This is a genomic window from Microvirga mediterraneensis, assembly GCF_013520865.1.
In the GTDB taxonomy this organism is placed as follows: domain Bacteria; phylum Pseudomonadota; class Alphaproteobacteria; order Rhizobiales; family Beijerinckiaceae; genus Microvirga; species Microvirga mediterraneensis.
On sequence record NZ_JACDXJ010000001.1, the window covers coordinates 4461947 to 4519617 of the forward strand.

The 57671-nt window shown below is 61.6% G+C and carries 42 protein-coding genes (2 of these 42 running past the window's edge); 16 read left to right on the top strand and 26 right to left on the bottom strand.

The window, feature by feature from the left end; all coding sequences use genetic code 11:
* From H0S73_RS21260 to H0S73_RS21300, 9 genes are all read left to right on the top strand, one after another.
* Positions 1-1082, top strand: partial view of an ABC transporter permease gene (locus H0S73_RS21260; RefSeq protein ID WP_181054005.1) — the 3' portion only. The gene continues 82 nt to the left of window position 1, outside the view; only the last 1082 of its 1164 coding nucleotides appear in the window; its start codon lies off the left edge, out of view; its stop codon occupies positions 1080-1082.
* Entirely contained in the window at positions 1079-2707 is a 1629-nt protein-coding gene (locus tag H0S73_RS21265) for an ABC transporter ATP-binding protein (RefSeq protein WP_181054006.1), read from the top strand. Before H0S73_RS21260 ends, H0S73_RS21265 begins: the two co-directional genes overlap by 4 nt.
* A 114-nt stretch (positions 2708-2821) precedes the next feature.
* On the top strand, positions 2822-4042 hold the full coding sequence (locus H0S73_RS21270; protein ID WP_181054007.1) for a phosphopentomutase: 1221 nt from the start codon (positions 2822-2824) through the stop codon (positions 4040-4042).
* 143 nt (positions 4043-4185) lie between these two features.
* Entirely contained in the window at positions 4186-5448 is a 1263-nt protein-coding gene (locus H0S73_RS21275) for a GTP cyclohydrolase II (RefSeq protein WP_181054008.1), read from the top strand.
* A gap of 101 nt (positions 5449-5549) precedes the next feature.
* Positions 5550-6803, top strand: coding sequence for a DUF1688 family protein (locus tag H0S73_RS21280; protein ID WP_181054009.1), 1254 nt, complete (start codon positions 5550-5552; stop codon positions 6801-6803).
* 132 nt (positions 6804-6935) lie between these two features.
* Positions 6936-7565: a uracil phosphoribosyltransferase gene (gene upp, locus H0S73_RS21285; RefSeq protein ID WP_009494571.1), complete on the top strand. Its 630-nt coding sequence runs from the start codon at positions 6936-6938 to the stop codon at positions 7563-7565.
* Between the two features lie 16 nt (positions 7566-7581).
* Positions 7582-8484, top strand: coding sequence for a 2-dehydro-3-deoxygalactonokinase (locus H0S73_RS21290; RefSeq protein ID WP_181054010.1), 903 nt, complete (start codon positions 7582-7584; stop codon positions 8482-8484).
* A 60-nt stretch (positions 8485-8544) separates the two neighbouring features.
* On the top strand, positions 8545-9927 hold the full coding sequence (locus H0S73_RS21295) for a leucyl aminopeptidase family protein (RefSeq protein ID WP_181054011.1): 1383 nt from the start codon (positions 8545-8547) through the stop codon (positions 9925-9927).
* Between the two features lie 62 nt (positions 9928-9989).
* Positions 9990-10841: a C40 family peptidase gene (locus H0S73_RS21300; RefSeq protein WP_181054012.1), complete on the top strand. Its 852-nt coding sequence runs from the start codon at positions 9990-9992 to the stop codon at positions 10839-10841.
* 244 nt (positions 10842-11085) lie between these two features.
* On the opposite strand, the gene H0S73_RS21305 is transcribed toward H0S73_RS21300, so the two are convergent.
* The 10 genes from H0S73_RS21305 to H0S73_RS21350 all read right to left on the bottom strand — a co-directional run bounded on the left by H0S73_RS21305 (position 11086) and on the right by H0S73_RS21350 (position 20484).
* Positions 11086-12027, bottom strand: a complete 942-nt coding sequence (locus H0S73_RS21305) for a 2-hydroxyacid dehydrogenase (RefSeq protein WP_181054013.1) — start codon at positions 12025-12027, stop codon at positions 11086-11088.
* Positions 12024-13346 (bottom strand): thymidine phosphorylase, encoded by a 1323-nt coding sequence (deoA, locus tag H0S73_RS21310; protein WP_181054014.1) that lies wholly within the window; start codon positions 13344-13346, stop codon positions 12024-12026. The genes H0S73_RS21305 and deoA overlap by 4 nt, the downstream gene beginning before the upstream one ends.
* A gap of 1 nt (position 13347) precedes the next feature.
* The gene (gene deoC / locus H0S73_RS21315; RefSeq protein WP_181054015.1) at positions 13348-14109 is read right to left on the bottom strand and encodes a deoxyribose-phosphate aldolase; all 762 of its coding nucleotides are present in this window, start codon (positions 14107-14109) and stop codon (positions 13348-13350) included.
* Positions 14102-14923: a purine-nucleoside phosphorylase gene (locus tag H0S73_RS21320; protein ID WP_281369185.1), complete on the bottom strand. Its 822-nt coding sequence runs from the start codon at positions 14921-14923 to the stop codon at positions 14102-14104. The genes deoC and H0S73_RS21320 overlap by 8 nt, the downstream gene beginning before the upstream one ends.
* 59 nt (positions 14924-14982) lie before the next feature.
* Positions 14983-15387, bottom strand: coding sequence for a cytidine deaminase (locus H0S73_RS21325; protein WP_181054016.1), 405 nt, complete (start codon positions 15385-15387; stop codon positions 14983-14985).
* Between the two features lie 2 nt (positions 15388-15389).
* On the bottom strand, positions 15390-16295 hold the full coding sequence (locus H0S73_RS21330) for an ABC transporter permease (RefSeq protein WP_181054017.1): 906 nt from the start codon (positions 16293-16295) through the stop codon (positions 15390-15392).
* Positions 16296-16298: 3 nt separating this feature from the next.
* Positions 16299-17402: an ABC transporter permease gene (locus tag H0S73_RS21335; protein WP_181054018.1), complete on the bottom strand. Its 1104-nt coding sequence runs from the start codon at positions 17400-17402 to the stop codon at positions 16299-16301.
* The gene (locus H0S73_RS21340; protein ID WP_181054019.1) at positions 17399-17833 is read right to left on the bottom strand and encodes a VOC family protein; all 435 of its coding nucleotides are present in this window, start codon (positions 17831-17833) and stop codon (positions 17399-17401) included. The genes H0S73_RS21335 and H0S73_RS21340 overlap by 4 nt, the downstream gene beginning before the upstream one ends.
* The gene (locus H0S73_RS21345; protein WP_181054020.1) at positions 17833-19356 is read right to left on the bottom strand and encodes an ABC transporter ATP-binding protein; all 1524 of its coding nucleotides are present in this window, start codon (positions 19354-19356) and stop codon (positions 17833-17835) included. Before H0S73_RS21345 ends, H0S73_RS21340 begins: the two co-directional genes overlap by 1 nt.
* A gap of 123 nt (positions 19357-19479) precedes the next feature.
* Entirely contained in the window at positions 19480-20484 is a 1005-nt protein-coding gene (locus H0S73_RS21350; RefSeq protein WP_181054021.1) for a BMP family lipoprotein, read from the bottom strand.
* A gap of 262 nt (positions 20485-20746) precedes the next feature.
* Here H0S73_RS21350 and H0S73_RS21355 point away from each other — a divergent pair, with 262 nt between their 5' ends.
* Positions 20747-21523: a HesA/MoeB/ThiF family protein gene (locus H0S73_RS21355; RefSeq protein ID WP_181054022.1), complete on the top strand. Its 777-nt coding sequence runs from the start codon at positions 20747-20749 to the stop codon at positions 21521-21523.
* A 37-nt stretch (positions 21524-21560) separates the two neighbouring features.
* On the opposite strand, the gene pheT is transcribed toward H0S73_RS21355, so the two are convergent.
* The 7 genes from pheT to H0S73_RS21390 form a co-directional block, all read right to left on the bottom strand.
* Positions 21561-23972, bottom strand: a complete 2412-nt coding sequence (gene pheT, locus H0S73_RS21360) for a phenylalanine--tRNA ligase subunit beta (RefSeq protein WP_181054023.1) — start codon at positions 23970-23972, stop codon at positions 21561-21563.
* Complete coding sequence (locus H0S73_RS21365; protein WP_181054024.1) at positions 23969-24505, bottom strand: DUF4304 domain-containing protein; 537 nt, start codon at positions 24503-24505, stop codon at positions 23969-23971. Before H0S73_RS21365 ends, pheT begins: the two co-directional genes overlap by 4 nt.
* Positions 24502-25587, bottom strand: coding sequence for a phenylalanine--tRNA ligase subunit alpha (gene pheS / locus H0S73_RS21370; RefSeq protein ID WP_181054025.1), 1086 nt, complete (start codon positions 25585-25587; stop codon positions 24502-24504). The genes H0S73_RS21365 and pheS overlap by 4 nt, the downstream gene beginning before the upstream one ends.
* Before the next feature lie 195 nt (positions 25588-25782).
* Positions 25783-26151 (bottom strand): 50S ribosomal protein L20, encoded by a 369-nt coding sequence (gene rplT, locus H0S73_RS21375; protein WP_009494554.1) that lies wholly within the window; start codon positions 26149-26151, stop codon positions 25783-25785.
* 43 nt (positions 26152-26194) lie between these two features.
* Positions 26195-26395, bottom strand: coding sequence for a 50S ribosomal protein L35 (gene rpmI, locus H0S73_RS21380; protein WP_036362945.1), 201 nt, complete (start codon positions 26393-26395; stop codon positions 26195-26197).
* 200 nt (positions 26396-26595) lie between these two features.
* Entirely contained in the window at positions 26596-27117 is a 522-nt protein-coding gene (infC, locus tag H0S73_RS21385) for a translation initiation factor IF-3 (protein WP_245435431.1), read from the bottom strand.
* 136 nt (positions 27118-27253) lie between these two features.
* Positions 27254-28498 (bottom strand): glycosyltransferase, encoded by a 1245-nt coding sequence (locus H0S73_RS21390; protein ID WP_181054026.1) that lies wholly within the window; start codon positions 28496-28498, stop codon positions 27254-27256.
* A gap of 70 nt (positions 28499-28568) precedes the next feature.
* Here H0S73_RS21390 and H0S73_RS21395 point away from each other — a divergent pair, with 70 nt between their 5' ends.
* Positions 28569-29324, top strand: coding sequence for an alpha/beta hydrolase (locus H0S73_RS21395; protein ID WP_181054027.1), 756 nt, complete (start codon positions 28569-28571; stop codon positions 29322-29324).
* 120 nt (positions 29325-29444) lie between these two features.
* On the opposite strand, the gene H0S73_RS21400 is transcribed toward H0S73_RS21395, so the two are convergent.
* The 5 genes from H0S73_RS21400 to H0S73_RS21420 all read right to left on the bottom strand — a co-directional run bounded on the left by H0S73_RS21400 (position 29445) and on the right by H0S73_RS21420 (position 47759).
* Positions 29445-30314, bottom strand: a complete 870-nt coding sequence (locus tag H0S73_RS21400; RefSeq protein WP_181054028.1) for a GAF domain-containing protein — start codon at positions 30312-30314, stop codon at positions 29445-29447.
* Positions 30315-30852: 538 nt separating this feature from the next.
* Positions 30853-31164 (bottom strand): tetratricopeptide repeat protein, encoded by a 312-nt coding sequence (locus H0S73_RS26375; protein ID WP_425488206.1) that lies wholly within the window; start codon positions 31162-31164, stop codon positions 30853-30855.
* A gap of 372 nt (positions 31165-31536) precedes the next feature.
* Positions 31537-32565 carry an AraC family transcriptional regulator gene (locus tag H0S73_RS21410; RefSeq protein ID WP_181054030.1) on the bottom strand — a complete coding sequence of 343 codons (1029 nt, stop codon included), beginning with the start codon at positions 32563-32565 and terminating at the stop codon, positions 31537-31539.
* A 625-nt stretch (positions 32566-33190) separates the two neighbouring features.
* Positions 33191-37429, bottom strand: a complete 4239-nt coding sequence (locus tag H0S73_RS21415) for a cadherin domain-containing protein (RefSeq protein WP_181054031.1) — start codon at positions 37427-37429, stop codon at positions 33191-33193.
* A gap of 82 nt (positions 37430-37511) precedes the next feature.
* Positions 37512-47759 carry a cadherin domain-containing protein gene (locus tag H0S73_RS21420; protein WP_181054032.1) on the bottom strand — a complete coding sequence of 3416 codons (10248 nt, stop codon included), beginning with the start codon at positions 47757-47759 and terminating at the stop codon, positions 37512-37514.
* Between the two features lie 1136 nt (positions 47760-48895).
* Here H0S73_RS21420 and H0S73_RS21425 point away from each other — a divergent pair.
* The 5 genes from H0S73_RS21425 to H0S73_RS21445 all read left to right on the top strand — a co-directional run bounded on the left by H0S73_RS21425 (position 48896) and on the right by H0S73_RS21445 (position 53863).
* Positions 48896-49231 (top strand): hypothetical protein, encoded by a 336-nt coding sequence (locus H0S73_RS21425; RefSeq protein WP_181054033.1) that lies wholly within the window; start codon positions 48896-48898, stop codon positions 49229-49231.
* Positions 49232-50057: 826 nt separating this feature from the next.
* Positions 50058-50330: a helix-turn-helix domain-containing protein gene (locus tag H0S73_RS21430; protein WP_181054034.1), complete on the top strand. Its 273-nt coding sequence runs from the start codon at positions 50058-50060 to the stop codon at positions 50328-50330.
* Positions 50327-50539, top strand: coding sequence for an HNH endonuclease (locus tag H0S73_RS26380; RefSeq protein WP_181054035.1), 213 nt, complete (start codon positions 50327-50329; stop codon positions 50537-50539). Before H0S73_RS21430 ends, H0S73_RS26380 begins: the two co-directional genes overlap by 4 nt.
* Complete coding sequence (locus H0S73_RS21440) at positions 50526-52193, top strand: DEAD/DEAH box helicase (protein WP_181054036.1); 1668 nt, start codon at positions 50526-50528, stop codon at positions 52191-52193. The genes H0S73_RS26380 and H0S73_RS21440 overlap by 14 nt, the downstream gene beginning before the upstream one ends.
* Positions 52194-52981: 788 nt before the next feature.
* Entirely contained in the window at positions 52982-53863 is an 882-nt protein-coding gene (locus tag H0S73_RS21445) for a hypothetical protein (RefSeq protein ID WP_181054037.1), read from the top strand.
* On the opposite strand, the gene H0S73_RS21450 is transcribed toward H0S73_RS21445, so the two are convergent.
* The 4 genes from H0S73_RS21450 to H0S73_RS21465 all read right to left on the bottom strand — a co-directional run.
* Complete coding sequence (locus H0S73_RS21450) at positions 53802-54248, bottom strand: very short patch repair endonuclease (RefSeq protein WP_181054038.1); 447 nt, start codon at positions 54246-54248, stop codon at positions 53802-53804. The two genes, H0S73_RS21445 and H0S73_RS21450, sit on opposite strands and share 62 nt — an antisense overlap.
* Positions 54248-55456, bottom strand: a complete 1209-nt coding sequence (locus tag H0S73_RS21455; RefSeq protein ID WP_181054039.1) for a DNA cytosine methyltransferase — start codon at positions 55454-55456, stop codon at positions 54248-54250. Before H0S73_RS21455 ends, H0S73_RS21450 begins: the two co-directional genes overlap by 1 nt.
* A gap of 418 nt (positions 55457-55874) precedes the next feature.
* The gene (locus H0S73_RS21460) at positions 55875-57248 is read right to left on the bottom strand and encodes a DEAD/DEAH box helicase family protein (RefSeq protein ID WP_181054040.1); all 1374 of its coding nucleotides are present in this window, start codon (positions 57246-57248) and stop codon (positions 55875-55877) included.
* On the bottom strand, positions 57245-57671 hold the 3' portion of the coding sequence (locus tag H0S73_RS21465) for a hypothetical protein (RefSeq protein ID WP_181054041.1). It continues 1055 nt past the right edge of the window; 427 of the gene's 1482 nt are visible here — the last part of the coding sequence; its start codon lies beyond the right edge, outside the window — the gene reads right to left on this strand; it ends in the stop codon at positions 57245-57247. The genes H0S73_RS21460 and H0S73_RS21465 overlap by 4 nt, the downstream gene beginning before the upstream one ends.

Consider the following 57671-nt stretch of genomic DNA (forward strand, 5'->3'; position numbering starts at 1 on the left):
CGCCGCTCAACCGGCGGCGCCTGCAGAACTTCAAGGCCAACCGTCGCGGCTACTGGTCGTTCTGGATCTTCATGGTCCTGTTTGTCCTGAGCCTCTTCGCCGAGCTGATCGCCAACGACAAGCCGATCCTCGCCTCCTACAAGGGCGAGCTGCTCTATCCCGCCTTCGTGGATTACCCGGAGGAGAAATTCGGCGGCTTCCTGGCGCAGACCGATTACCGCGACCCGGTCATCGCCAAGGAGATCCAGGAGAACGGCTGGCTGCTCTGGGCGCCGGTCCGCTTTTCCTACAACACCCACAACCTCGACCTGCCCGTCCCGGCGCCTGCGCCCCCCACATGGATGCTCACCGACGAGCAATGCCGCCCCATCGCGGAGCGCACCGGCGGCACCGGCTGCAAGGACATCGAGTGGAACTGGCTCGGCACCGACGACCAGGGGCGGGACGTGGTGGCGCGCCTCATCTACGGCTTCCGCATCTCCGTGCTGTTCGGCCTGACGCTCGCCGGCATCTCGTCCATCGTGGGCATCCTTGCCGGCGCGGTGCAGGGCTATTACGGCGGCTGGACCGATCTCCTGTTCCAGCGCTTCATCGAGATCTGGACCGCGATCCCCTCGCTCTATCTTCTCATCATCATCTCGGCCGTGATCACGCCGAGCTTCTTCGTGCTGCTCGGCATCCTGCTGCTCTTCTCCTGGGTGTCGCTCGTGGGCGTGGTGCGCGCCGAGTTCCTGCGCGCGCGAAACTTCGAATATGTGCGCGCCGCGCGGGCGCTCGGCCTGTCGAACGGCACCATCATGTTCAAGCATCTCCTGCCGAACGCCATGGTGGCGACGCTGACCTTCATGCCGTTCATCATCAACGGTTCGATCACGACGCTCACATCCCTCGACTTCCTCGGCTTCGGCCTGCCGCCGGGTTCGCCGTCGCTCGGCGAACTGCTGGCGCAGGGCAAGGCCAACCTTCAGGCGCCATGGCTCGGCCTCGCGGGCTTCTTCGTGATCGCCATCATGCTCAGCCTCCTCATCTTCGTCGGCGAAGCCGTGCGCGACGCCTTCGATCCGCGGAAGACGTTCCGATGACCGAGCCTCTCCTCTCCGTCCAAGACCTCTCCGTCGCCTTCCGCCAGGGCGGTGGCGACATGCTGGCTGTCGACCGCGTGTCCTTCGATGTCATGCCGGGCGAGACGGTGGCGCTGGTGGGCGAATCCGGTTCGGGTAAGTCCGTCACGGCCCTGTCGGCGCTCAAGCTCCTGCCCTACCCGTCCGCGCATCATCCCTCGGGCCGCATCCTGTTCAAGGGCAAGGATCTGATCGCCGCCGACGAGGACGAGATGCGAAAAGTCCGCGGCGACGACATCACCATGGTGTTCCAGGAGCCGATGACCTCGCTCAATCCGCTCCACACCATCGAGCGGCAGATCGGTGAGATCCTCAAGCTGCATCGCGGTCTCTCGGACCGCCAGGCGCGCGCCCGCACGCTCGAGCTTCTCGCTCTCGTAGGCATCCGCGATGCGGAGACGCGGCTCGACGCCTATCCGCACCAACTCTCCGGCGGCCAGCGCCAGCGCGTGATGATCGCTATGGCGCTCGCCAACGAGCCCGACCTCTTCATCGCCGACGAGCCGACCACCGCGCTCGACGTGACGGTGCAGGCGCAGATCCTGAAGCTGCTCGCCGAGTTGAAGAGCAGGCTCAACATGTCGATGCTCTTCATCACCCACGACCTCGGCATCGTGCGAAAAGTGGCCGACCGTGTCTGCGTGATGTTGAAGGGAAAGATCGTCGAGCAGGGAACGGTCGAGGAAGTGTTCGGCAATCCGCAGCACCCTTACACGCAAAAGCTCCTCGCCGCTGAGCCGAAGGGCCGCGCCAATCCGGTGGCGAAGGACGCGCCCGTCATTGTCGATGCTGGGCCGATCAAGGTGTGGTTCCCGATCAAGCGCGGCTTCTTCCAAAAGACCGTCGGCCATGTGAAGGCGGTCGACGGCGTGTCGGTGCGCGTGCGCCGGGGCGAGACGGTCGGCGTGGTGGGCGAATCCGGCTCCGGCAAGACGACGCTCGGCCTTGCGATCCTGCGCCTCGTGCAGTCGGAAGGCCCCGTGGTGTTTCTCGGCAACCGCATCGACGGCATGCGCGGGAAGGAGATCCGGCCGCTGCGCAAGGATCTGCAGGTGGTGTTCCAGGACCCTTACGGCTCCCTCTCTCCCCGCATGTCCATCGCCGAGATCGTCGAGGAAGGGCTGCTTGTTCAGGACAAAGGCCTCACCTACGCGCAGCGGCGCGACATCGTCGCGCGCGCCCTGCAGGATGTGGGCCTCGACCCGTCCACCATGGACCGCTATCCGCACGAATTCTCCGGCGGCCAGCGCCAGCGCATCGCCATCGCCCGCGCCATGGCGCTCGAGCCGCAATTCATCATGCTCGACGAGCCGACCTCGGCGCTCGACATGTCCGTGCAGGCGCAGATCGTCGAATTGCTGCGCGATCTCCAGAAGCGGCGCAATCTCGCCTACATGTTCATCAGCCACGATCTCAAGGTGGTGCGGGCGCTCGCGAACCACGTGGTGGTGATGCAGAACGGCAGGATCGTCGAGGAAGGATCGGCCGAGAGCATCTTCGCGGCCCCCCGCACCGAGTACACCAAGGCCCTCTTCGCCGCAGCCTTCAACCTCGAAACGGCGGCATCGGACGCCGTTCGGGAATAGGCTTTTCGGGATCAGCCCCCCAATTGTGGCGGTCACCTCCCCGTAGGAGAGCATCGCATCTTTCGCCGTAATGCCGTATCACTCATGATTCCCGTGTCTTGAAGGACTTTGCGAATGCCTCGCGCTCTACTCATCGTGCTCGATTCCGTCGGTATCGGCGGGGCGAAGGATGCGCCCGCCCATGGCGATGCCGGGGCCGACACGGGCGGGCATATCGCGGAGGCCTGTGCGGCAGGGGGCGGCGGCCGGGCCGGGCTGCGCCAGGGTCCGCTCGACCTGCCGCACATGACGGCGCTCGGCCTCGGCCTCGCCTGCGAAGCCTCGACCGGGCGCATGCCGCCAAATCTCGATCCGAAGGGTGCGCTGAGAGGTGCCTGGGGCTATGGGGTCGAGACCTCCAAGGGCAAGGACACGCCCTCGGGCCATTGGGAGATCGCAGGCGTTCCCGTCGCCTTCGATTGGGGCTACTTCCCCGACACGCTTCCGTCCTTCCCGGAAGAGCTGACCGCGGCACTCATCGAACGCGGCAACCTTCCGGGCATTCTCGGCAACAAGCATGCCTCGGGCACCGCCGTCATCGACGAACTCGGCGCCGAACACATGCGCACCGGCAAGCCGATCGTCTACACCTCGGTCGACAGCGTGCTGCAGATTGCCGCCCACGAGGAAACCTTCGGGCTGGAGCGCCTCTACGACCTCTGCCGGATCGGGCGCGAACTCTGCGACGCATACAAGATCGGCCGCGTGATCGCCCGTCCCTTCGTGGGCTCGCCCGAGACGGGCTTCAAGCGCACCGGCAACCGCAAGGATTTCGCCACGCCGCCGCCCTCCGACACCATTCTCGACACGCTCACAAAGGCGGACCGCTCCGTGGTCACCGTCGGCAAGATCGGCGACATCTTCGCCCATCGCGGCACGGGCAAGGAAATCAAGCCGAACGGCAACGATGCCTGCCTGTCCGCCGCCATCGCGGCGCTAAGGGACCTGCCCGACGGTGGCTTCGTCTTCGCCAATCTGGTGGATTTCGACAGCGAGTTCGGCCATCGCCGCGACATTCCCGGCTACGCCGCCGCCCTGGAAGCGTTCGACCGGCGCATCCCTGAGATCGAAGCGGCGCTTAAGGACGGCGACCTCGTCATCGTCACGGCCGACCACGGCAACGATCCCTCCTGGCGCGGCTCCGACCACACACGCGAACACGTCCCGATCCTGAGCTTCGGGCGGGGTGTGGCGCAGAACGCCATCGGACGGCGGGAGAGCTTTGCCGATATGGGGGCGAGCGTGCTGCGGCATCTGGGTGTCGGAAATCCAGGCAAGGGGATGTCCTGGCTCTGACCCTCGAAAAGGGCCAAGCTGCCGCACCTTGGGCGGGCGGCATTGACGGCACCGAAACTTTGGATCAGTCTTCCATAGATCGTATGGAGGCTCTCCGACGATCCGTTGTGGGAGTCTTCCCGTTTTCGCGTGGAAGATTGTTCATGAGCTCGCCTAACCGCTCGACCCATATCCGGCTCACCTCCCACCCCGAGCCGAACGCAGGCACCATCAAGCATCCGATCAGATGGGGGGCCCAGGATCCCCAGGAGCGCGGCCCGATCATCGGCACCGTGACCAATCCGGCCGACCGCAACGTGATCGGCGCCCATGGCGGCTCCTATTCCCTGTACCGGGCCCTGGCCATCTCGGCCCGCGCCCTCAATCCTCTGGCACGGCCGGACCTCCACAACACCCATCCGACCGCCGAGATCGGCCCGCATCCGCAATGGCTCGAGCCGGGCCGGATTGTCTCCCTCGACCCTTGGGGCCACATGGTCGGCCAGATCTACAAGGACGAGATCGCCGGCGGCCTCGACATCCGGCCCAGCATCGCGGTCACCAAGGCCCGGCTCAACATGCCGGAAATCCTCTCCGCCATGGGCGCGAAGCGCCTCGAGGCCGATGGCGGCTTCCTCCATGAATCGGGCGACATCTCTGTCACGAAGATCGCGGTCGATCCGGTCTGGCACCTGCCGGGCATCGCCCAGCGCTTCGGCTGCTCCGAGGGCGAATTGCGCCGCACCCTGTTCGAGCAGACCGGCGGCATGTTCCCGGAACTCGTCACCCGGCCGGACATGAGCGTCTTCCTGCCGCCCATCGGCAACACCACGGTCTATGTGGTGGGCGACGTGTCGCGCCTGAGCGATCCCAAGACCCGCATCGCCTGCCGCGTCCACGACGAGTGCAACGGTTCCGACGTGTTCGGCTCCGATATCTGCACCTGCCGGCCCTATCTCGTGCACGGCATCGAGGAATGCGTCCGGGAGGCGCAAGCGGGCGGCGTCGGCGTCATCGCCTATAACCGCAAGGAAGGCCGGGCGCTCGGCGAAGTGACCAAGTTCCTGGTCTACAATGCCCGCAAGCGCCAGGAGGGCGGCGACCAGGCCGCCACCTATTTCGAGCGCACCGAATGCGTGGCCGGCGTGCAGGATGCGCGCTTCCAGCAGCTCATGCCCGATGTCCTGCACTGGCTGGGCATTCGCCGCATCGACCGGCTCATGTCCATGTCCAACATGAAGTACGACGCCATCACCGGCTCCGGCATTGAGGTCGTGGAGCGGGTGCCGATCCCGGCCGAGCTCGTGCCGCCGGATGCGCAGGTGGAGCTGGAAGCCAAGAAGGCCGCCGGCTACTACACGCCGGACGGCGCGCCCGACCCGGCCGAGCTGACGCAGGTGAAGGGCCGCGACCTGGAGCGGTTCTGACGCTTGGCTTTTAACCTTCCCGTCAAAGGGCCGGGCGACGGGATGCTGCGCTCGGCCGATACTATGCTATCGCTCGCGATCCGAAAGCACCGGAGCCCTGTGTGACCGACCAGCCTGACCTGTCTCCAGAAACCCAAGCCGCGCGAAGCCTTCTCTCCGCCGCTGCCGTCCGCGAACGGTCGCACCAGCTCCTGCGGGTGGGGCTCGAAGGCCGACTTCGGCATTTCACGGTCGATCCCGGACGCCTTGAGGCTTGCGCCGACGAGGTCGTCAAGACGATCCGCGAGGCTTATCCGTCGCTCGATATCCCGTTTCATGCCCGATGGCGCCATTTCTCCGCCGGCGGCCATGACCGCTGGGATGCGGTGATGCACGGCGCCCCTTGGGAAACCGCCGCCGACATGGCCCGTGCCGCCTTCGATCTCGCCATCGTGTCCGTCCTGCTCGATGCGGGCGCGGGGGCGCAGTGGCGCTACGAGGAAGGCCGCACGGGCGAAACCTACACCCGGTCCGAAGGCCTGGCGGTCGCCAGCTTCGACATGTTCATGAGCGGCGCCTTCTCGAGCAAGCCCGAGGATCCGTTCCGCGTCGACGCCGATGTGCTCATGACCCTCACACCCGAGGATCTGGCCGAAGGTTTCCAGGTCTCGGCCGACAACCCGCTCGTCGGGCTGGAGGGCCGCGCCGCCCTGCTGAACCGTCTCGGCCGCGTGGTCGCGACGAATCCCGACATTTTCGGGCAGGTCGACGATCCTCGTCCGGGAGGCCTCGTCGACGTCATCGCGGCGACCGAGCAGGACGGCAACATCCGGGCGACCTCGATCCTGGAGGCGCTGCTCACCCATCTCGGGCCGATCTGGCCGGGCCGGATCACGCTCGGTGGGGTCGATCTCGGCGATACATGGCGCCATCCCCTGGTCGACGCGCCGGATGTCACGACGGGGCTGATCCCCTTCCACAAGCTCTCCCAATGGCTCTCCTATTCCCTGATCGAGCCGCTTGAATGGGCCGGCCTCACCGTGGTGGACATCGACGGGCTTACGGGCCTGCCCGAGTATCGCAACGGCGGACTGTTTCTGGATACGGGCGTGATCGCCCTGAAGGATCCGGCGGATGCAACCCGCCCCCACGCGGTCGATTCCGAGCTCGTGGTGGAATGGCGGGCCTTGACCGTGGCCCTTCTCGACCGCATTGCCGAACCGATCCGCGCGAAGCTAGGATTCGCCGCGAAGGATTTCCCTCTCGCCAAGGTGCTGGAAGGCGGCACCTGGGCGACGGGGCGCAGGCTCGCGAAGGAGAAGCGCGGCGACGGCTCGCCTCCTCTCAGCGTGATCAGCGACGGGACGGTGTTTTAAAGCTTCGAACGCGCACGTTAAGAACCGGTTTTGCGTGTGGAGACGCGCAAAACCTTAGAGCACCGGATGGCTTCGCATTCACGTCCGATGCTTTAAATGAATCAGCATCCGACGATCAAAGAGGAAAAGAACATGCAGGGCGTCACCGTGGTCGATCATCCGCTGGTTCAGCACAAGCTGACCCTGATGCGGGACAAGGAGCGTTCGACGAAGGGCTTCCGCCAGCTCCTCAACGAGATCGGCATGCTGCTCTGCTACGAGGTCACCCGCGACCTGCCCATGGAGCGCATCGAGATCGAGACTCCGATGACCAAGATGGAAGGCGCGCAGATCGCCGGCAAGAAACTCGTCTTCGCCCCCATCCTGCGCGCAGGCGTCGGCTTCCTCGACGGCATGCTCACCCTGGTTCCCGCCGCCCGCGTCGCCCATATCGGCCTCTACCGCGATCCGGAATCGCTCCAGGCCGTCGAATATTATTTCAAGGCCCCGTCCGATCTCGCCGACCGCATGGTGCTGGTGCTCGACCCGATGCTGGCCACCGCGAACTCGGCCGTCGCGGCCATCGACCGGTTGAAGGAGCGCGGCGCCAAGGACCTGCGCTTCGTCTGCCTGCTTGCCGCCCCCGAGGGCATCGAGAAGCTGCGCGGCGCGCATCCCGACGTGCATATCTGGACCGCCTCCATCGACGAGCGTCTCAACGACCACGGCTATATCGTGCCGGGACTCGGCGATGCCGGCGACCGCATGTACGGAACGCGTTAACCGAGGATCATCGATCTTGCGCTTCATCGTCGCCGACTGGGGTACGACCCGCTTTCGTGGCTATCTGATCGAGAACGAGACCATTCTCGATCAGGTCTCGTCGGACGAGGGCGTGTCGGCCCTCCGAAAAGGCCAGCATCGCGACGTGTTCCTGCGCCAATGCGGCCCTTGGCTGAATGCGGAGCCGGACGCACCGGTTCTGCTCGTCGGCATGGTGGGGAGCCGCGAGGGCTGGGTCGAGGCGCCCTATGCCGCCTGCCCAGCAGGCCCAAGTGAGATCGCCCGGGCGCTCGCGCCGGTGGATCTGGAGAACGGCCGCAAGGGCTACATCATCCCCGGCCTGTTCTGCGAGCCCGCGCCCGGTGCCGTCGACGTGATGCGCGGCGAGGAAACGCTGGTTCTCGGTGCGGGTATCGAGAACGGATTGATCTGCTCCGCCGGCACGCATCCGAAATGGATCGAGATGCGCAATGGCCGCATCGAGCGCTTCGCCACCTACATGACCGGCGAGATGTACGCGCTCTTGCGCGAGCATTCCATGATCGGCCGCCCGGCCACCGAACCGGAAGACCCGAGGGGCTTCGACCTCGGCCTCGATGCGGCACAGCGCAACAGCGGCGATAACAGGGTCGGCCTGCTGCATCTCCTGTTCAGCGCCCGCGCGTCCGTGGTCTCGGGTCGCATGAACAGCAATCTGCTCGCACCCTACCTGTCGGGCCTGCTGACGGGCGACGAGATCAACGGCGCGCTGTCGCAATTCGGCCGTCCCTCCTCCGTCACCATCCTGGCCGCACCCGAACGCGCGGAACTCTATATCCACGCCCTCAGGCGCCACGGCATCAAGGCGGAGACGAAGGACATGCAGCACGCCCTGATCGCAGGTCTCGCACGCATCGTGCGCGAACACGCGATCGGATGATGCGCATTCCGCCACCCTTTGAAGCTGTTCCGCAATTCGTCCACCGTTAGGTCAAAGCCAATGCCCCATCCCCTCCTCGCCTCCGCGACCGATGCCTCGAAGCCGATCTGGCTCGTCACCGAGCAGACATGGCCGGACATCGCAGGACAGCTCCCGCAACTCGCGCAGGGCTTCGCGAAGGCGCAGGGTTTCGAGGGCAAAGCCGGGAGCCATTGCCTGCTGCCCGATGCGGATGGCAGCCTCATGGGGGTCCTCTTCGGCCTCAACGGCGCGGATTCCAGGCACAACGATCCGTTTCTCGTCGGCAAGCTTCCGCCGCTCCTGCCGGACGGCGTTTATCGCTTCGAGACCGATGCGCCGAACCCGACGCTCGCCGCGCTCGCCTGGTTGCTCGGCAGCTACAGCTTCGACCGCTATCGCACACGCCGCGAGAAATCCGTGCGCCTCGTGACGCCGAAGGGCGTCGATGCCGAGGAGGTCTCGCACATCGCCAACGCGGTCGTGACGAGCCGCGATCTCGTCAACACACCGACCAGCGACCTCGGCCCCGACGGCATCGAGGCGGCCGCGCGCCGGCTCGCGGAGACACACGGCGCCACCTTCACCAGCATCGTCGGCGACGATCTGCTTGCGCAGAACTTTCCGATGATCCACGCGGTCGGGCGCGCGTCAGCCACACCGCCACGTCTCATCGATTTCACCTGGGGCAAGGCGGATGCGCCGCGCGTCACGCTCGTCGGCAAGGGCGTCGCCTTCGACACCGGCGGCCTCGACATCAAGCCCGCCTCGTCCATGCTGCTCATGCGCAAGGATATGGGCGGCGCGGCCGCAACACTCGCGCTCGCCTCCATGATCATGGACGCCAAGCTCCCCGTGCGCCTGCGCGTGCTGATCCCCGCCGTCGAGAATTCCATCTCCGGCAACGCCTTCCGTCCCGGCGACATTCTCGCGAGCCGTAAGGGGATCAGCGTCGAGATCGGCAACACGGATGCGGAGGGCCGGCTCATCCTGGCCGATGCCCTGGCGCTGGCCGACGAGGAGAGCCCGGACCTTCTCGTCGATTTTGCGACCCTGACCGGCGCCGCCCGCGTGGCGCTCGGCCCCGAACTGCCGCCGTTCTACACGGACGACGATGCGCTCGCGGCCGACATCGCCCGCCACGGCTCAGGCGTGAACGACCCCGTCTGGCGCATGCCGCTCTGGGCGCCCTACCAGAGCCAGCTCGATTCCAAGTTCGCCGACATGAACAACACCGGCGGGCCCATGGGCGGGTCGATCACCGCGGCCCTGTTCCTGCGCCGCTTCGTATCGGCCGCCAAGGCGCACGTGCATTTCGACATCTTCGCCTGGAACAGCTCCACCAAGCCGGCGCGCCCCGAAGGCGGCGAGGTTCAGGCGGCGCGCGCCATGTACGCTCTCCTCAAGGAACGCTACGGCTCCTGAGCCGATGGCATCGTAGTGCCGAAGAGACTAGAAGACCGCATGACCGTTCAGGAGCTGCCCCGATGAGTTTCGACCGCCGCACCACGCCCGTCCGGGAGGATCTCGCCGATGAGCGCCTGCGCGGGCAGGTCGCGGCCGGGCGCTTCACGACCGGCACAAGCAAGCGCGTCGTCACGACCTTTTCGCCTCTGCATCGCCACCCGTCCCGCGATGCGCCGGTGGACACGCAGGCGATCTTTGGGGAAAGCGTGACGGTCTACGACGAGCACGAGGGCTGGGCCTGGGTGCAGCTCCACCACGACGGCTATGTGGGCTACCTGCCGAGCGAAGCTCTCGGCGAGCCGGGACCGGAACCGACGCACAAGGTCAGTGCGGTGCGCACCTTCGTCTATCCGGGCCCCAACCTGAAGCTGCCCTTCCAAGATTACCTGACGCTGAACTCCAAGGTCGCCGTCACGGAAACGGAAGGCAATTACGCGCGCCTCGCCGCCGGCGGCTGGGTCTTCGCCGCGCACCTGAGCGGGCTCAATGTCTTCGAGACGGATTATGTGGACGTGGCCGAGCGCTTCCTGCACACGCCCTATCTCTGGGGCGGCAAGACGAGCCTCGGCATCGACTGCTCGGGGCTTGCCCAGACCGTGCTGACAGCCGCCGGCATCAAGGCCCCGCGCGACAGCGACATGCAGGAACGCGAACTCGGCTCCTCGGTCGAGGTGAAGCCGAATCTAAGCGGCCTCAGACGCGGCGACTTGGTGTTCTGGAAGGGCCATGTGGGCCTGATGATGGACGAAACGAACTTCATCCACGCCACCGGCCACAGCATGACCGTGATGATCGAGCCGCTGTCGGTCGCGGAAGAACGCATCCGCAGGACGAGCTACGGGCCGATCAGTTCGATCAAGCGGTTGGGCTGATCCACTGTCGTTCCGGACTGCGCAGTCCCGGGATCACTCGACAGGTGTGGCGCAGGAATACCTCTCCCTGAGGGAGAGGTCGGACCGGAGGTCCGGGTGAGGGGTTAGTGTCTTCTCCGGATAGGCCTGTAACCCCTCACCCCAACCCTCTCCCTCAGGGAGAGGGAGATCAGAGCCTCATTCGGCATTTGGTCCCGAACTTTGCTGCGCTTCGGACGGGATGACCAATAAGGAATGCCGCGCGTCAATAACCCCGCTTCTTATCCACCACGTTCTCGAACGCCTCGCCCGCCTCATGGCGGCGGATCTGCTGCGCGATGTAGCGCGCCGTCGCTTCCGGCTCGCTCGTCGCCGAGTTGTGCGGCGTGATGGTCACGCGCGGGTGCGTCCAGAGCGGAGAGTTTTCCGGCAGGGGCTCGGTCTCGAACACGTCGAGGGTGGCGGCCATCAGGGTCCCGTCGTCGAGACAGGCGAGGATATCGGATTCCACCTGCAGTTTGCCGCGTCCCGCATTGATCAGGACAGGTCCGCCGAGCCGGCCGTCGCGCGCGAGTTTCCCAAACAGGGAGCGGTTGAGAATGCCCTTGGTCTCGAGCGTGAGCGGCATGAGGGCGATGAGGATGTCGGTGCGGTTGAGGAAAGGCGTCAGCCCCTCTTCGCCCGCATAGACCTCGAAGCCCTCGACGGATTTCGCCGTGCGGCTCCAGCCGGCCACGTCGAAGCCCATCACCTTCAGCTTGCGCGCCGCATCCTGGCCGAGCACGCCGAAGCCCATGATGCCGACGCGCACGTCCCCGGCAATCGGAGGAGCGCGATCCGGATTCCAGCGCTTGGCCCTCTGGTCCTCGTCGAAGCGGCGCTGCTCGCGCAGATACATGAGGCAGTGCAGCACCATGTATTCGCTCATGCGATGGGTGAGATCGTCCTGCGCCACGCGCACGATGGGCACTTCTGGGAGATCGTGATAGCTCATCAGGTGATCGACGCCTGCGCCGAGCGAGAAGATCGCTTCGAGATTGGGCAGGCCGGACAAGCTTCCCGGCTTCGGTCCCCAGGTCGCCACGTAGCGGACGGCGCTCCTGTCGAAGTCCTCGCCCAGCACGACGATGTCCCGATCCGGCAGATGGCGCGTGAAACGTTCGACCCAGGGCTGCGTTTCCCAGGTGACGGCAACGAGAAGGCTCATGCGGTTGCTCCGATCCGTTCCAGAATGGCAGGTCCGGGAGCGGCCTCGCCGTCACCGATGGTATAGGCGGCGCGAACGGCGCGCGCCGCAGCCTCGGCGGCTTCCTCGCTGCGCGCATGCACGATGGCGAGCGGGCGCGATGCATCGACGGTCTCGCCGATAGCCGCGAGATCCGTCAGGCCCACCGCATGATCGATCGGATCCTGCGGCCGTGTACGGCCACCGCCGAGCGCCACGACGGCAACGCCGACCGCACGCGCGGCGACCTTCTGCACGATGCCGGAACTCTCGGCATGGATGGCTTTGATGACGGGCGCAGCCTGCAAATGCGCCTGATGGTTCTCCAGAAAATCTGCGGGACCGCCGAGCGCGGTCACCATGCGCTGAAAAACCTCGGCCGCCTTGCCGGAGGCGATCGCATGCTCGATCTTCTCGCGCGCCTCCTCGATGGTCGCGGCGAGCTTGCCGAGCAGCAGCATCTCGGCGGAGAGTTCCACCGTCACCTCGTGGAAGCGCTGCTCGCGGCGGCGGCCCGTCAGGTAATCGACCGCATAGGCCATCTCGACCGCGTTTCCTGCGGCGGAGGCCAGCGACTGGTTCATGTCGGTGAGAAGCGCGCTCGTGGGCAGGCCCGCGCCGTTGGCGACGAGCACCAGGCTCTCGGCGAGCTTCCGCGCGTCGTCGGCATTGTCCATGAAGGCGCCCGAGCCGAACTTCACGTCCATCACGAGGCCCTGCAGGCCGGCAGCCAGCTTCTTCGAGAGAATGGACGCGGTGATGAGGTCGATGGATTCCACCGTCGCGGTCACGTCGCGGATGGCGTAGAGTCGCTTGTCGGCCGGCGCGAGATCGGCCGTCTGGCCGATGATGGCGCAGCCCACTTCGCGCGTGACGCGCCGGAACGTGTCGAGATCGGGCTGCGTCACGTAGCCGGGAATGGAATCGAACTTGTCGAGAGTGCCGCCCGTGTGGCCGAGCCCGCGTCCGGAAATCATCGGCACGTAGCCGCCGCAGGCCGCGACTGCGGGACCGAGCGCGAGACTGACCGTATCGCCGACGCCGCCGGTCGAGTGCTTGTCGAGCACCGGACCCGGCAGGTCCCAGGTGAGCACCGTACCGGAATTCATCATCGCGCGCGTCAGCGCCACGCGCTCCGGCACGGAGAGCCCCCGGAAGAAGATCGCCATGGCGAAGGATGCCGCCTGGCCCTCGGTGACGCGCCCCGCCGTGAGACCTTCGATGAAATGCTCGATATGCGCGGGATCGAGCGTGCCGCCATCGCGCTTGTGGCGGATGATTTCCTGCGGAAGAAGCGTCATGTCAGTAGGTTCCGGCGGCCGTCGTTCCGGCCCGTCCTTCGATGGCGGCGATCAGCGCGTCGTAGACGCTGCTCGCCCCGATGCGAAATGTCTGTGGCGTTGCCCAGCCGAACCCCATGATGCGGTCGGCGAGATCGAGATAGATCTTCGCATCTGCGACGGTGCGGATGCCGCCGGAGGGTTTCAGGCCGACAGGCTTGCCGGATGCCTTGATGGCCTCGAGCATGATCTCGGCTGCCTCGGGCGTTGCCGAAACCGGCGTCTTTCCGGTCGAGGTCTTGATGAAATCTGCGCCCGCGTCGATGGCGAGACGGCTCGCCTGCGCGATCAGCTTCGGATCCTTCAGCTCGCCCGTCTCCAGGATCACCTTGAGCAGACGCCCCTGGTCGACGAGATCGCGCACGGCCTCCACCATCTCGGCGGCTACGGCAACATCGCCCCGGCGCAGGGCCTCATAGGGCAGCACGAGGTCGATCTCGTTGGCGCCGTCGGAGAGCGCTTCCTGTGTGTCGTCGGTGACGCGGCTCACATCCTCGCCACCGGCGGGGAAGTTCACCACCGTGGCGATGCGCACGGGCGAGCCCCTGAGATTCTCCTGCGACCGCTTCACGAATTGCGGCCACACGCACACGGCCGCCACCGGCCCATGCGGATCGAGCGCCTTCTTGCACAGCGCATCGATGGCCTGATCGGTGCAATTATCCGTGAGATCGGTGAGATCGAGACTGCGCAGGGCGCGCGTTGCTGTTTGCGCATCAGACATGAGAGAGCTCCGCAACGAAGGACCGAATGAGACGCTTGAACTTCTCAGACGCCTCGGCCGCCGTATCCTTGGTTTCCTGATGCGAGGGCGACGCGCCCTCGATTCCGGCCGCGAGGTTTGTGACGACCGAGACGGCGGCGACCTTCAAGCCGTAATAGCGCGCAAGGATCACCTCCGGCACCGTCGACATGCCGACGAGATCGCCGCCGAGGATCTGCACCATCCGGATCTCGGCCGGCGTCTCGAAGCTCGGACCGGACAGCCAGGCATAGACGCCCTCGGGCAACGCGATTCCGCTCTTCGTGGCGGCACGCTGCAGCACTTGGCGCAGATCCGCGTCATAGGCATTGGTGAGCGAGACGAAGCGCCCTTCCGTGTGATCGCGCAGCAGCGGATTGCCGCCCGAGAGATTGAGGTGATCGCTGATCGCCACGAGGCTTCCGGGGCGGATGTCGGCGCGCACGGAACCGGCCGCGTTCGTCGCAACGAGAACCGAAATGCCCAGCTCCTTCACGAAAGCGACGGGCAGGCGCATCGCACCCGCGTCGCCTGTCTCATAGTAATGCGCGCGGCCCTGGAACAGCAGCACCCGCTTTCCTTCGAGCGTGCCGGCGACGAGCTTGCCCGCATGGCCGGAGACGCCGCTTCTCGGGAAATGCGGAATCTCGGCATAGGGCAGGCTCACCGCATCGGTCACTTCGTCCACGAGGGTGCCGAGCCCCGTGCCGAGCACGAAAGCCGCATCGAACTGGCCGCCGAAGCCGCGGGCGCGCACGAAGGCGGCCGCCTCTTGAATCATCTGGTGCATCGTCATCGTTTCAGGCCCGACCCGCGGGCCTTCCTTTCATTGTCGCAATCGATCTCGGACAGAACTCAGCGATCCGTCAAATTGTCCGGTCCGAACGAGAAGGGCAAAAGCTCGTCGAGCGTGAAGCTTTTCCGGATCCCCTCGGGACCGGCGATGTGAATGGGCGTGTCGGGCGCGGCGAATTCGCGGATACGCTGGCGGCAGCCGCCGCAGGGGGTGACGAGATGCTCGCCCTCGCCCATCACGACGATGGCCGCGATGCGGCTTTCGCCGGCCGCGATCATGGCCGAGATGGCGCCCGCTTCGGCGCAGGAGCCGACCGGATAAGCGGCGTTCTCCACGTTGCAGCCGGTAAAGATCCTGCCGTCGGGCGTGGCGATCGCGGCGCCGACCTTGAAGCGCGAATAGGGCGCATAGGCTTTGGCCTGGATCGCCTTGGCGGCCTCGAACAGAATGTCGAGCGACGTCATGCTCAGCGCTCCTTCACATAGGGCACGCCGGCGGCGCGCGGCGGGATGGCCTTGCCGATGACGCCTGCGAGCAGGATGACGGTCATGAGATAGGGCAGCGCCTGAATGGCCTGGACCGGCACCTCGCCGATCCCCGGCAGCGCAATGCCCTGCAGGCGGATGGAGATGGCGTCGAGCAGTCCGAAGAGGATGCACGCGCCGAGGGCCGGCCATGCCCGCCACTTGGCGAAGATGAGGGCTGCAAGCGCGATGAAGCCCTTGCCGGCCGTCATGTTGTTCAGGAAGCCGGCCGATTGGCCGACCGAGAGATACGTCCCGCCGATGCCGCAGAGGACGCCCCCGATGACGACGGCGGTGTAGCGCAGTCCGGTGACCGAGATGCCCGCCGTATCGACGGCGGCCGGGTTCTCGCCGACGGCGCGCAGGCGAAGGCCGAAGCGGGTGCGCCCCAGCACGAACCAGGTGAGCGGCACGGCGAGCAGCACCACATAGACGAGAGCCGAATGGCCGAAGATCACGTCCTCGAAGCGCTGCGCGCCCTCCAGCGGCGGCGTGCGTCCACCCTGGTTGTACCAGGCGTTGCCGACGATGGCGGTCAAGCCCGCCGCCAGCATGTTGATGGCGACGCCGGACACGATCTGGTTGCCGCGCTGGCTGATGGACGCGAAGCCGTGGATGAGGCCGAAGACCACCGATGCGCCGATGCCGGCGATCAGGCCGATCCAGGCCGAGCCGAAGGCGTAGGCGGCCGCAGCCGCCGCGAAGGCCGCCACCAGCATCTTGCCTTCGAGACCGATATCCACCACGCCCGACCGCTCGGACCAGAGCCCGGCCAGGCAGGCGGCGAGAAGCGGGATCGAGAGCCGCAGGGCCGAGTCGAAGACCGTGACGAGAGAACTGAGTTCCATGGCTCAGGCCCTCGCCAGTTTCTGGCGCGTGAACAGATGCGCCACGGCGCGCCGGAACAGCCCATCGAGGGCGCCGGCGAACAGGATGATGATGCCGCCGATCACCACCACCATGTCGCGGGTGATGGCCGGCTGCTCGAAGGCGAGCTCCGCACCGCCCTGATAGAGAATGCCGAACAGGAGCGAGGCCAGGATGATGCCGACGGGGTGCGCGCGTCCCATGAGCGCCACCGCGATGCCGACGAAACCGTAGCCGGAGGTGAATTCGAGCAGCAGGCGGTGCTGGTAGCCCATGAGCTCGTTGACCGCGAGGCCGCCTGCCAATGCGCCGGAGATGACCATCGCGATGATGATGATCCGCGCAGGCGAGATGCCTGCATAGACCGCCGCCGTAGGATTGGAGCCGACGACGCGGATCGCATAGCCGAGGCGCGAGCGATAGATGAGAAGCCACACGAAATAGGACGCCGCCAGAGCCAGCACCAGCGTGAGGTTGAGCTGCGAGGCCGGGATCTGGATGCCGAAGGCGGCGAAGACGTCATGCATGAAAGGAATGCTCGCTGCCTCCGGGAAGGCCGGCGTTTCCGGATTCATGGATTGGGGCTCGCGCAGCACGTTCACGAGCAGGTAGACGATCAGCACGCTGGCAAGCCAGTTGAACATGATCGTCGTGATCACGATGTGGCTGCCGCGCTTCGCCTGGAGATAACCCGGAACGGCCGCCCAGGCGGCGCCGAAGGCGGCGGCACCCAGAATGCCCAGTGGGATCAGCAGGAAGCCCGGCAGGAAAGTGAGATTGTTGAGCACGAGCGCGATGCCGAGGCCCGCGAGCGTCGCCTGCCCTTCGCCACCGATGTTGAACAGCCCGGCATGATAGGCGACCGCGACCGCGAGACCGACGAAGATGAAGTCGGTCATGTAAAACAGGGTGAAGCCGAGCCCCTCCCCGGTGCCGAGGCTGCCCTGGATCAGGAAGCGGGTTGCCGAGAGCGGGTTCTCACCGATGCCGAGCACGACGAGGCCGGCGACGAGGAAGGCCGCCACCACGGAAATGGCGGGCACGAGGACCGTGTCGGCCCATTTGGGCAGGTCGAGGGGAGCGCTCACGTCTGAGAATCCGGCAGGAACATGTGGCCCTGCTCATCAAGAGGGAAGGACGGGTTCCAGGCGACTTCCCAGAGATGCCCGTCGGGATCGGCGAAATAGCCCGAATAGCCGCCCCAGAACACATCGTGCAGCGGCTTGACGGGACGCGCGCCGGCCTTCACGGCAAGCGCATAGACCTCGTCGGCCTCCTCCTTGGAACGGGCATTGTAGGCGAGCGTGATGGCGGCAAAGGCGGTTGGCTTGTCCTCGACACCCGCATCCGCCGCGAGATCGGCGCGACCGAAGAGACCGAGCGCCAAACCGTTCGCCTGGAAAAAGGCGACGCTGGGCTGGCTGGCGCTCGATGCCTTCCAGCCCCAGGCCTCGTAGAAGGCCCGGGACTTCGCGAGATCGGCGACGCCAAGGGTGACGAGGGTCAGTCGTGGTTGCATCAGGCGGCCTCGTCCGTCACGCCGGCCATGAGCAGGCCGAGATCCTGCTCGTTGGTCTCGGAAGCCTTGCGCTCGCCGGTGATCCGGCCGCCGCACATGGTGAGGATACGGTCGGACAGGTTCATGATCTCGTCGAGCTCCACCGAGACGAGCAGGATGGCGACGCCCGCGTCGCGCAAGGCGATCAGGCGACGGTGAATGAACTCGATGGCCCCGATGTCGACGCCGCGCGTCGGCTGGCCGACGAGGAGCACCTTCGGGTTGCGCTCGATCTCGCGCGCCAGCACGATCTTCTGCTGGTTGCCGCCGGAAAACTTGGACGATTTCAGCCGCGGCGCGGGCGGGCGCACGTCGTACTGCTCCATCTTCCGTTCGAGATCCGCGATCAGGCGGTCATGGTCGAGGATCGGCCCGCGGCCGAGCCGGGGCTCGTCGCTGAAGCCCAGGATGGCGCTTTCGAAAGCCGGAAAGGCCGGGACGAGCCCCATGCGCAGCCGGTCCTCCGGCACGTGCAGCAGGCCGAGCTGGCGCATGCGATGCGGGTTGTGCTCCGAGGACGGAATGTCCCGTCCCTCGAGCCGGATCGAGCCGAGCGCAGGCTGGCGCATGCCGGCGATGGCTTCCAGCAACTCGCTCTGGCCGTTGCCGGCCACCCCTGCGATACCGACGATCTCGCCCGCGCGAACCGTCAGAGACGCATTCGCCACGCGCACCACGCCGCGTGAATCGACGACGGTCAGGTCGCCGATTTCGAGCAGAGGCGCACCGGGGATCTTCTCCGCCTTCTCGACGCGCAGGAGCACGCGACGCCCCACCATCAGCTCCGCGAGCTCCGGCGGCGAGGTGTCGGCGGTCTCGACGCTTGCGACCATCTCGCCGCGCCGCATGACCGAGACGCGGTCCGTGATCGCCATGATCTCGCGCAGCTTGTGCGTAATGAGGATGACGGTCTTGCCCTGCTCCTTGAGCGAGCGGAGCAGCCCGAACAGGGCATCCGCCTCAGGCGGCGTGAGCACGGCGGTGGGCTCGTCGAGGATGAGGATATCGGCGCCGCGATAGAGGGCCTTCAGGATCTCGACGCGCTGCTGCAGGCCGACGGAGAGGTCGCCCACGATGGCATCCACGTCGATCTCCAGCCCGTAATCCCTGGCGAGCCGCGCCAGCTCGGCCCTCGCCTTGGCTTCGCCCGCGCGCAGCATGGCGCCGCCCTCGGCGCCGAGCATCACGTTGTCGACCACGCTCAGGGGCTCGACCAGCATGAAGTGCTGATGAACCATGCCGATGCCCGCATGAATGGCATCGTTGGGGGACCGGATGGAAATCGGCTTGCCGTTGACGCGGATCTCGCCGGAATCCGCCTCGTAGAAGCCGTACAGGATCGACATCAGGGTCGATTTGCCCGCGCCGTTCTCGCCGACGATGCCGTGGATCGTGCCGCGCTCGACCCGCAGGTTCACGTCCTTGTTGGCGTGAACGGCGCCGAAGCTCTTGTTGATGGCGATGAGTTCAATGGCTGGGGACATCGGCCTCGAAGGATCTGCCGGCAATGACGAAACAGGAGCCGGATCTTATCGGAAAAACTAAATCTGGTCGAAAAAGATTTGGCCGCAGGCCTTTGCGGGCCTGCGGCCAAACCGTGCTTCATCTTACATCGGGCACTTGGAGTCGGACATGTAGTCGTGCACCTTGATGGAGCCGGACTTGATGCCTTCGGCGGCCTTGTCGGCGGCGGCCTTCATGTCGGGGGTGATCAGCGACTTGTTGTTGTCGTCCAGCGCCCAGGCCACGCCGTCTTCCTTGAGGCCGAGAACCTGGAGGCCGCTCTTGAAGGAGCCCTTCTTGGCCTGGTCGAAGACGTTGTAGGTCGCCACGTCCACGCGCTTGACCATGGAGGTCAGGATCTTGCCGGGATGCAGGGCATTCTGGTTCGAGTCGACGCCGATGCCGAGCTTGCCCGCGTCGGCGGTGGCGCGCATCACGCCCACGCCGGTGCCGCCGGCCGCATGGTAGATCACGTCGGCGCCGCGATCGATCTGGCTCTTGGCGAGTTCGCCGCCCTTCACCGGGTCGTTCCAGGCCGCGCCTGTCGTGCCGGTCATGTTCTGGAACACCTCGGCGTCCTTCTTGGCGTATTTCACGCCCTGGACATAGCCGCAGGCGAACTTGCGGATGAGCGGAATGTCCATGCCGCCCACGAAGCCGACCTTGCCGGACTTGGAGGCCTGGGCCGCCAGGAGGCCGACCAGGAACGAGCCCTCGTGCTCCTTGAACACGATGGATTCCACGTTCGGCTTCTCGACGACGGCGTCGATGATGGCGAACTGGGTCTTCGGGAACTCCTCGGCGACCTTCTTCAGAGCGGATTCCTGGGAAAAGCCGACGGCCACGATGGGCGAGAAACCGTCGCGGGCGAAGCGGCGCAGGGCCTGCTCGCGCTGTGCGTCGTTCTGCGGCTCGAAATCGCGGTAATCGGTGCCGGTGTCCTTCTTGAACTTCTCGGCGCCCGTGTGGACGCCCTCGTTGAAGGATTTGTCGAACTTGCCGCCGAGATCGTACACGATCGCGGGCTTGAAGGCCGCCTGCTGCGCGAAGGCAGCCGAAGCGGAGAAGGCGAGGCCCGCGAGCGCGAGGCCGAACTTGGTTACTGTCATCGGCTTTGTTCCCTGTTAGACGCCGGCTTGGTGCCGGTTGCCCCATGACGATGGCATGGCAAGGGTCACAACGCCAAGGCCCCTGTCAAGACAGCATGTTATTTCCTTCACGCATCGTGCGGAAAAGTGGCCCCGGTTTTCCGCAAGAACGATGCGTCAATGTCAATCCAAGCATCCGATGGATCCCACAAGTGCCTTCCACTTTTGGGTCGGATGCTGACGGAATGGTTGATAGCCAAACTCATTCCCGTAAGGTCACGACATGCCGCTCACCTCCGACGAAATCGACCGCTATGCCCGCCACCTCGTTCTCCGGGACGTGGGCGGGCCGGGACAACTGAAACTGAAGGCCGCGCGCGTGCTCGTGATCGGCGCCGGCGGGCTAGGCGCGCCCCTGATCCAATACCTCGCCGCAGCCGGCATAGGCGCCATCGGGATCGTCGACGACGATGCGGTCAGCCTCTCCAATCTGCAGCGGCAGGTGATCCATTCCACGCCGGATCTCGGCCGGCCCAAGGCGGAGAGCGCGGCGGAGGCCGTCGGGCGCCTCAACCCGCACGTGGCGGTCGAACCCCATCTGACCCGCCTCACGCCCGACAACGCCCGCGGCCTGGTCGGCGGCTACGATATCGTGGCCGACGGCTCGGACAATTTCGACACCCGTTATGCGGTGTCGGATGCCTGCTTTTTCGAGAAGAAGCCCCTGGTGACGGCCGCCCTGGGCCAGTTCGACGGTTCGCTCACGACGATCCGGGCTCATGAGAACGGCCCGGACGGCAAGCCGAACCCTACCTATCGCTGCCTCTTCCCCTCCCCGCCTCCGGCCGGCGCGATCCCGACCTGCGCGGAGGCCGGGATCCTCGGCGCCCTGGCGGGCGTCATGGGCAGCCTGATGGCCCTGGAAGTGATCCGGGAGATCGTCGGCTTCGGCGAGAGCCTCGTGGGGCGCCTGCTGATGGTCGATGCACGTGGGATGCGGTTCGACACGGTCCGCTACGGCTGGGATGAGGGGAACCCGTTGAGTGGCACATCGCGCTAAACCCTCTCCCCTTTTGGGGAGAGGGTTAGGCCCGTGTTCAAGACCGCAGCACCGCGCCGGTCTTCTTCGCGACCTCGCCGACGATCTTGGCCGAGACGGCCTCGATCTCCACATCGGTGAGGGTCTTTTCCGTCGGCTGCAGGGTGACGGCGATGGCCACGGACTTCTTGTCCGGGTCGATGCCGGTGCCCTCGTAGATGTCGAACACGTCGACGCCCACGATCAGCTGGCGCTCGGCCCCCTGCGCGGCCTTCACGATGTCGCCGGCGGCCACGGCGCGGCCGACCACGAAGGCGAAGTCGCGGGTGAGCGGCTGGAAGTCCGGCAGGTTGAGCTTCGGCTTCATCTTGGTCGGCTTCGCCTTGGGCGGCGGCAGCGCGTTGAGGTTGAGCTCGAAGGCGACCAGCGGCCCCTTCAGGTCGAGCGCCTTCAGGACCTTGGGATGAACCTCTCCGAAAGAGCCGACCACGTTCTTGGGTCCGAACTGCAGCGTGCCCGAACGGCCGGGATGGAACCAGGCCGGACCTCCGGCAACGATCTGGAGACCGCCGGAGGGGATGCCGAGCGCGGCCAGCAGGGCCAGCACGTCCGCCTTGGCGTCGAAAGCATCGACGGCCTCGGCGCCACCGTCCCAGTGACGGCCGACACCTTCGGCCCGGGCGGTACCGCGACGCACGGCGGCGGCCTTGATGGACTGACCTTCCGGCTCATCCGACGCGAAGGTCTGGCCGACCTCGAACAGCGCCACGTCGCCGTAGCCGCGATCCGCGTTGCGCTGCGCGGCCTTGAGCAGGCCCGGCAGCAGGCTCGGGCGCATGTCGGAGAGTTCGGCCGCGATCGGGTTGGCGAGCGCAAGCCGCGCATCGCCGCCGCCGAACAGCTCGGCCTCGCTCTTGGCGATGAAGGACCAGGTGACGGCCTCCACCAGCCCGCGCACGGCCAGCGAGCGGCGGGCGAGGCGTGTACGCTTCTGGATCAGGGTCAGGATGGGCTTGGCGACGGCGGCTTCGAGGCGCGGCAGCGGCTGAGGCTCGATGCGGTCGACGCCGGCGATGCGGATGACCTCCTCGACGAGATCCGCCTTGCCGTCGATGTCGGGCCGCCAGGACGGGGCCGTGACACTCACGCGGTCGCCGGAACCCTGGATACCGAAGCCGAGCTTCTTCAGGATCGTCTCGGATTCGGCAGGCTTCACGTCGAGGCCTGACAGGCGCGGCACTTCCGACCAGGGAAACTCGACCGTGAGCCGGTTGTCCGGAACCTGCCCCGCCACGAGAGCCTCGGACGGCTCACCGCCGCACAGATCCATGACCAGCTTGGTGGCGAGGTCGAGACCCGGCAGCGTGAAGGCCGGATCGACGCCGCGCTCGAAGCGGTAGCGGGCATCGGTGATGATCCCGAGCTTGCGACCCGTCTGCGCGATGTTGAGCGGGTCCCAGAGAGCCGATTCGATCAGCACGTCGGTCGTTGTCTCGTCGCAGCCAGAATGCTCGCCGCCCATGATGCCGCCGATGGATTCGACGCCGTTCTCGTCGGCGATCACCACGACACCCGGATCGAGCTTGTAGGTGCGGGTGTCGAGCGCCAGCACCTCCTCGCCCTCCTTCGCCCGGCGGATTGTGAGGTTGCCCTTCACCTTCCTGGCGTCGAAGACGTGGAGAGGACGGCCCCGGTCGAAGGTCATGTAGTTGGTGATGTCCACCAGGGCGTTGATCGGACGAAGACCGATGGAGAGCAGACGGCGCTGCATCCATTCGGGCGACGGCCCGTTCTTCACGCCGCGCACGAGCCGCAGGGCGAAGGCCGGGCAGAGCTTCCCGTCCTCGATCGTCACCGAGACCGGGCAGGCCCCCTCGCCCTGGATGGGCGTGACGGCATCGTTCTTGAGCGTGCCGAGGCCGGCGGCCGCAAGGTCGCGGGCGATGCCGTGGATCGACGTGCAGTCCGGCCGGTTCGGCGTGAGGTTGATCTCGATCACCGGATCGTCGAGGCCTTCATAGGCCGCGTAGGGAACGCCCACGGGCGCATCGGCTGGAAGGTCGATGATGCCGTCGTGATCATCGGAGATTTCGAGCTCCGCCGCCGAGCACAGCATGCCGGCGCTCTCGACGCCCCGGATGGTGCCGACGCCCAGCGTGATGTTCTTGCCCGGAATGTAGGTGCCGGGCGGCGCGAACACGCTCTTCATGCCCGTGCGGGCATTGGGAGCGCCGCACACGACCTGGATCGGCGCGCCTTCGCCCGTATCGACCATGCAGACGCGCAGGCGGTCGGCATTGGGGTGCTGCACGGCGGAGATCACATAGGCCACCTTGTAGGGCGCCAGCGTCTTCGCCTTGTCCTCGACGCCTTCGACCTCGAGGCCGATGCGGGTGAGCGTCTCGACGATCTCGTCGAGGGAGGCCGAGGTGTCGAGGTGATCCTTCAGCCAGGAGAGGGTGAATTTCATGACTTTGACTCGCGGAATTTCTGTATCACGGCCGGCTGCGCCAAGCCCCAGGCACCAGATGCTCGAGTGGGAGCGTTCTCGTAGCTCTCTAGAAACTTATGGTGCGCTTCCCTTGTAGCCATGCCGAGCATCGCAGGAATGGCAAACTGCTCCAGTGCATCGACCAGAAGGGACAAGCGCTCCGACTTGCTGAAGATGTCAGTATAGGAAACGGTATCGAGCCTCGGCTCGAGATCAGGTGGACAGAGCCCCGCTATCCGCGAGCGAAGGTGACATTCGTATTCTTTAGGGTCCTGAATATCCTCGATCCAGCGGAGCAAGATGCCGAGATTGACATAAACGCGCCCTCCCCCGGCTGACTTCTGAATATTCACCAGGCAGACAGCATCGGGCGTCAGAAGACGCCAGGTCAAGGCATCGCGCTTGAAGCCATGCGGCCTCAAACGCGCATCGAACGCCTGCCTCAGCTCCTTTACGGCAATCTCTCGCTCTTCCTTCGAGAGACTATCCAGCTGGGCGTCGAGGCTGTTCATGACGTCAGGCCGCTCACGAGGCTCGGGATGTCGAGCGGGCGGAAGCCGTAATGGTTCAGCCAGCGCACATCGGCCTCGAAGAAGGGGCGCAGGTCCGGCATGCCGTATTTCAGCATGGCGATGCGGTCGATGCCCATGCCCCAGGCGAAGCCCTGGTACTCGTCGGGATCAAGACCGCAATTCCTCAGCACGTTCGGATGGACCATGCCGCATCCCAGGATCTCGAGCCAGTCCGTACCCTCGCCGAAGCGGATCTCGCCGCCCTTGCGCGAGCACTGGATGTCCACTTCGGCGGATGGTTCCGTGAAGGGGAAGAACGACGGGCGGAAGCGCATCTTCACCTGCTCGACCTCGAAGAAGGCCTTGCAGAACTCCTCCAGGACCCATTTCATGTGCGCGATGTTGGCCTGCTTGTCGATGACGAGGCCTTCCACCTGGTGGAACATCGGCGTGTGGGTCTGGTCCGAGTCGTGGCGATAGGTCCGGCCGGGAATGATCACCCGGATCGGCGGCGCCTTCGACGTCATCGTCCGGATCTGCACCGGCGAGGTATGCGTGCGCAGCACCTTGCGCTCGCCCTTCTCGTCGGGAGCGAGGAAGAAGGTGTCGTGCATTTCCCGGGCCGGATGACCTTCGGGGAAGTTGAGGGCCGTGAAGTTGAGGTAATCCGTCTCGATGTCCGGTCCCTCGGCCACGGAGAAGCCCATATCGGCGAAGATCGCCGTCAGTTCCTCGATCACCTGGCTGATGGGGTGGATGCGGCCACGGGCTTCGGGCGCCTCGGACACGGGGAGCGTCACGTCGATGCGCTCGGCCGTCAGTCGGGCTTCGAGCGCGGCCTCGGCGAGCGTGTCTTTCTTGGCCGCGATGGCGGTCTGCACCTTGTCGCGCAGGCCGTTGATGAGCGGTCCGCGTTCCTTGCGCTCCTCGGGCGTCATGGAGCCGAGGGTTTTCAGGAGCTCGGAGACGGAGCCCTTCTTGCCGAGCGCGGCAACGCGCACGGTTTCGAGAGCCGCTTCGTCGCCGGCGGCATCGACCTGGGTCAGCAGGTCAGTTTCGAGTTGGTTGAGATCGGTGGTCATCGGTCCCTGGCCAGATGCGTGCGCCAAATTCAGGCGCCTTGAGTGAGGCGCGGCGCGGGAACCGTCAAGTCTTCCGAGCCGCGAAAGTGCGACCGACAGCGCAAAAAGGCCGTCAGCGCGAATGGTCTCGGAGAAGGGGGAGTAAGGCGGTGCGGCTGAACAGGCCAGCCGCACCGAAATCCGGTCTATCCGACCTTAGGCGGCCTGCTGCGGCAGGGCGGCCTTGGCGGCGTCCACGTAAGCGGCGAAAGCCGCCGGCTCATGGATGGCCATTTCGGACAGAACCTTGCGATCCACCTCGATCCCAGCCTTGCCGAGACCATCGATAAATCGGGAATAGGTCAAGCCATGCGTGCGGACGGCAGCGTTGAGACGCTGGATCCAGAGAGCGCGGAAGGTGCGCTTCTTGTTGCGACGGTCGCGAGTGGCATATTGCATGCTCTTCTCGACCGCCTGCTTGGCGATGCGGATCGTGTTCTTGCGGCGGCCGTAGAAACCCTTGGCGGCCTTGAAAACCTTCTTGTGCTTGGCGTGGGCGGTAACGCCCCGTTTGACGCGGGCCATGGAAAAACTCCTTCAAAATCCGGGATGTAGAGAAAGAACCGCCTTAGCCGTTCGGCAGGAAGTACTTCTTCACGTTGTACGCATCGCCCTCGAACAGGGTCGTGGTGCCGCGCAGGTTGCGGATCTGCTTGTTGGTCCGCTTGATCATCCCGTGGCGCTTGCCGGCCTGGGCGTAAACGACCTTGCCGGTGCCAGTGATCTTGAAGCGCTTTTTCGCGCCAGACTTCGTCTTCAGCTTGGGCATTTGGCTCTCCTTTGGACAGGCGTCCGGAGCGGCAAGCCGCACCTTGGCCTTTTCATTGCTGCATTGAGCAAAACGAACCGCCACGGCAGCCCTAACAGCCGGGCGGTTCAATGAAGGGCGGCTTATGACAGAAGGGCGCCCAAAAAGCAATGGCCGCCGGAACCCCGACGGCCGTGAATTTCGCTTGGGAAAGAGAGCCCTTACCGCGGCGCCAGGACCATGACGACTTGGCGGCCCTCGAAGTTCGGCTCCATCTCGACCTTGGCCAGATCGCCCACATCGGCCTTGACCCGGTCCAGCACCTTCAGACCGAGGGATTGGTGCGCCATCTCGCGGCCACGGAAGCGCAGGGTGATCTTCACCTTGTTGCCTTCCTCGAAGAAGCCCTTCATGGCCTTCATCTTGACCTCGTAATCGTGGTCGTCGATGCCGGGACGCAGCTTGATTTCCTTGACCTCGACCGTCTTCTGCTTCTTTCGGGCCTCGGCGGCCTTCTTCTGCTCGAGAAAGCGGAATTTACCGTAATCGAGGATCTTGCAGACGGGAGGATTGGCGTTCGGCGAGATCTCTACGAGATCGAGGCCGGCCTCTTCGGCCACCTTGAGGGCATCGAAGAAGGGCACAACGCCTCGGTTCTGCCCTGCATCGTCGATCAGCTGCACTTCGCGAACACCGCGAATGTCTCGGTTGGCGCGCGGTCCGTCCTTCTGCGGCACCGGCATGGCTCTCATTGGTCTGCGAATGGCTCGTATCTCCTGTTGAGGGCTAGGCCGCCGACCGGGGACTCCGGAGGAATCCCTGCTGGTATGCTCAGCCTTGCCACGAATGAATCGACATTTCGCGCAAATCTGCGGGAAGTCAACTCGTCCGATGGGTAAAACGGCCTGTCAGGAGGGCTGAATACACATCGAGGGTGCTGGATACCATGCGCTCGAGCGAAAAATGGCGCTCCACATGGGACCGGGCCCTGGTCCCGAGGGCGATTCTGGCGCTGGCTCCCAGGCCCAGCGCCGCCCCGACCGCTTCGGCCAGGGCATCGACGTCTCCAGCCGGGATCCTCCAGCCGGTCCGCTCCTGCGGCGGGACGGCCGGCGGGGCCAGGACCGTCTCCGGCACGGCCCCCAGATCGGACACGACCACGGGCGTTCCCATCGCCTGGGCCTCCACGGCCGAGCGCCCGAAGGCCTCCGGCTCCGTCGAGGGCACGGTCACGACCGACGCCGCCAGGAAGGCGGCCGGCATATCGGTGCAATGGCCGACCCGCCGGACGATGCCCTTCAGCTTGCGGGCCGCGATCAGGCTGTCGAGCTCCTTCTCATAGGCCTCCCTCCCCTGGGGATCGCCCGCGAGGATATAGGCTACATCGCTGAGGCCGGCATCGCGCAGCCTGGCCGCCGCCTCGATCAGCACCTTCTGCCCTTTCCATCCGGTAAGTCGGGCCGCCAGCAGGACCACGCGTTCGTGCGGGGCGACCTCCCAGGCCTTCCGCAGGGCCTCGATCCGCTCCGGGGCCACCGCATGGGGAGAGAAGACGGAAAAGTCGGTTCCCCGGTGGATAACCCGGATACGGTCCCCGGCCTGCGGGTAGACCGAGCGGATCAGCTCGCCGGTGTAGTGCGAATTGGCGATGACCGCGTCGCCCCGCGCCATCACGGAATTGTACAGGACCTTGACCGACGACCGGCCGGAATAGCTGCCGTGATAGGTGGTGACGAAGGGAATGTTCAGGGAGCGCGCGGCCCCCAGGCCCACCCAGGCGGGTGCCCGGGAGCGCGCATGGACGAGGGAAACCCGCTCCTGATGGCAGATCCGGGCGAGCTTTCGCACGTTGACGAGCATGGAAAACGGATTCTTCGTGGCCGCCGGGAACGGGATCCATACGCCGCCCTTGGTCTGGAGCTCGCCGACGAGCCGCCCGCCCTCCGTCGCCACGAGGGCGCGGGCGCCGGCATGGACCAAGCCCTCGGCGATATCGACCGTGGTGCGCTCGGCCCCTCCGGCTTCGAGCTCGGGCACGATCTGCAGGATGGTCCGACCCTCCAGCGGATGCACATGAGAGGACGGAAATGCCGCCCCTCCGCCGGGTCGCGTTGAAAAACTCACGGATGTAAGAGCCTTCTCAAAAGAATCATCTAGAAACGGTTGCTTCAAAGCAGTTGAGGATGAGTTAACCATGCCGCAAAGCGTCACGGTAGGCCAGGATGCCCGCCCCATCGCGGTTTTATTCCGGGAGGGCAAAGGCCCTCCCGTCGTCTGGCTCGGCGGATTCAAATCCGACATGCGCGCCACCAAGGCGACAGCCCTCGACGACTGGGCGAAGGAGAACGGCCGCGCCTTCCTGCGGTTCGATTATAGCGGGCACGGCGAATCGGGGGGAGACTTCGAGGACGGGACCATCTCCCGCTGGCTCGAGGATGCGCTGTCCGTCATCGAGCGATTCGTGACCGAACGTCCCATCTTCGTCGGCTCGTCCATGGGCGGGTGGATCAGCCTGCTGGCGGCCCGCCACCTCATGGAGACGCGGCCCGAGATCGCCCCAGCGGGCATGGTCCTCATCGCCCCGGCGGTCGACATGACGGAGCGGCTCATGTGGGACCGCTTCCCCGAGGCTCTTCGGAAGGGCGTGCAGGAAACCGGGGTCTATCACAGGCCTTCCGCCTATTCGGACGACCCCTATCCGATCACCTGGAAGCTGATCGAGGACGGGCGCCGCCACCTCATCCTCGACCGCCCGATCCAGACCGGCTGCCCGGTTCATATCCTGCAGGGCATGGAGGATCCCGACGTCCCGTGGGACCATGCTCTGCGCCTCGTCGAGCACCTGCCGGGGGACAGCGTGTCGCTGACCCTGATCAAGGACGGTGACCACCGGCTGTCACGACCGGAAGACATCGAACGGCTGATGATGGCCGTTGCCGGAATGCCCTAAGCGATGGGAAAAAGACGGATCGTGGGGAAAGGTGGCGCGAAAAGCGGACTCTTCTCGTGAGGCGGCCCCTCACCTCTTGAAGAGCGCGCCGCCCGAACAGGCCCCGAAGGCTGCATGGTGCTAGATCTCCACGCGGTCGAGGAGCGGGACACCATGGGGTTGGAGCAGAATCCTCCCGCGTCCGACTCGGGCGAGCCGGACCGGTGCCCCCTTCTCTTCCAGGCGGCGCCGGAGAAGAAGCAATCGCGTATCGAGATTGTCCTTGACCTCGGGCAACCGCATAGTGGCCGAGAGCCGAAGCTCCCGGTTTGTGAACCCGACCCGTCCTTCGCGCTGATGCACATCGAGCATGAACATCAGCAACCGGCCCGCGACACCCTTGATGAGGTATTCGTTGTCGATGAAGATGCTGTCGTCCAGCGTGTGATGCGACACGCGGAACACGCGCTCTTCCGGTGAATCGAAAGATTTGTGGGTCTTGGAAGCATGCTCCTCTGCCGCCGGAGCCTCCGCGAGAGCGAGGGAGGCTCCGATCTGGCATGCGATGATCGTCATGACCGCCTGATCGTCGGCACCAAAAGCGAACCGCTCCCGGCTTTCGGCGAACAGCACGCCTGTGACTTTTCCTTGCACGATCATCGGAACGCCGATCCGGCTCAGCGGGCCCGGCACCGTCCCTTCCACGGTCTCCCCGCGGCCCCCGCCGGCCGGCTGCGTCTCGTCGTCCATGCCATCCGCATGGATGAGACGCCCATCAGTCGCAACCACGCCGATGAGACCGTCACCGAGGCGCACCTCCGATGTACTGCCCGTCCGCTCGTAGCCGCGACTTCCGCGCGTGATCAGAACTCCGCGCGATCCATCGAGAAGCAGCAGCAGGATATTCCTGTATCCGAAACGTTCGCGAAGGCCATCGAGGACGGTATCGACGATCTTGCTCGCATCGCTCTGCCGGGAGATCGCATCCACGAGAACGGCGGCATCCAACAATGGAGAGAGGCTCGGCATGACGGGCGGAAGGGTCAGATCAAGAGAGACCGGCCATTTCGGCGCCGGCCAAGAACAGCTGATCCGCTCCTGGGAACCACCCGGAAACCCAATTTGGGGAGGTGCACCGCCGGGCGCGGCCCCGCATTGTCTCTCGATTGGCCTGGCCCGCTGCTGACGTCGATCTTGCCAGAGGGCCGCGGAGCTGCGTCAGCGAACTGAAGGCCCGCGTGAGTGAAATCCGGATCTGCCTTTCACCAGCATGGCCCTCCGGGTTATCGGCACACCAATCGCGATCCGCCCAAGGCGCTGGAGCTGCCTCCGCTTGAGTGAAATTTTCCCTATTCTGTGGTGAGCCACATTTTCGAACGGCGAACCCGCTCCATTTCGCCGAAGAACTTTCTGACGGAACGTCGAAAAACGGTTGAAGGGATAGCCATGTCCTGCCCTGGGCCAATCTGCGGGCGATCGCGCGATCCGGCGAGCCCCGTTCATGGTGACGATGGACTTGCACTCCGGCGTCTCTGCTCGCACGCGAAAGTCAGGACAGAGATCGCGTCCCATCCGCATGTGGGATGGCGCGGGTCGCCTTGTTGAGCCAGTAAGCCGCTTGTTCGTGCCGCCAGTCCAAGCGCAATGCACTTCTGAAATCGTCGATGGCCTGATCATACTGGCCGAGGCTGAGGAGAACGCGGCCACGGATCAGGTGGAACCGTACCGTATGGGGGGAGGAATGCTTAAATTTCCGCAAGGATAGCCCTAAGCCCCAACATGTGATGAGGGCTGAAAATGGCATTCTTGGCAGTTCAATGCAGTCCCGATCTTTAGGCATCGTTTCTTTCCAAGAGTACATACCGATTTAGCCATCTCCAGTTCGTCGGAGCGGAACGCCCCTCCTCGCTGTGGGGGAAAAGGTGGCATCGGTCTTCCTTTGCGGAAATCGGAAAAGCGCACGACCTGTCGAAATTGCGCAGAAAACGTTTTGGACCCTTCACTTTGATGCTCGACCAGTCTTCGCTGACGCGGCAGAAAAGAAACTGAGTTTCATGACACAGGCCGCAAAACGAAACCTCATTTCAAGACAACCCCTCAAAGCTCTCGCCGGCCAAGGGCTGCGCGGTTTCATCACCGTGACCTCCTGAAAGGCCGGTGCAATCGAGCAATTGAATTGACCGGATCCGATCATGGCGAGCCGAGCCCCCCGATCACCCGTGATGCGTGGAGCTCAGCGATACATGGCTTTTGACAGGGTCTGCTTTGGGGTTTCGCCGAACGTGCGCTTGTAGAGAGCGCCGAACTCACCCAAATGGCCAAAGCCGCAAGCGAGCGCAATCTCCGTTACGGTGCCGACAGCCGGATCCGCCGCGAGCAATGCCCTGTTCACGTGCTGCAGGCGAACGGACCGAAGAAAGGCCATGGGAGTCATGCCACGGAAGTTCTGGAAGCCATTCTGCAGGCTCCTGGCACTCACTCCCGCATAATTGGCGATATCCGCAAGCGATAACGGCTCGGAATAATGCGCTTCGATATAGGCTTCGGCGCGCTTTACATAAAAGGGCGCGGCCGCGGATTGGGGCCGCAGAAGCGCATCGGTGTAGGTGTGGCGTTGGGACAGAAGAAGCCCGGTGAGCAGGGATTGCTCGAATTGCCGCCAAGCTATGGGCGAGTGCCTGATAAGAGCCTCCGGGTCGGATAACTCCGTCTCCACATATTCCAAAAGCCTCAGCCAGCTATGTCCGGTCGGGGCCTCCAGATCGACCCCGGTATCGAAGTCGAGAAAGCCCGGAATTTCATAGCCAAGAAGTTTGGCGCAGCATTCCGCAACCTTGTGCCGGCTCGTGATGAGCACGCGATGCTCCGCATCCTTCGGAATCGTGAGCATCCGCTGGGGTCCGGAGGAGAAGATGACGCCCTGGCGTTGTGAGATCGTGAAAGATTCTCGATTGATCTCAAGCTGGCTGGGTTGGCTCGGGCTGACCACGAAAGCCATCCGATCGTCAGCTTCCTCCGGGGATTGGTCTATCTCGACGTCGCTTTCGACGTGGAGCCGGAAGATGCCAAGATCGAAATGTCCTCGATACCCGAACATTCCACCCGCCGACCTGTCGCGAGATGCCGGCGTAAGACGCTGGGGCGACACGAAGACATTGAGGGCGTTCTCCAACTCTTCAAGCTTGGTCGAGCGCCAAGTCTGGTCGATGATGAAATCGATGTGAGGCGCCGCTTCGGCGTCCTGATCCGGCGTATCGTCCATGACCATCTTCAGAGGAGAACTGGTTTTTTCTTTTTCAAACCGCGAGATATAACAATTGAGTACAACTATAAGCTTGCATATATTAAATACAAACTAAGTTAATACTAAAAATAGTTATCTGCCCTCGGAAAACCCCCGCACTCGCGGAGATCTGCCAGGGCTATGGCCCCTAAAGCATCGGACCCAAAGGTGAAATCCACTTTTGGATTCCCATCCGATGCGTTCTTCTTTGAGCAAAGCAGCGTCGTTGCGGCCCCGAAGGGCCGCGTCAACGACAGCCGGATCCCGTTTCCCGCACAATGTTCTAGTAGTCGCAAAATCCGAAATCTCTTGCTGCGTTCGGTCCGCGAACTGTTAGCGCCTCGGACGGACCCAGAGAGCCGCGTCAGCGAAAAGTGGCCCCAGCTCTCCGCCTCATCCGATGCGCCAGCCCAGAGAAGGAGCCTCGGACCCGAAAGGGGAGTCCACTTTCGGGTCCGAGGCTCTAGCGCGGTCGTTATTCTCTCATCCACGCCGATGCGTTACTCTTCGAACAGCGCTTCACAAGCTCGCACCCTTTGGGTTCTTCCAAGAAGAAACTCCGGCAGGAGCCCCGCCGGAGTTGAGGTCAAAACCGATAGGCTCGTCAGATAACCCAGATATCCGTGACCTTCAGCCCTTTGACCTTCACGATCTCGACTGCGGCGCCTTTGCCGGAACCGTCGGCATCGTAGTAGAGCACGCCGCCCTTGTAGACCAGGTAGTCGTTCTTGTCCGTGGCCTTGTTGGCCTTGAACATCGTGACGTCGAGCTTTGCGGGCACATCGAATGTACCCGTCGTTCCGAGCTTCTTGAACACAGCGTTATCAAGGAAGAGCTTGTCCTGACCCGACTTGAAGTCATAGATCTGATCGAAGTTCGCCGCTTTGCTGGTCTTTTTGTTGAAGACGAAGGTGTCGTTGCCGGCACCACCATAAAGCTTGTCGTGACCTTCCTCACCGTTGAGGACGTCGTCATCGGCGTCGCCCTTGAGAAGGTCGTTGCCTTTGCCGCCGAAGAGGGCGTCGTTGCCGATGCCCCCGTACATCTTATCGTTGCCGGCCTCGCCCTTCAGGAGATCCTTGCCGGCTTCGCCCTTCAAGGTGTCGTTGCCTTTGCCGCCGAACAGACTGTCGATGCCATCGCCACCCAGGAGAGAATCGTCACCGTTCTCGCCAAAGAGCTGGTCGTCACCGGCCAATCCCTTGATGATGTCCTTCGCCGTGCCGGTGCCGCCCTTGAGGATGTCGTCCAGGGCGGAGCCGTTCATCTTGTCGGCCTTCTTCGTGCCGCGCTTGTTCAAGGTGAGCTGGTCACCGACATTGATGGTGAAGACCTGATCCTGCACACCCCCGTGACCATCGGCGACCCTCACCTTGATCTGGTGAGACGCAGCCTCTTCGAAATTGACGCCCGGTCCGGCCAGCACGAGCTTGTTGCCAGAGGAGATGGCGAAACGGCCACCCGCATTGTCGAGGAGCGTGTAGGTGAGAACATCACCATTCGCATCGGCAGCCGAAAGCGTGCCGATTTCCGCACCCGGCAGGGTGTACTCCAGGACGGAAGCATTGCTCAGCGACAGGCCCGTCGGGGCGTTGTTGGGTGGGTTGACCGGCGCATCCTTCACAACGACGGTGATGGTTTGTGTCGCCACGTCGTCAATGCTGCCGTCCGATACCCGGACCGTTAGCTGGTACGGCGTGTCCGCGCCGACCTGCAACCGGTCAGCATTGGCGATCTTGATCTTGCCGGTGGCGTCGATCGTGAACAGGCCGTTATGCGTATCAGCCAACGAGTAGGACAGAGTACGTCCATCAAGGTTGGCATCCGGGTCGGACGCCGTCACCGTGCCGATCTCGACGGCGCCAGCATTCTCGCTGACGACGATCGTTCCGTTCGCACCAGCCTGACCGCTGCCGGATGCGGTGATCGGGGCAATCGTCGGGCCGACATTGTTCTTCACGGTGATCGTCACGCCGCCGGTGACGGGAGTGACGCCATCGGTGGCCGTGATCCGGTAGGTTCGCGTGTAGTCTGCTGTGAGAGGAACCCAGTCCACACCGCCGCGCACACGGATTTCATTGCCGACAATCTCGAACCGTCCGTCCTCGCTGACCTTTCCTCCGGTATCATTCATTGGATTTTCGAACGTATATCCAATATCGACGGCACCGTCTTTAAGCGGAAGCGTCTTGACAACGAAGCCGTTGGTCTTGCCCTCATGCACCGTGTGGGTGCCCGACGGGGTTGGCGGAGGCGGATTGTCCGGCACCGTACCGACGACATTCACCGCGTTGGTGAAGGTCTTAATCGGGTTGAAGGTGTCCGTCACGGTGAACGAGAAGTCTGTCTGCCCTGCGGCAGCCGCCGTGAAGGTGACTGCGGCAAGGAAGGTTTCGATGGCAGTCGCAGAGCCCATCAGTGTGAACTTCCGAACGCCGTTCCCATCCGTACCGTTATCGGTAACCTGCACGCCACCGCCAGGCACCATCCCGGCAAGCTCACCCTTCACGTTCTGGAACGATACGGTCAGGGTGAGATCGTCACCGTCGAGATCGTCGATGTCGACACCCGACAAAATGCCGGCGATAGCGGTTCCGACGTCGCCGCTATGAGTTTCCTGTCCGGCGCGGATCGCGAAGCTCGGAGCATTGTCGTCGTCGGTGATCGAGCCCGTCGCGCTGCCTTGGCCGGGATTGATAGCCGCACCTTGCAAATTGCCCAGCGTGACAGTGAAGGTCTCGGCGAGTTCTGCAACCCGGTCGGCTCTCACCTTCAAGGTAATATTCTGGAAGATATCGGTCCCCGAGAAGCTGACGATACCAGTCAGGTCCTGGAAATCGTTGGCATCGATCCCGGTGCCACTCACGGTCCAGGTAGCCGTTGACGTGCTTCCCGTCGAATCCCGCGTGACGCGGAACACGTAATCCACGAAGCCGGCATCACCCTCGACCACCGGTCCGGTCGTGATGGCGGCGATCGACAGGAGCGGCACGTTCTTCACGGTGATGGACACATTGCCCGTGACGGTGCCGTTCGGTGCACCCGAGCCGTCATCGGCGATGATGGCATAGTTCGGCAGGGTCGTATCCTGCGCCACTTCGGAGAGCGTTGTTCCGTTGGGTGCGTTGACAACGATCTTGTTGTTTTCGATCCGGAACTTCCCATCCAGGCTGATCTTGTGGGCAGCATCCTGCGCGACAGCGAAGGTGTAGGAAATTGCCTGTCCGTCGTCATCGAAATCGTCCATGACGAGCACGGGCGTACCGTCGCCGGAACGCTCATTGATGGTCGCTGCAGCTGTCGGATCGGTTGGGGCCTGGTTCGGCGCCGTCGCCGTGACGGTGGAGGGGGCTCCGGCCACGGCCGTGTGCTGGCCGGTGCCGGTGTGCTGGTCGACCACCGTGTACGAGAACGTCTTCGTGCCCGCCGCCGTCGGCGTGAAGGTCACGTTGTCGAGGAAGTTCGACACGGCCAAGGCCTTGCCGGTGAACGTGATCGAGCCGGTGCCGGCGTTGTTCACCACCGTCACGCCGCCGCCGCTCGTCAGCCCGCCCCAGGTGCCGCCGCCGGCCGCGAACGTCACCGTCAGGGTGACGTCGTCGTTCTCCGCGTCGGTCAACGCGATGGCGGCGAACGGGGTGATCGTCGCCCCGACCGACACCGCTTGGTCCCCCGCCCCCGCGGTGAACGCCGCGTTGTTGTTGATGTCCGCCGCCACCGTGATCGCCGTGCTGCTGGCCGACCACGCGCCCGCGCCCTGCGGCTTCACCTGCACGGTGAAGGTGGTGTTCTGGCCCGCGCCGCTATAGCTGTCCGTCGGGTTGAACTGCAGCCCCGCCAGCCAGGCGTTCACCTGGCTCTTCGTGCCCGTGAAGCTGTAGATCTTGGTGGTCGCGTCGCCCCCGGCCACCTGGCCCTGGAACGCGCCGTTCGCCGCCGCGAACGACACCTCCACCGTCAGCGGGTCCAGGTCGTTGCCGTAGCTCACCGACAGGGCGCCGTTGAACGGCGTCGGGTAGACCGTGCCCGTCGACTCCCCGCTCACCGTCGTCGTCGCCGCCGCAATCGTCGGAGGTGTCGGTGCCGCCTGCGTGATCGCAACCTGATAGCTCTGTTGCTTTTGAAGGGTGTTATTGCCGACATCGTAGGCAACGACGATCAAATCCTTTGACGTTCCATCCGTCGATGTGATTGCTTGGTTCGTCGTGATCTGGCCAGTCGTCTCATTGATCGTGAACTTGCCGTCCACGGTCAGCAGGTTGCCACCCACCAGGAACGCATATTTATTGTTTTTGAATGCCGTAAGAAGATCAGGATCAACCCAGGTTGCCTTGACGACGGTTGCACCGGCACCCGTCGTACCTCCCGTAATCGTCGACTGAGCTCCGAAATTGACTGCACTGACTGCCTCATTCACATTCTGGATGTTGAACGTGAAGGCAAGACCGTAATCTGCCTTTGGTGTGTAGCCCGTCTGAAAGCCCACGGAGAACTGGATGGTGTTCGTCCAAACATTCGTCGGACCGTTCTTGTCCTCGAAGTTCCACAATGTGGAAGCAGGCGTCGTCGTGTCTCCATTAGGACGCTTCAAATAGACAACCCAGCTGTTGAAACCGGCATCCCATCTGATTCCATAGCGCCCAAAGTCATCTCCAGGTGCGCCATTCGCGGTATCTGGAGTAAGAATGACTTTCGAAAGATCCTCCTGAGGATCGAAGCCGGTAATCTTTGCGACAATCAGCCCAACATCTGAATTCTCGTTGAAGTTGAGGGCCGCAGAATTGGTCGGATCGGTGCTTGTTCCGTTAACCGCTTCCATTGCGAGATTGTAAAAGATCGCCATCGGCCCCTCTTTATTAAGTTTATACCATTTCACTTATGAGACAAAATCGGACCGTGTTTCGCAGCCTCGATATCTTGCTACGTTATATCACTATAAACGCCGACCTGTCCAGGGTTGCGCTATTGGCGAGCCACGCGAACATGACCGCTGCTGCCTCACCTGAGCCGTCCTCATCGAAGTAGAGCGCGCCGGAGTCGGGATCGTAGATGATCCTATGCGTGTCCAAGGTCGCCGCAGGCCCAACCACGAACACATCGTCCGTCAGTTCACCACCCTGATAGTCCCACAACTGGAACACATCAGCGCTCAGCCGAATAATGTCTTCTCCAGCGGTAAAGTCTTGGATGGTATCGAATTCGTCAGCGATCAGATCCGTATCGAATACGAAGGCGTCGTGGCCTGTGCCGCCCGTGAGATCATCGTAACCATAGCCGCCATGCAGAACGTCATCGCCCCCGCCGCCGGAGAATGCGTCGTCACCTCTGCCGCCTTTGAAGGTTTCGTTCGCTGCGGTGCCCGTTCCGATTTCATTGAACCAGTCGCGCACTGTAATGCTCATCTGCTTCTGGAATGTACCAGACCCATCCGAAACCTGGATTGTCACTGAGTGAGAGCGCGATACCTCGAAGTCGAGCTTGGTACCGTCGAGCACCTTCAATCGGTCGCCATCGATGTAGAACCGACCAGCCGCGTCTTGATCCGACAGAATCGCATTACCCGATCCATCCGTGCCAATCACGAACTTGAACGTGTACGCTCCTGACGGTCCATCAGTATCGACTGGCAACAGAGAGCCGATCGTGAACCCATTCTGTGACCACTCGCGCGCCCAATTTCCAGACCAGCCAAGATCCGTTGGTGCTTGGTTCGCCTGCTCCGCCCCGATCGTCACAGTCTGCTCAGCCGACGCCACCCGAAGCTCGGGATGAGCTACGTCATAAGCGACGATCGTAAACGTGTGGGTCGTGTTCGCATCCGTGTCGACGAGGGTCCGCGTCAGGCGCACCTGCCCGGACACTTCGTCAATTTCGAATAAACCGTCATCACTCCTCAGACTCAGCGCACCGTTCACAAGGAACTTGTAGTGATTGATCCGGAACTGATCGTTCAGCACATCGGGATCGTTCGAACCAACAAGAACGAGACTCGTGTTGTCGAGGTCTCCAACCCGCAGCGTCGCAAATGTTCCGAAGGTCACCTCCGTCGGCGCCTCGTTCACATCCTCGAGGTTGATCGTGATGTCTACATGGGCGGACTCAAAGCCGTTGCCCTGCTGGTCTCTCGTCCATACGCTGATGGTCCAGCTGTGCTGCGTCAGCGTTTCGTAGTCGAGGCCCGCCCGCAGGGTGATCCTGCCGGTCGCCTGGTCGATATCGAACAGGCCGCTCTGGTCATTCATGAAGTACCGAAGATCAGCCAGGCTGCCGTCGTCGTGCGCGACGATCTGCGCTACGAACCCATTGGCCAGAACCGTCTCCAGGAAGCCGATCGTCGCGACCGCCGGTCCGGCGCCGCTGTTGACGCCGTCCACGACGGGCGCCTGATTGGCGCCCGTATCGTTGATCGCGATATGGATCGTGCTCTCGGTGTAAGCACCATGGATATCCACGGCCCGCACAAGATAGGGAAGATCCGGAATGTCTCCATCGACGAAGGCGTTGAGCACCTTTACAGCGCCGCCGACGATCTCGAACCGGTTGTCCTGGCTCCCCCGGTGCATGGCGTTGTCGTACCAGAAGCCGACCGCCACATCGTCATTGTCCGGGTCAACAACATGCAGGGTACCCACCTCTGACCCAGGCGCGGCGGTCTCGGCGATCGTCTTCCTTGCGGCATCGTCCGACCAGCCGGGAGCGACCGGGGCACGGTTTTGATCAGTCGATGTCTCGCCATCGGATGTGTTCACCGTGGCCCACGTGCTGACCGGGTAATGATATGCGTCCTGGACCGTAATCGAGAAGATATGCGGACCGATGAGACCATCGATAGGATTGTCGGGATCATAATGGGCCGGATCGTAGCGGAGAGCGTGAAGGATACCGTCCAGTGCATCGGCCGTACCCGCGAAGGTGATGGTCACGACGTTGCCTGAAGTCGCAACCTGCACACTCGGGTCATTCGGGTTATAGCCGGTCAGCGTTCCGAGGTTTCCGTTGAAGGAGACCGTGACGATCAGCGTATCACCGTCGCTATCCGTCAGATCGATGCCACGGAATGGCGCCACCACAGGACCGTCGTCGGTGGCGGGCGTCACCTGTGTTCCAGGGAAGAATGTCACGCTCGGCTCGGCATTCGGAGCCGGATCCGTGCCATGGGTCGTGCGGACCGTCACCTGGGCCGTAACCGGCTCGTGCATGGGATCCTGAACCGAGATATCGAAGATCGTGCTCACGCCTGTCGGCGCATTCGACGCCGAGTCGTCGGTCGGATTGAATGACAAGCCGTGCAGGAATTCGGTCAAAGAACCGACATTAGCCGTGATGGTGTAGGTGCGAATACCATTCACGAGCGATGTGGCGACGTCCCACCCAAGTAAGCCTTCGAGCTCGCCGGCCGCATCACTGAACCGGATGGTCAGAACGAGGATGTCATTCTCCGCGTCCGTGATGCCGACGCCATAGAACGGGTAAACGGCGGAGCCATTATCCGTGGCCCATGTCGTGTCCGAACCCTGAGCGATCTCAATGCTGGGCGCTGCGTTCGTGATGCCCGAGCCATAAGGCGCCGTTACGACCTCCACCTGGCCCGTTACAGGAGAATGGGTCGAGTCCTGGACCGTGATCGTAAAGGCCGTCGTAACTGAAGCGGAACCCGTCAATCCATCGGTCGGGTCGAACGACAGGCCATGCAGGATCGCGTCCAGCTCGTCGGCCTTTCCCGTGAGCACATAGGTCCGGATCCCATTCATCTGCGTCCACGTCGTGGGAAGGCCGGTGCCTAGCAACGCTCCCGTGGCCGCCACGAACGAGATCGTCAGAACAAGCGTATCGTTCTCCGCATCCGAGATATCGACACCTCGGAACGGATAAACGACAGGACCATCGCTCATTGCACCCGTCGTTTCCGTACCCGTCAGGATGTAGATCTCGGGCCGCATGTTGCCTGTGTCGTCGCCGTCCTGCGTATGTACGGTGACATGATCGATCACGGGCAGGTGCAAGGCATCGCTCACGCTGATGGTAAAAACGGTGTCAACCGCTCCACTATCCGCCGAGCCATTCTGGGGATTGAAAGTCAGATTATGCAGAGCAGCATCCAGAGCATCCGCTTTACCGACGAACCTGAAGGTGACGGTTCCATCCGCATTCGAGACGAAGGTGGCACTGCCCGCGCCTTGAAGCTGGTCCGCCGTACCGCTGAAGGTAATCGTCAGGACCAGATCGTCATCCTCGGCATCCGACAGATCCACGCCCCGGAACGGATAGACGGCCAAGCCGTCGTCCATCGCATTGGTCGTTCTCGTATCGGGCGCAATGAACAGAACCGGACGCCCGTTCGCGCTCGACTCGGTTACCACCGTCACCGTTTCCGGCGCATCGATGAGCAGATGGAGACCATCCGAGAGGGCGAAGGTGAACGTCGTTGTGACTAGCCCGCCTGCGGCGGAGTCATTGGTCGCGTCGAAGGTGACGTTGTCAAGGAAGGTTTCAAGATCTGCTGCCTTTCCGACGAAGAAGTACGTCACGAGCCCCTGATTGTCGGGAGCACTGTAACCTACACTTACGGTTCCCGGGACCGTATCGATATTGCCGAGCGTCCCGTTAGCGGCACGGAATTTCACACTTAGGGTAATGGTATTGTTTTCGCGATCCTCGAGATCGAGACCGGCAAAGGGACGTACCACGCCGGCATTCCCCTGGCCATTGTCCAGAACAACGAAATGCTCCGCATCGTTATCGATTGTCAGAGTCGAATTCTCGTTGGCCGGCGTGTCGATGATGGTGACGGTTCGGGGTTGAGCGGCCGTCGCACCGTGAGTGTCCTCGACTTGGACCGAGAACTGGGTCGCCCGATCCGGCCGACCGGCGAATTGATCCTCCGGATTGAAGGTCAGTTGCTGGACGATCTGGTTCACCCAGCCAACGGCTCCCTTGACCGTGAAAGTATTGTTCACCGGATCATAGAAGTAGTCCCGATTCTGCTGGCCTAAAGCGCTGGTAAGAGAGCCGTGACTGCCGTCGAACGTGATAGTGACCGTGATCTCATCGTCCGGTCCGGCGTCATCATCCTCGAAGGAGAAGCCCTGGAACGGTTTGGTCGTCCCCGTATCAGGGATGGTCCATTCGGTATCGCCGCTGACGAGGATTTCAGGCGCGATATTCAATGCTCCAACAGTGAACGTGACGGCCCGAACAATGGTGCTGGCATCGGGACCGGCGCCATCCATGACCTTCACATAGAGCGTCTTCGTTCCGGCTGTCAGCGCCCCGTTCACGACGATGTTGCCACTCGCATCGACCCTGAAGTCGGAGCCTGTGTAAACAGTATTGCCCGATGGATCTGTCACGAGCTGGTAGTGGAAATCGCGGAACTCCGGACGTTCGTCGGGATCCTGGATCGTGATGGTCGCAGCCACCGTATCAAGCGGCGCTCCGACGATGATCCCATCGGCGGGCGGATATGCTGCGGGCGGCGCCTCGTTCACGTCCGTGACGTAGATCCTTAGCGTCTGCAGATCTGAGGTCTGGTTATGATTGTCGGTCGTCGTGACGCTGATTTCATACCATCTCGTTTCCACTCCCGTGTCTGGATCGATCCACCGATGGAGACGCGGGTCGTTGCTTTCGTAATCGAGCGGACCAGTCGCGATGACGCGCCATGCACCGTCGCTGTAGACCAGTGAGAACAAACCTCCAGCGTTGTCGACAAGATTGATACCCTCGAGCGTGTCGCCAAGATCGGGATCTATGGCAGAAAGGGTACCGACGAACGCACCGGCCTCAACAGTCTCACGAACCACGTTGTCGGCGATGCTGGCGATCGGGGCGAGGTTGCCCACGTCATTGATAATGATCGTGATCGTCGTCCTGGATTCCGCGCCGAACTGATCCTTGACGACGATCGCGTAGTCACGGCTCTCGCCGTTGGGAGCGACCTGGATCGGCGCACCCGTCCTAAAGACCTGGTTATTCACGATGCGGAAAGCGCCATCCGCGCTGACATCGGACGGACCGGAAGGAAGATCGAAGAAGAACGTGATCTCGTCATGCTCAGGATCCTCTGCCAGCAGCTCTGCGACGTAGGCTCCTCCCGGGATCGTTTCGTCGATGACGCCGTCCTGCATCCCCCATAGGTGAGGAGCCTCGTTCACATCCTGAACGTAGACCTGGATCGTCGTGTACTCGGAGTACTGACCGGTCTCTAGGTCCTTGGCCCTAATCTGGAGAAGGAAAAATTTCTGCTCGTTCGCTCCGACTCCTATGGGGGTCAAGCCATCCGTATCAGAATCGTAATTGACAGTTCCCCTGAAAGCGATTTGCCCGGAGGATGAGACAAAGAACCGGTTGCCATAATTGTTAGCCATCTCATAAGTGAGCGACCTGCTTCCGTCGTCATCCGAGGCGACATTCACGACCGGAGTGAGGCTGTCATATACGAAGTCATCGATCAGAATGATGGGAGCGCCCGTCGGTAAGGGAGTGCTTGGCGGGCCAGTCAATGTCCCGTGCACGGAGTGTACGACGATATCCGGCGTGATAGTGGCCTGCCCGCCCTGCCCGTCCTGAACAGCAATCCGGAAGGTGGTGTCATCAATGCCGCTTGTCGCAGCGGGTCGGTCAGTCGGATTGAACTTCAGGGTGTGCAACTGATTGAGCACGTTCTGCAGGGAACCGATGATCGTGTATGCTCCTTCATGCACGCCACCGTTCCCGTCGACGAATGCGCCGCCGAACTGCCCTAGGGCAGTAACCGTCACCGAAATAGTATCGGTAGTGTTCGGATCGACGATGTTCACGCCCGCGAATGGCGTAACGAGATTAGTGTTCTCATTGTCAGCGATAGTGAAGCTCGCAGCCGGTGCAGTGATCGTCGGTGCCGTATTGCTTGTATTCTCTGGATTGATCGTAAAGGTTACAGGTCGGACGATGTTGAAGGAAGTTCCGCTTGAGTTACTGACTCCTCCGTGGTCGGCAACTTTCACCCAGAGAGTGATCGAAGATGGAGTCAGTGCACCCGACACGCTGATCTGCCCGGTCGTAGCATTGATCTGGAACGGACCCGTATAGGTGGTATGACCGTCAGCTTGGACGAGTGAAAACACGAAGTTTTCGTTCGGTCCTGGAAAATCCGGATCGTCCACGGTCGCGACAGTCGCGACGATCGTACCTGACGGCGCATTAGAAGCGATGGAGGAGACGACGTTGAAAGTTGCGTTCGTCAGAGCTTCGTTCTGGTCGAGAATATAGACCCTAATTTCAGCAGGATCAGAAGCTAGGCCACCGTACTCCTCCTGTGCTACGACCCTGAGCAGGTAATAGCGACCGCCAGTCTCGGGATCCACGAGAAGCCCCGGATCCTCATAGTCTAAGGCAGCCACGGCCCGGATTACAAACTGGCCGTCGCTCTGTTCGATCTGGAATTTAGCCTTGAGCGCGTCGGAAACACTGCTGTGCCATTCATAGATGATGGGATACTGTTCTGGATCGTAGGAATCGGAGCCCGCCCCAACGATGTAGCCACTCGTATTCTCGTAGACCTCACCCTCTTCAACAATTGGAGTGGTCGGCGCATCATCCACATTCATGAGTGTGATGGTGAGCATTTGAACCGAACTCGAGAGGCCACCCGGATCGGTGGCCTGAACGAATATTTTGACGATCCCCCCTATGTGACTCTCGTAGTCCAGCGTAGCCGTAGGCTTTAGGGTGATGATCCCTGTAGCAGGATCAATATCGAACAAGTTGTTGGAATTGCCGGGCTGATTCACGAAGCTGTAGCGCAGGTCTACATCACCATTAGGATCCGAAGCGATTACATGGAAAGGGATCTGTGTTGAGTTCTCAGGGATTGTAAAGTCGATCGCGTTATTGCTCCACTTGGGCGCATTCGGCGCAAGGTTGTTGGGGGTTAACGTCGTGTTGACATGGATCGAATCGTAAGTGACCGCTGAATGCTGGTCATCTTTATACGTGATGGTGAACTGGGTGGTTCCCGCCATTCCGTTCGTCGGATCGAAGGTCAACGCGCGAAGCGCAGCCGTGATGGAGGCTGGAGAGCCTGAGAAGGTGTAGGCAATTATCCCGTTGCTGCTCTGTATGGTGGCCGTACCAGCATTTCCAAGTAGGCCGTTTGCCTCGGCGAACGAGATCGTCACGACAAGATTGTTGTTCTCCGGGTCGCTCAGAGTCACACCCCGGAATGGATTGACAATCGAACCATAGTCGAAAGCCGCCGTTGCAATTGTGCTCGGGTCAACGGAGATCGATGGTAGGGCATTTGATCCGGCTGTCGCACTCGCTGTAATGACGCGAATTTCCGGAGCTGACACCGGCAGATGTAGAGCGTCTTTCACCTGGATATTGAACAAGGTGATATTCGCACGCCCATCCGTTGGATTGAAGCTGAGACCGCGAAGAAGGGCCTGAAGCTCCCCAGCCTTACCGGTGAAAGTGTAGATCCGGGTTCCGTCAACTACGACGCCACCAGATAGTCCGCCATTATCGAAAGCACCGTCATCGTTGGGGAAAGAGATTGTTACCTCAAGATCGTCGTCCTCCGAGTCAGTGAGCTGCAATCCTCGGAAAGGTTTTACGGAAGGCCCCGTATCGACAGCATACGTATCCCACGTACCCTCCTCGACATCGACCACTGGAGCCTCATTCGAGCCGGAGTTGCTGACAGTCGTCTCGACGTGAATCTGGCTGTTGCTGACGGCCTGATGCAGATCGTCCTTCACCTTGATCGTGAAATTAGTGCGATTGGCTATGCCATTGCTGGGATCGAACGTTGCATTTTGCAGGATGTTGGTCACCGCACTCGCCGACACACGGAAACTTATCGTGTGAATACCGTCGATGTATGTACTGGTAATTGCTGCTTCGCCAACAGATAAGAATCCATGGTCCGATTCATATGAGACCTCGATGGTGACAAAGTCATTTTCTGGATCGCTCACGACGACGCCGCGAAAGGGCTTCACGGCAGGCCCCACATCGGTCGCGTATGTCGACACCGTATTCGGATCCACAATGATCACCGGTGGCGAGTTCGAGGTCGTGTTGCTGGCGCTCGTAATCACGTGGATCTGATCGTTAACGACCCAATCATGATACCGATCCTTGACCGCGAGGGTAAATTCTGTGGTGTTCGCATACCCGTTGGTTGGATTGAAGGTGAGCGCGCGGACGAGGTTCTGGAGGTTCAATCCCTTTCCTGTGAACGTATACGTGATGATGCCCGTGTTTGGATTGAAGGAACTCTGCGCGGAGCCATAGCTCGCGAGATCACCGTCCGACTTTTTGAAGGATAGGGTGAAGGTGAGGTCATCGTTGTCGAGATCGTAGAGCCGGACTCCTCTGAAGGGGGAAACTGGATCTCCCGTGTCGACCGCATAAGTCCTTTCGTCTCCTGTCGCCACAGTGAGCGACGGCAAGGAATTCACCATTTCATCGACTACGACTACATAGTCGATGGTTTTTTTGAGAGCGGGATTGCTTTCATCCTCGACTTGCACATGCAGTACATAAGTGCCTGGCGCCGTGAATTGCGATCGGGTCGTAACCTGACCAAAAGCATCGATCATGAACATGCCGCTGTCGTCGACCCGCGTGCCGTTCGTAAAACTGAATACGTTATTGCGGAAGCTCGACACCGTATCCGGATCAGTCCAATTGAACTTGATCACCTGCGACCCTGGGTCTGTCTCCCATGCGCGGATTGCATGAGGGTTCGCGTATGTCAGCGTGTCCGGAGCTTCGTTGACGTCTCTAATCTGAACACCAATGCCGAAGATGGAGGAGCGGCCCGTATTATCGGTCACGCGAATTGTAACCTGCTGAAACGGGTTGATCGCCTCATAGTTGAGGGCTGTCTTCAGGCGCAGCTGATCGCCAACGATTTCAAATGCCGGGTTATTGATATTGTATGCAGTATTCTCAAGAGCGTAAGTGAAGGTACTCCCGGCATCGTCGTCGACGCCGAGCAAGGTGCCCAAGGAAACGTTAGAGACATTTTCGTTGACGGATACGCCTGCCCCATTGTTGATCTTAAGGCCTTTTGGGGCCTCTGGAGCATCGGTAATGTAAACCCGGAGAACGGTGTCCGAGTAGTGCCCTACCTGGTTTGTCGCCCGCACGACAACGTCAGCCACTCCCCCCGGCCAGGCTTCATAATTGACATTGTTCGCGACGAGAAAAATCTTACCATTGTCCCATTGAGCCGAGAAGCCTGAACTGGGGTTCATCACCTCAAAGGACAGTGCTCCGTACCTCTCCTGGTCGGTACCGGTGAGCTCGCCGACCCTGATGTTGTACGCATTCTCGACCGGAGAAGTCCCGTTGATGATTCGAACATCGGTCGGATTCTCAGCGACATCCGTCAGGTCAAACGTTATTGTTGCCTGTGAACCCGATCTGCCGTCGGAGGCCGTGACCGTTGCGCTGATCTTGTGATCAGCGTAAGCCTCATAATCGAACTTGCTCGGATCCTCGACGTAGAGCCTGCCCAAATCATCAATCGAGAAGCCGGTCCCGGGATCCACTCTCCAAATGATGCTATCACCGTCGGCATCCCTCGACTGGAGGTACCCGAGCAATGTACCGTAACCGAGATTCTCGGTGATCGTGAGATTGCCCGTAAACTCCGGTGTTGACGGCCTCGCTAAAGGCACTGGACTTTCAACACCCGAGAATGTGGGTGCTCCCCCCTCCGGTGCTGGATGAGACAATGCTGCGATCAGCTCGTATGATGCGATCAGTGCCTCACTGGACGAGTCATCAGCCGCACCCCCCTCCTCCCCACCTGGAGCGGCCGGCGCGAGAACCGCCTCGTCTTGCGGCCAAAGGGGGACCTCCGTGGAATGCGACAGGACTGAATCGAAAGCGCCCTCATCCAAGCCGTGCAACTCGTCGCCATCACTCTTAATGGTTGAAGCAATGCCCTGAGTCTGAAGGATCGAGGAGCGGACCTCACCATCGGACAAAGACTCGTAAGCCGTCGCGGAAGCGGCCTCTCCCATAATGGACCGTCGCCCATCGAGTTCGTCGACTAGGAGGTCGAGGGCTAGATTCGTTGGCTCTGTCGGGGCTGAATCGCCCGGCAACGTTTCGTCGATCACCTTGCCGACATTGACAGGCTTTCCGGTGACCTTGTCGAAAACGGGCTTATTCATGGTGATGTCCCCTTCTGTCCACTTGCAGACGCCGGAACTGCTGGAGCTCAGGCGAATGTTACAATGTTTGAGACATTTAAGGACAAACCGGCCAAGCTGACAGCTCTCCAATCAGAGAGGTGCCCAGAGGAAATGCCGGATTCGAGATTATTTTCCGAAGCTAAAGGACGCCGAGCTCCGCGAGCAAATCCATGTCTTTCCGTTGAGAAGACAAAGCAGGGGGGGGAGTGCGGAGCGAACTATCCTGCTGCTTTTTCTTGGAGTGAGAACATCAACCTATTAACTGTCTCACGAGATATTCAGCAATTCTGAGAAGGATGGAGCAAATACTACGATCAACAGGAGCAGTTGCAACCGATAGCTGCATCATCTTGCTACAATGCACGATGGCCCCGCGATATTGCAAAGAGAGGCGCGGGACGGAAGGCAAGGCGCCACGAATGAGCTCCTGGGCCGAACTCTCACGATGTTCGAAGGAAGCCGAAGTGCATGTCTTCCGCCGGATACTAAGCGAGGTGTTTCTCAGGAAACTGAGCGGTCTTGGCCCATAATGATCGGGAACCCGAAGGTCGATACCTTTGAGAAGGGTAGCCATCGCGATACACGTCCGCCACGACCTCAGGAGCAACCCGCCCCTCGTCAGAGCAGATAAACTGTCACATAAAGCTATTCGTGAGTTCCGCTCGAACCTCCGACACGAGGCGAGCTGCAAATTTGAACCTTTGGCGCTCCCTAGGGGACTCGAACCCCTGTTTTCGCCGTGAGAGAACTACAACACCAATCATCTTCTCAATAAGATCAACGGGTTAAAAGAGACCCTGTAGTCATTTCCTGTAGGCAATGTCTTTCGTCATCTTCGCCTGGGGAAACCGGAGCAGGTCCAGGCTCATCCCATACAGCGCCGGGCGAGTTTCCCCCGTGTGGGGTGTGCCTGTCCAATGGGAGAGTCGGCCCGTACCACACCGTTGATACCTATGCGCTCATGCCTTGAGTGCCCCGCTTGGCCTGCTATGAATGAGGCCGAGCGACTGCGCCAAGAGCCAGGAATTCAGCGGCGGGCCTCTTTCGATTACCACCTCAGCTATATAATCGTAATCCGCGTAAAGGGCTGTCGAAGGAAACCCAGAGGAGACATTGTGAAAGTCTTACTTGTCGCGGCTTGCACCGTCCTAGCCCTCTCTAGGACCGTCTATGCGGACGAGGTGTCGGACCTCAGGGATCGCGTCCAACAGCTAGAAAGCCGCATTCAAGAGATTGAAGCTGGCCAGTCCACCTATGTCCACAAGGATGAGGATGAACAAAAGGAAGCAGCTAAGGCCGGGTTGAGCCTGAACGATAGCTTTTGCAAGATGGGCGCTGAAATGGCCTGCAAGGAAGCTGCGAAGCTCCGTGTCAAGGGGCACACGATCTGGCCAGACAATCCACGCCAGGCCACCTACCAATTCTTTCCGGAAGGATCTCCAAAGCTCTAATCCTATCTCACAAGGCTCAAGGAGGCTGCTCGATGCACTACGCCCCAACTGCGGGACGTACATGCCCTGCGAGAGGAAGCCAACGGACGCCCGAGAAAGGACCCCACTGGCCCGAAGGGTGTCTACTCGATCAGCATGGACAGTCTCGGCAATCTTGAGGTGGATAAGGATGGCCCCCTATTGGGACGGAGCCCTGATCGAGACGCGTAGCCCCAAGGTGCCGCGGCGTACGATCATCTGCCGCCTCGATTAAACCCTGGCGTATGATCTGGATAAACGCTGGATCTTAAGCTCTTCCGGCGCATCCCAATGGAGAGCCCCAGAATTCCTTGCTCCCCGAATTGGCATTTAATCATAACTGTGCTGTCCTAAGGCCAAGCATCTCCGCAGCAACATGCGAAGGAGTACACCAGGAGGAGGCAAAGCTGCGTTGGCCGCTTCGGCAGGACCCAGAAGCCAGTCTTGTAAAACCGTGAAGGGGGCAACTGGCTCCTTGCGGGGCATTGCTCTGTTTGGGTTGGTCTTCGATGAGCTGTCGAGGCAACTCGGGGATGAGTTCTCGACCGCTGAACTCATGCAAGCGGCCCAACATCTAATTGAGATTTCAAAAGGCGAGTACGTCGAAGCTACAGTCCGGGACTACACTGGCCGACCTAGTTACTACTCACAGGACGTAGCTATCTTGGTCTCGACTCAACCGTGGAAAATCTGCTGTTTTGAGCTGCCGAAGCTCGACCATTGCGACCACGAGGAACTAAGCCTGGAGGCACGCCAGAGTATCAAGGAACTTCACCAAGGTTGGCATGAGTATGTGTGGGACTACTGAATGACATCTGCAAATTATCAGCCTGCTATGGCGCTACGGGAGCACCTGCTTGAGGGACACCGGGTATCGTTATTAGAGGCCATACTTCTTTTCGGCGTCCAAAGCCTTAATGCGGAACTAGCCCGCATGAAGAAAGAAGGTTTCATCGTCAAGTCGCAACGTGCTCCCATGGCGAAGATTATTCGCCGGGTCAACGAATATACGATCTGTAAAGTCCCTGACGCGCTGCCATACAGAGAAATCCATATGACCGAGTACTGGATCAGCCGATGAGCAGGAGGCTTTTCTCTGACCGCCAGAGAAAGATCCTGAGACTACTTGCCGGCAGCTCTTGCCAAAAGTGCGGGCAGCCGCTCGACGCCAGCTTTCATGCCGATCATAAGCAGGCTTTTTCGAAAGGCGGCAAGACCATCCTTAAGAACGGCCAGGCTCTATGTCCAACATGTAATCAACAAAAGGGGAATAAGGATGACGCAGATTAACTTGCGACCGTGGCAGGCTCAGGCAATCAGTAAGGCCATCACTTGGCTTGTTGAGACCCGAGTTGATCGACACTTTCTGATTAATGCAGCACCCGGAGCAGGCAAAACGATCTGCGCATCTGTTATTGCACGTCGGCTGATCGAAGCCGATGAGATTGACCGAGTGATTGTGATCGCTCCACGATCTGAAGTCGTAAGACAATGGGCGGAGGAGTACAAGGTTGTTACTGGCCGCAGCATGACAAAGGTCACAGGCGCTCATGCCGAGATCGAAGACTATGGCACTGATTTATGCGCTACATGGTCAGCAATTCAGGGATTACAGGACGGATTTCAACAAGTCTGCCGAGCATCAAGGACTTTGGTGATCTGTGACGAGCATCACCATGCAGCTGTCGAAGCAGCTTGGGGCGCGAAGGCAGATGGAGCCTTTACCGATGCTAGATACGTTCTTGTTCTCACAGGAACCCCCATTCGGTCGGATGGGCAGGAACCTGTCTGGTTTGGGTATGATAGTCTTGGAAGGATAGACCACCCTCAAGAGGGCACATATACACTCTCTTACGGAGATGCAGTTGACTTAGGATACTGTCGACCGATCACTTTTCATCGGCATGAAGGACGCTTCTCTGTTACGCTTCCGGATGGAGACAATATAGCTGTCTCAGGTACTGCCGAGACCGAACTAGGTACCGAACTTAAGCGCATCAAAGGCTTGCAGCAGGCTCTTGATTTTTACAAGCTTGCTTGCACCCCAAAATATTTAGCTGATGGAGAGACCCCCGATGTGGAATCTTATCAAGCATCAATGCTCCAGTGGGGCATCGCAAAACTCAACGACATCCGCCACCTGATACCCAACGCAGGCGGGCTTGTGATTGCTCCAAACATTGCTGTGGCAGAGTACATGGCAGCTTTGCTTGAACAACTTGAGGGGGAACGACCTGTCCTTGTGCATAGTCAGCTAGCTAATGCAGAGGCTCGCATCAGCTCCTTCAAAAATACGGACAAGCGTTGGTTGGTGTCCGTCTCGATGATTTCTGAGGGTGTAGACATCAAGCGCCTCCGTATTCTAGTCTACTTACCTTACGCCCAGACTGAACTTGCTTTCAGACAGGCAATGGGACGGGTCGTACGCAGCTTAGGCGACAATGATTACTCGCGGGCTTACGTAGTGATGCCCACTCACAGAATTCTGGAAGAGTACGCCCGCCGGGTTGAGCTTGAGATGAGCCCCGCCGCTCGCAAGGACAATCCACGCCCTACGACAAAAACCTGTCCAACGTGTGAGGCACAGAACCCGCTGAACGCCGCCCATTGTAGCGACTGCGGACACGAATTCCCCTCCCGACCAGAAAAGTTCAAGGCTTGCGGCGAGTGCGGCTCTCTCAATCCATTCAGTGCAGACGAATGTCAGGTTTGTGGACACTCATTCCGAACCGACTTCCAAATCACTCTCAACGAAGCATTGCGGCTGGGAGCAATCGTCCGCGGCATGGATCTGGAGGAGGACGAGGTTAGAGAGGGTGAAGACAACAAAGCTGAGATCCTCTCAGATGTCCTTGCCAGCGGCGACGACGCACTGATTAAAGTCGTGAAGCAACTCCCAGAGGAGTCGTGGGGCCGCTTGAGAAGAATCCTTAATAGGACCTAAAATCATCAAGGATACTCGAATCGCCGTAGGCAAGCGTGGTCTGTTATGCGGCGCATTCAGTGTTTGCTCCCTCTCCCGCAGTTGATCTAATTGCGGGAGAACGATGGGGCTGACCTACTACTAACTGTCTGAACAGCTTCCTACATGCAAAATGTTCGTTGACGTTTGATCATGGTGCGGTCTGCGCCTTCTCAACATCAAACCATACCGGCCATCCACCCCTCCGTAAGGATACTCCGCTACTGATCGCTTAAGATGTAGACATTGCAGTGAGCCATGCTGCTATCGCCGCAAAGCGGGTGACGCGCTCTGCATGAGCTGGGTACAGAGGTGTACGAGTTAGGCGGCCGGACTTCGGCTTTCCGCATCACCGTTGCAATAGCCAGTTTTCCCAGCCTCCTAGTTCGTCTTCAGATGAGATGGTCGGGGCAACTTTTACGACCTCCCGCACGTCCTCATACAGGAGCGCCAGAACCGCCCACCGCGCGAGCCGTAGATCTCCTGCAAGTGGCTCCAAATTCTTGTCCAGATGTCAGGAGTGAACTAGCGCAATGGCGCCCAGGAGAAGACTGGGAATTCACCTGCATAGGTCTTGCAGAACAAGGGTTTTACCTACGGCTTGTCATTGCGTGTGTGCCACCACCGTGTACCACCTGCAATGAGTGGAGATTCCTTCCAGTGTGTTAAGTTCCGCACCCAGTTGATGATTCGGGGGCGCAATGGCCGCGAGAGGACGCGCAAGGGCAACCACTCCCTTGACTTTCGGGAACAGCATCAAGGATGAGCTCATGGCAGCGTTTGCTTGGGCTCAGATGGACGAACGTCAGCGGAAGGCCTTTAAGAAGAGCCACGGAACTGATCCAAAGGTCATTGTCGCTCATGCGGCCGGCTCCCTGGCCTTCAATTACGGGGCCTTCACCGCACAGGCTGGGAAAAAGAACTTCGGCGAGAACCTCTCCCGCCATCTCGCAACGCGCTTCTCGGCTGCGCTCGCGCATGCGTTTCCTGGCATACTCCCAAGTCCAGATGGCAAGGGTCACGAGTCCAAGGCTCGCACCTCGAAGGGTTACAAGAAGCTCGATGTGAACTATTCGACGCCAGAACTCGGGCTGGGTCTAGGTGTCAGCATCAAAACGATCAACGCTATCGACGCGAAGTCCAAGCGCTTCACCAAGAACTATACGCGTGTCGATGCCGAACTTCGGGCCGAAGCGGCCGACTATCACGAGAGACAACCGTACGCGACGATGGTGGCCGTCATCTTCCTCCCTGTAGCCGCCTGTGAAGATGCATCGGAGAAGGATCCTTCGAGCTTTGGGGCCGCAGTGAGGCTCTTCCGGCACCGCGCAGGACGTCACGACACAGCCCACTCCGGTATGCTCTTCGAGAGGGTTTTCATCGGCCTCTATGACACAGACCCTGCGACGTTCGGCGAAACCTACTTCGTCGATGTCACATCACCTCCCCCTTGGAGCGGCAGACCCCGGAGTAGCCTGTCGTTCGACGAGGTCGTCTCGGCAATCATCGCGGAGTACGACAGGCGGAATAAGCCGGAGTTCATATGGGAGAGCGCAGTTCCCACTGAAGCGTACGAAGAGGAGGACGAGCTCACCGAGGAGGATTCAGACGACGAAGAGGATCAAGAAGGTGTGCCTCCTGCTGTGGGGTAAGCTCTCCGAGCTTGTCAACTTCGCATCCCCAGATTGTCATGACATAAAAGCCCATCTCGGAGAGTTGTGCGGCTTTCCGACGATCCCGCTCCTTGTTGGTGTCGATCTTGTCGCGCCAGAACTCTTCGTTGCGCTTTGGTAGGCGCGACCGCACGCAATTCTCATGGCCGTGCCAGAAGCATCCGTGGACGAAGATGGCCCATCGGTGTTTTCGGTTTGCGAGATCTGGTGATCCAGGTAAATCGCGGTTGGAGGTCGTGAAGCGAATGCCCCGTGCCCAGAGCCAACGACGCAGCATCAGCTCCGGTTTCGTATCGCGCTGACGGATGCGCTTCATCCGTGCTGAGGTTTGAGCGTCTGTTACGACGCGCGGGCGTGTTCCCATCACTCTGCCGCGGCAAGCATCGCCTTTCCTTCGTGCTGCTCCATTCGCGCTAAGTGGAGCCTCACTGCGTCCTTGAACTCCTTCGTGATCCGCAGTGGGCTTCTGAGGATTCGTTCATGGAAGCCGTTCGTCGCACGCCGAGAGAGCAACTGGCCGCCATGGATGAGGAAGCTCGCCAGCGGTGGACGAGAGCGGTTCACTGGCCACGTACCGATGTCCACTCGCCTCCTCACCCGACCGTCGAACCAAGCCGCAGCAGGCCATTTGCTTCCGGGCTCAATAGTAGTCCCTTCAGGAACCTTCGCGTTTGCAGAACCTGCGAGACGTTCTCCAATCCACGCGGCGACTTCGACATTCACTGCGTTGCCTATTAATAGCCACCGCTTACGCTGATTGAACCGGCGTTCCCCGAATTGAGGGAGAACTGTGTCCACATCGGTCCAGCCGCTCTCGAAGCCTTGCAGCCGCTCACCGTCTCGGAGGTCAGGCGTGATAATCTTGCCATCAGGCATGAGCACGGCAGGTGCTGCTGGAATCCCGATTGCTGACCCGCCTTTCAAGGTCGGAATGCAGTCCTCACCCCATCCAAGTCCTTTGTTTCCTTCGGTCCAGTAAAAGCCGTGAGCGGCTTCGCTCAGACCGTAAACACGCTGATCTGGCGCCTCATCACCTTGCAGCAGGGCGTCCCGCGGGTCACCCTCTTGGGTCGCGTATAGGAACACCCGAAGCCGCCGTTGCGGCAGGCCGAACGCCCTGGCGTCGATGACGCGGTATGCCCATCGGTATCCTCGTGCCTCCAGCGCCTCCACCACCTCCGTCATGTATTGACCACCGTGGAGGACCCGCCAGTTCGGCACGTTCTCGATCAGAAGGCGAGGAAACGGACGAGCATCGAGCAAATCGAAGACTTTTCGTACGAGGCTCGACTGCGCTCCCTGGAATCCCTGCATCCGGCCTGCTTGGCTCAGATCGGTGCACGGAAACCCAGCTGTGAGCAGGTTCGAAGCAGGATCGATGTCCTCCACCAATGCTTCCGTCTTGCGGACATCGAAGTTGATCCGGATGTCGCGGAAGCGGTGCGCCAGGACCGCCGTTGCCTCGGGGTCATTCTCGCAGAAGAGCGTCGTTACGTGGCCGCTCCGATGCAGCCCGAGTTCCATGCCTCCGATACCGCCAAAGACCGCAGTCACGTTGAGTGTCGTTTTCATGTCCCAGCCATCTGACTTTCAGCCGGACCGTAGCAGCAGATCAAACAAAACTCGAGGATTTTTTTGCCTTCGAAGCAACAACGGCACGTTCTTTGTATGTTCACCATGAGGCATCACGGCACATCGTTCAACATGGGCCGTAGTATGATCCGGTGGATAAGTGAGGCCCTCTCCGGGTTCGGATTATCTTCCGCAAGAAAGGGCGGTCAAAAGAAGTTGAGCAAGGCCAAATTCCCCCATACCTCGGCTGAGGTCCGAGGGGCTGTCGCGCTTATAGGATCGGCCTAATCCGAGGTGCTCAAGAACGAGACGGTTGTGGCGACTGCGCCTTAGCCGGCTAGTAGAGGAGTTCAATTGAGCGATGCTCGGCCGAGCGACCTGCCGTCTCTTGTCCTTTGGCGGAAGCCGGCTGGACGCGTTAAGGCACTGTTACCCGGAATGGCTCCAGTGCCGAAAAGACGCTCTGGTGCACTTCCCACCCCGTTAGGACACGGTCCAAATCCGCTCCAGGCCAGGCCGGAGTAGCCGGGGGCAAGCCTTCCAACAATTCCCGATCGCCGGCGCGGCCTATCACGAAGCAGGCATGGCGGTGTCGAGTACACATCACGCAGAGGCGTCCAGACTCAAGATGGAACTCGTCGGCCTCGTCAAGGCCAGCCATAGGATGCCAGCAGATGCTGATATCGAATTCACGACCCTGTAGCTTATTGGCCGTATCAACTATGACCCGGCCGAGGCCCGCCCTGTCCAGGAGAGTCCGCACCAATCCTTTCTGATCGTTGTGCGATACCCCGACCGCAATGCGCTCAGGCAGCAGCTTCGTGCCATCTGGATTGCGCTCGCAAACCAGAACGGGTGATCTCGCCAGAAGCCTACTCACTAGATCAGCAATAACTTGGCCCGTATCAGGGTCGCACACCAAAGTCTGACGCGCCGGAAGCTCCAGGTGGGCCCATCCGCCCTTGGCTGCCAGGGCAAGCCCCTCGTCTAGGGCGCGAGTTCGGAGGTCGCTGGCACTACTCCTGGTCAGCTTCATCTGCCTGACGCCATCCGCGACGGCTGCTCCGAAGACGTGGTCACGCGGGTAAAAGCATTTCGCAACAGCCGCGCCACGCCCGTCTAGCCGACGTGTAATGGGAAATCTGTGGGCCGGAGTGCCTGGATGGTTGGAGTGCAGGACGTCCACCGCGGTCTGTAACGGGTCTTCCGACAACCCTCTCCATTGTGTGCCGGCATCGACAGTGGTGAAGGGATTGATTTGGCCGCTGTCGCCCACGCAAAGATGCCGCGGAGCGATATCTGCAAGCGCAAGATATCGTCCGGCATTGGCCTGGAAGCTCTCATCCATAATAAGGGCGTCGAACGTGCCTAGACGTGGGATTGTGCTCCGCCGCGGGTTTCGGGCAGATCCGAGTTTATCGATTGTCCCGACTACCACGGCGTCTCCCGTCGCCTGATGGGCTGGAGAAATAATCTGAACGTTGGGCCGGGCCGCCCATGCGGGCAGTTCAACGCCTTGCGCGGGAACAAAAGCCACTGGCCGGTTGGGCTCGCTCTCCGCGATCGATCGCACCAACCCGTAGACCTGCTCATTCGTCGGCGCAGCTACGGCTACCCGGATGTCCTGACGTCGACACAACCTCACCGTATCCGTCACGAAGTAAGTTTTTCCGGCGCCTGCAATAGCAGAGAGGGTCACGGCCCCCTCCCCGCGAATCTGGAAAAAATCTTGCTGTGCGGCACGGGCGACTTTGTCAGCCTCTGCCAGAACCGTCTGGTTGTACGTGCTCATGCAGCCTCCGTGATATCGCTCGTGTTCTCCAGGTCCGTTTCGGGCGGCGGAGGCTCCTTCGGTCGATGCGTCCATGGCGTGGATTGCGGCAGGTGTACCTCGTAGGGCGTCCGCGTGTTCAGCTGCGAGAAACAGGCGCGTTGACCAACTCGGGGAAGGCCGGCCTCCTGTGCCTGGTTCGTCTGCAAAATGAGGGTTACTTCAGATCCTGCTCCATTCCCGGCGACGCTCATGATAACCCACTCACGTCCGGCAGGCGCCTTAGTCCACCAAACCTCGGTGCCGGTGGGCAGCGCACATGGTTCGTCGGTGCGGAGAACGACGCTGGGCCGCTTGCAGTTGCGCCCATTGATGAGCTCACGACGGTCTGGATCGCAGCGCAAGACTTGTCCGGCGATTGCCTTGCCAGCCAGCAGCACCGGC

Coding starts and splice junctions, on each gene's coding strand:
- H0S73_RS21265 (WP_181054006.1), top strand. CDS start 1,079: ATGACCGAGCCTCTCCTCTCCGTCCAAGACCTCTCCGTCGCCTTCCGC.
- H0S73_RS21270 (WP_181054007.1), top strand. CDS start 2,822: ATGCCTCGCGCTCTACTCATCGTGCTCGATTCCGTCGGTATCGGCGGG.
- H0S73_RS21275 (WP_181054008.1), top strand. CDS start 4,186: ATGAGCTCGCCTAACCGCTCGACCCATATCCGGCTCACCTCCCACCCC.
- upp (WP_009494571.1), top strand. CDS start 6,936: ATGCAGGGCGTCACCGTGGTCGATCATCCGCTGGTTCAGCACAAGCTG.
- H0S73_RS21295 (WP_181054011.1), top strand. CDS start 8,545: ATGCCCCATCCCCTCCTCGCCTCCGCGACCGATGCCTCGAAGCCGATC.
- H0S73_RS21300 (WP_181054012.1), top strand. CDS start 9,990: ATGAGTTTCGACCGCCGCACCACGCCCGTCCGGGAGGATCTCGCCGAT.
- H0S73_RS21305 (WP_181054013.1), bottom strand. CDS start 12,027: ATGAGCCTTCTCGTTGCCGTCACCTGGGAAACGCAGCCCTGGGTCGAA.
- deoA (WP_181054014.1), bottom strand. CDS start 13,346: ATGACGCTTCTTCCGCAGGAAATCATCCGCCACAAGCGCGATGGCGGC.
- deoC (WP_181054015.1), bottom strand. CDS start 14,109: ATGTCTGATGCGCAAACAGCAACGCGCGCCCTGCGCAGTCTCGATCTC.
- H0S73_RS21320 (WP_281369185.1), bottom strand. CDS start 14,923: ATGACGATGCACCAGATGATTCAAGAGGCGGCCGCCTTCGTGCGCGCC.
- H0S73_RS21325 (WP_181054016.1), bottom strand. CDS start 15,387: ATGACGTCGCTCGACATTCTGTTCGAGGCCGCCAAGGCGATCCAGGCC.
- H0S73_RS21330 (WP_181054017.1), bottom strand. CDS start 16,295: ATGGAACTCAGTTCTCTCGTCACGGTCTTCGACTCGGCCCTGCGGCTC.
- H0S73_RS21340 (WP_181054019.1), bottom strand. CDS start 17,833: ATGCAACCACGACTGACCCTCGTCACCCTTGGCGTCGCCGATCTCGCG.
- H0S73_RS21345 (WP_181054020.1), bottom strand. CDS start 19,356: ATGTCCCCAGCCATTGAACTCATCGCCATCAACAAGAGCTTCGGCGCC.
- H0S73_RS21350 (WP_181054021.1), bottom strand. CDS start 20,484: ATGACAGTAACCAAGTTCGGCCTCGCGCTCGCGGGCCTCGCCTTCTCC.
- H0S73_RS21355 (WP_181054022.1), top strand. CDS start 20,747: ATGCCGCTCACCTCCGACGAAATCGACCGCTATGCCCGCCACCTCGTT.
- pheT (WP_181054023.1), bottom strand. CDS start 23,972: ATGAAATTCACCCTCTCCTGGCTGAAGGATCACCTCGACACCTCGGCC.
- H0S73_RS21365 (WP_181054024.1), bottom strand. CDS start 24,505: ATGAACAGCCTCGACGCCCAGCTGGATAGTCTCTCGAAGGAAGAGCGA.
- pheS (WP_181054025.1), bottom strand. CDS start 25,587: ATGACCACCGATCTCAACCAACTCGAAACTGACCTGCTGACCCAGGTC.
- rplT (WP_009494554.1), bottom strand. CDS start 26,151: ATGGCCCGCGTCAAACGGGGCGTTACCGCCCACGCCAAGCACAAGAAG.
- rpmI (WP_036362945.1), bottom strand. CDS start 26,395: ATGCCCAAGCTGAAGACGAAGTCTGGCGCGAAAAAGCGCTTCAAGATC.
- infC (WP_245435431.1), bottom strand. CDS start 27,117: ATGCCGGTGCCGCAGAAGGACGGACCGCGCGCCAACCGAGACATTCGC.
- H0S73_RS21395 (WP_181054027.1), top strand. CDS start 28,569: ATGCCGCAAAGCGTCACGGTAGGCCAGGATGCCCGCCCCATCGCGGTT.
- H0S73_RS26375 (WP_425488206.1), bottom strand. CDS start 31,164: ATGTACTCTTGGAAAGAAACGATGCCTAAAGATCGGGACTGCATTGAA.
- H0S73_RS21410 (WP_181054030.1), bottom strand. CDS start 32,565: ATGGACGATACGCCGGATCAGGACGCCGAAGCGGCGCCTCACATCGAT.
- H0S73_RS21415 (WP_181054031.1), bottom strand. CDS start 37,429: ATGGCGATCTTTTACAATCTCGCAATGGAAGCGGTTAACGGAACAAGC.
- H0S73_RS21420 (WP_181054032.1), bottom strand. CDS start 47,759: ATGAATAAGCCCGTTTTCGACAAGGTCACCGGAAAGCCTGTCAATGTC.
- H0S73_RS21430 (WP_181054034.1), top strand. CDS start 50,058: ATGACATCTGCAAATTATCAGCCTGCTATGGCGCTACGGGAGCACCTG.
- H0S73_RS26380 (WP_181054035.1), top strand. CDS start 50,327: ATGAGCAGGAGGCTTTTCTCTGACCGCCAGAGAAAGATCCTGAGACTA.
- H0S73_RS21440 (WP_181054036.1), top strand. CDS start 50,526: ATGACGCAGATTAACTTGCGACCGTGGCAGGCTCAGGCAATCAGTAAG.
- H0S73_RS21445 (WP_181054037.1), top strand. CDS start 52,982: ATGGCAGCGTTTGCTTGGGCTCAGATGGACGAACGTCAGCGGAAGGCC.
- H0S73_RS21450 (WP_181054038.1), bottom strand. CDS start 54,248: ATGGGAACACGCCCGCGCGTCGTAACAGACGCTCAAACCTCAGCACGG.
- H0S73_RS21455 (WP_181054039.1), bottom strand. CDS start 55,456: ATGAAAACGACACTCAACGTGACTGCGGTCTTTGGCGGTATCGGAGGC.
- H0S73_RS21460 (WP_181054040.1), bottom strand. CDS start 57,248: ATGAGCACGTACAACCAGACGGTTCTGGCAGAGGCTGACAAAGTCGCC.